General features: G+C 61.8%; 46 protein-coding genes, 1 tRNA gene and 1 pseudogene. 22 read left to right on the top strand and 26 right to left on the bottom strand.

Features of this window, described 5'->3' with window-relative positions:
• Window positions 1-97: 97 nt before the first annotated feature.
• A pseudogene (locus NKI66_RS30230) lies at window positions 98-300 on the top strand (type II toxin-antitoxin system RelE/ParE family toxin); the annotation flags it as partial.
• A gap of 8 nt (window positions 301-308) precedes the next feature.
• Here NKI66_RS30230 and NKI66_RS30225 read toward each other — a convergent pair.
• The 3 genes from NKI66_RS30225 to NKI66_RS30215 form a co-directional block, all read right to left on the bottom strand.
• Complete coding sequence (locus tag NKI66_RS30225) at window positions 309-785, bottom strand: DUF2938 domain-containing protein (RefSeq protein ID WP_352753809.1); 477 nt, start codon at window positions 783-785, stop codon at window positions 309-311.
• Between the two features lie 91 nt (window positions 786-876).
• Window positions 877-1,353, bottom strand: a complete 477-nt coding sequence (locus tag NKI66_RS30220; protein WP_023808596.1) for a peroxiredoxin — start codon at window positions 1,351-1,353, stop codon at window positions 877-879.
• A gap of 84 nt (window positions 1,354-1,437) precedes the next feature.
• Window positions 1,438-2,244: a protein-disulfide reductase DsbD domain-containing protein gene (locus NKI66_RS30215; protein WP_352442779.1), complete on the bottom strand. Its 807-nt coding sequence runs from the start codon at window positions 2,242-2,244 to the stop codon at window positions 1,438-1,440.
• Between the two features lie 170 nt (window positions 2,245-2,414).
• Between NKI66_RS30215 and NKI66_RS30210 the strand changes: the two genes are divergently transcribed.
• Window positions 2,415-3,023 (top strand): YqgE/AlgH family protein, encoded by a 609-nt coding sequence (locus tag NKI66_RS30210; RefSeq protein ID WP_023808594.1) that lies wholly within the window; start codon window positions 2,415-2,417, stop codon window positions 3,021-3,023.
• A 298-nt stretch (window positions 3,024-3,321) separates the two neighbouring features.
• Here NKI66_RS30210 and NKI66_RS30205 read toward each other — a convergent pair whose 3' ends face one another.
• Genes NKI66_RS30205 through thrC form a run of 4 tightly spaced genes read right to left on the bottom strand, consistent with a single transcriptional unit; the run spans window position 3,322 to window position 9,530 of the window.
• Complete coding sequence (locus tag NKI66_RS30205) at window positions 3,322-6,210, bottom strand: EAL domain-containing protein (protein ID WP_352721740.1); 2,889 nt, start codon at window positions 6,208-6,210, stop codon at window positions 3,322-3,324.
• A gap of 3 nt (window positions 6,211-6,213) precedes the next feature.
• Window positions 6,214-6,810, bottom strand: a complete 597-nt coding sequence (locus NKI66_RS30200) for a GNAT family N-acetyltransferase (RefSeq protein WP_352442778.1) — start codon at window positions 6,808-6,810, stop codon at window positions 6,214-6,216.
• A gap of 15 nt (window positions 6,811-6,825) precedes the next feature.
• On the bottom strand, window positions 6,826-8,118 hold the full coding sequence (locus tag NKI66_RS30195) for a M16 family metallopeptidase (RefSeq protein WP_127290840.1): 1,293 nt from the start codon (window positions 8,116-8,118) through the stop codon (window positions 6,826-6,828).
• Between the two features lie 14 nt (window positions 8,119-8,132).
• Window positions 8,133-9,530 carry a threonine synthase gene (gene thrC, locus NKI66_RS30190; RefSeq protein WP_352753808.1) on the bottom strand — a complete coding sequence of 466 codons (1,398 nt, stop codon included), beginning with the start codon at window positions 9,528-9,530 and terminating at the stop codon, window positions 8,133-8,135.
• A gap of 128 nt (window positions 9,531-9,658) precedes the next feature.
• On the opposite strand from thrC, the gene NKI66_RS30185 reads away from it, so the two are divergent.
• Window positions 9,659-10,390: a hypothetical protein gene (locus tag NKI66_RS30185; RefSeq protein ID WP_023808589.1), complete on the top strand. Its 732-nt coding sequence runs from the start codon at window positions 9,659-9,661 to the stop codon at window positions 10,388-10,390.
• A gap of 25 nt (window positions 10,391-10,415) precedes the next feature.
• On the opposite strand, the gene NKI66_RS30180 is transcribed toward NKI66_RS30185, so the two are convergent.
• The 3 genes from NKI66_RS30180 to NKI66_RS30170 all read right to left on the bottom strand — a co-directional run bounded on the left by NKI66_RS30180 (window position 10,416) and on the right by NKI66_RS30170 (window position 11,775).
• On the bottom strand, window positions 10,416-10,706 hold the full coding sequence (locus NKI66_RS30180; protein WP_023808588.1) for a type II toxin-antitoxin system RelE/ParE family toxin: 291 nt from the start codon (window positions 10,704-10,706) through the stop codon (window positions 10,416-10,418).
• On the bottom strand, window positions 10,706-10,942 hold the full coding sequence (locus NKI66_RS30175) for a transcriptional regulator (RefSeq protein ID WP_023808587.1): 237 nt from the start codon (window positions 10,940-10,942) through the stop codon (window positions 10,706-10,708). Before NKI66_RS30175 ends, NKI66_RS30180 begins: the two co-directional genes overlap by 1 nt.
• A gap of 146 nt (window positions 10,943-11,088) precedes the next feature.
• Entirely contained in the window at window positions 11,089-11,775 is a 687-nt protein-coding gene (locus NKI66_RS30170) for an HAD family hydrolase (RefSeq protein ID WP_023808586.1), read from the bottom strand.
• Window positions 11,776-11,951: 176 nt separating this feature from the next.
• Between NKI66_RS30170 and NKI66_RS30165 the strand changes: the two genes are divergently transcribed.
• On the top strand, window positions 11,952-13,085 hold the full coding sequence (locus NKI66_RS30165; protein ID WP_023808585.1) for a site-specific DNA-methyltransferase: 1,134 nt from the start codon (window positions 11,952-11,954) through the stop codon (window positions 13,083-13,085).
• A gap of 8 nt (window positions 13,086-13,093) precedes the next feature.
• Here the strand turns inward: NKI66_RS30165 and NKI66_RS30160 are convergent, their stop codons facing one another.
• Window positions 13,094-13,477: a WapI family immunity protein gene (locus tag NKI66_RS30160; protein ID WP_023808584.1), complete on the bottom strand. Its 384-nt coding sequence runs from the start codon at window positions 13,475-13,477 to the stop codon at window positions 13,094-13,096.
• A gap of 12 nt (window positions 13,478-13,489) precedes the next feature.
• Window positions 13,490-15,274 (bottom strand): A/G-specific adenine glycosylase, encoded by a 1,785-nt coding sequence (mutY, locus tag NKI66_RS32720; protein ID WP_502900981.1) that lies wholly within the window; start codon window positions 15,272-15,274, stop codon window positions 13,490-13,492.
• 53 nt (window positions 15,275-15,327) lie between these two features.
• Between mutY and NKI66_RS30145 the strand changes: the two genes are divergently transcribed.
• The 3 genes from NKI66_RS30145 (at window position 15,328) to smc (ending at window position 20,302) form a co-directional block, all read left to right on the top strand.
• Window positions 15,328-15,828 carry a DUF721 domain-containing protein gene (locus NKI66_RS30145; protein WP_127290824.1) on the top strand — a complete coding sequence of 167 codons (501 nt, stop codon included), beginning with the start codon at window positions 15,328-15,330 and terminating at the stop codon, window positions 15,826-15,828.
• 163 nt (window positions 15,829-15,991) lie between these two features.
• Window positions 15,992-16,735 (top strand): DsbA family protein, encoded by a 744-nt coding sequence (locus NKI66_RS30140; RefSeq protein WP_352442782.1) that lies wholly within the window; start codon window positions 15,992-15,994, stop codon window positions 16,733-16,735.
• A 105-nt stretch (window positions 16,736-16,840) separates the two neighbouring features.
• The gene (gene smc, locus NKI66_RS30135; RefSeq protein ID WP_352721745.1) at window positions 16,841-20,302 is read left to right on the top strand and encodes a chromosome segregation protein SMC; all 3,462 of its coding nucleotides are present in this window, start codon (window positions 16,841-16,843) and stop codon (window positions 20,300-20,302) included.
• 73 nt (window positions 20,303-20,375) lie between these two features.
• On the opposite strand, the gene NKI66_RS30130 is transcribed toward smc, so the two are convergent.
• The 6 genes from NKI66_RS30130 to NKI66_RS30105 all read right to left on the bottom strand — a co-directional run bounded on the left by NKI66_RS30130 (window position 20,376) and on the right by NKI66_RS30105 (window position 25,443).
• On the bottom strand, window positions 20,376-20,525 hold the full coding sequence (locus NKI66_RS30130; RefSeq protein WP_023808578.1) for a hypothetical protein: 150 nt from the start codon (window positions 20,523-20,525) through the stop codon (window positions 20,376-20,378).
• 29 nt (window positions 20,526-20,554) lie between these two features.
• Window positions 20,555-20,770: a hypothetical protein gene (locus NKI66_RS30125; protein WP_081734726.1), complete on the bottom strand. Its 216-nt coding sequence runs from the start codon at window positions 20,768-20,770 to the stop codon at window positions 20,555-20,557.
• Window positions 20,771-20,952: 182 nt separating this feature from the next.
• Window positions 20,953-21,321, bottom strand: coding sequence for a VanZ family protein (locus NKI66_RS30120; RefSeq protein ID WP_023808577.1), 369 nt, complete (start codon window positions 21,319-21,321; stop codon window positions 20,953-20,955).
• Between the two features lie 90 nt (window positions 21,322-21,411).
• Window positions 21,412-21,627, bottom strand: coding sequence for a hypothetical protein (locus tag NKI66_RS30115; RefSeq protein ID WP_196815283.1), 216 nt, complete (start codon window positions 21,625-21,627; stop codon window positions 21,412-21,414).
• 310 nt (window positions 21,628-21,937) lie between these two features.
• Entirely contained in the window at window positions 21,938-23,140 is a 1,203-nt protein-coding gene (locus NKI66_RS30110; RefSeq protein ID WP_280940275.1) for a polysialyltransferase family glycosyltransferase, read from the bottom strand.
• Window positions 23,141-23,805: 665 nt separating this feature from the next.
• Complete coding sequence (locus tag NKI66_RS30105) at window positions 23,806-25,443, bottom strand: ABC transporter substrate-binding protein (protein ID WP_023808574.1); 1,638 nt, start codon at window positions 25,441-25,443, stop codon at window positions 23,806-23,808.
• Window positions 25,444-25,571: 128 nt separating this feature from the next.
• Between NKI66_RS30105 and NKI66_RS30100 the strand changes: the two genes are divergently transcribed.
• The gene (locus NKI66_RS30100; protein WP_023808573.1) at window positions 25,572-26,471 is read left to right on the top strand and encodes a LysR family transcriptional regulator; all 900 of its coding nucleotides are present in this window, start codon (window positions 25,572-25,574) and stop codon (window positions 26,469-26,471) included.
• A gap of 89 nt (window positions 26,472-26,560) precedes the next feature.
• Here NKI66_RS30100 and NKI66_RS30095 read toward each other — a convergent pair whose 3' ends face one another.
• The 4 genes from NKI66_RS30095 to NKI66_RS30080 form a co-directional block, all read right to left on the bottom strand.
• Window positions 26,561-27,433, bottom strand: coding sequence for a phytanoyl-CoA dioxygenase family protein (locus tag NKI66_RS30095; protein WP_023808572.1), 873 nt, complete (start codon window positions 27,431-27,433; stop codon window positions 26,561-26,563).
• A 168-nt stretch (window positions 27,434-27,601) separates the two neighbouring features.
• The gene (locus tag NKI66_RS30090) at window positions 27,602-29,692 is read right to left on the bottom strand and encodes an O-antigen ligase family protein (RefSeq protein ID WP_023808571.1); all 2,091 of its coding nucleotides are present in this window, start codon (window positions 29,690-29,692) and stop codon (window positions 27,602-27,604) included.
• Between the two features lie 227 nt (window positions 29,693-29,919).
• A tRNA-Gln gene (locus NKI66_RS30085) sits at window positions 29,920-29,994 on the bottom strand.
• A gap of 128 nt (window positions 29,995-30,122) precedes the next feature.
• Window positions 30,123-30,467 (bottom strand): VOC family protein, encoded by a 345-nt coding sequence (locus NKI66_RS30080; protein WP_023808570.1) that lies wholly within the window; start codon window positions 30,465-30,467, stop codon window positions 30,123-30,125.
• Window positions 30,468-30,690: 223 nt separating this feature from the next.
• Here NKI66_RS30080 and ppdK point away from each other — a divergent pair, with 223 nt between their 5' ends.
• The 3 genes from ppdK (at window position 30,691) to NKI66_RS30065 (ending at window position 35,501) form a co-directional block, all read left to right on the top strand.
• Window positions 30,691-33,369 carry a pyruvate, phosphate dikinase gene (gene ppdK / locus NKI66_RS30075; RefSeq protein ID WP_023808568.1) on the top strand — a complete coding sequence of 893 codons (2,679 nt, stop codon included), beginning with the start codon at window positions 30,691-30,693 and terminating at the stop codon, window positions 33,367-33,369.
• 118 nt (window positions 33,370-33,487) lie between these two features.
• A complete protein-coding gene (locus tag NKI66_RS30070) occupies window positions 33,488-34,591 on the top strand; it encodes a glycosyltransferase family 9 protein (protein ID WP_023808567.1) in 1,104 nt (367 codons plus the stop codon).
• A gap of 169 nt (window positions 34,592-34,760) precedes the next feature.
• Window positions 34,761-35,501 carry a polysaccharide deacetylase family protein gene (locus tag NKI66_RS30065; protein ID WP_023808566.1) on the top strand — a complete coding sequence of 247 codons (741 nt, stop codon included), beginning with the start codon at window positions 34,761-34,763 and terminating at the stop codon, window positions 35,499-35,501.
• A 39-nt stretch (window positions 35,502-35,540) separates the two neighbouring features.
• On the opposite strand, the gene NKI66_RS30060 is transcribed toward NKI66_RS30065, so the two are convergent.
• Window positions 35,541-35,930: a DUF427 domain-containing protein gene (locus NKI66_RS30060; protein WP_023808565.1), complete on the bottom strand. Its 390-nt coding sequence runs from the start codon at window positions 35,928-35,930 to the stop codon at window positions 35,541-35,543.
• 143 nt (window positions 35,931-36,073) lie between these two features.
• On the bottom strand, window positions 36,074-36,430 hold the full coding sequence (locus NKI66_RS30055; RefSeq protein WP_023808564.1) for a hypothetical protein: 357 nt from the start codon (window positions 36,428-36,430) through the stop codon (window positions 36,074-36,076).
• 183 nt (window positions 36,431-36,613) lie between these two features.
• On the opposite strand from NKI66_RS30055, the gene NKI66_RS30050 reads away from it, so the two are divergent.
• Together NKI66_RS30050 and NKI66_RS30045 are read left to right on the top strand one after the other, a co-directional pair.
• Window positions 36,614-38,242, top strand: a complete 1,629-nt coding sequence (locus NKI66_RS30050) for a fatty-acid--CoA ligase (RefSeq protein ID WP_352721767.1) — start codon at window positions 36,614-36,616, stop codon at window positions 38,240-38,242.
• A gap of 80 nt (window positions 38,243-38,322) precedes the next feature.
• Window positions 38,323-39,108, top strand: coding sequence for a DUF1499 domain-containing protein (locus tag NKI66_RS30045; protein ID WP_023808562.1), 786 nt, complete (start codon window positions 38,323-38,325; stop codon window positions 39,106-39,108).
• 13 nt (window positions 39,109-39,121) lie between these two features.
• Here NKI66_RS30045 and NKI66_RS30040 read toward each other — a convergent pair whose 3' ends face one another.
• Window positions 39,122-40,120 (bottom strand): LacI family DNA-binding transcriptional regulator, encoded by a 999-nt coding sequence (locus NKI66_RS30040; RefSeq protein ID WP_023808561.1) that lies wholly within the window; start codon window positions 40,118-40,120, stop codon window positions 39,122-39,124.
• A gap of 195 nt (window positions 40,121-40,315) precedes the next feature.
• Here NKI66_RS30040 and NKI66_RS30035 point away from each other — a divergent pair, with 195 nt between their 5' ends.
• The 5 genes from NKI66_RS30035 to NKI66_RS30015 are packed head-to-tail and all read left to right on the top strand — an operon-like array spanning window position 40,316 to window position 45,024.
• Window positions 40,316-41,356, top strand: coding sequence for an ABC transporter substrate-binding protein (locus NKI66_RS30035; protein WP_023808560.1), 1,041 nt, complete (start codon window positions 40,316-40,318; stop codon window positions 41,354-41,356).
• A gap of 27 nt (window positions 41,357-41,383) precedes the next feature.
• The gene (locus NKI66_RS30030) at window positions 41,384-42,421 is read left to right on the top strand and encodes an ABC transporter ATP-binding protein (protein ID WP_128302533.1); all 1,038 of its coding nucleotides are present in this window, start codon (window positions 41,384-41,386) and stop codon (window positions 42,419-42,421) included.
• A complete protein-coding gene (locus tag NKI66_RS30025) occupies window positions 42,418-43,305 on the top strand; it encodes an ABC transporter permease (RefSeq protein ID WP_023808558.1) in 888 nt (295 codons plus the stop codon). Before NKI66_RS30030 ends, NKI66_RS30025 begins: the two co-directional genes overlap by 4 nt.
• Window positions 43,298-44,089 carry an ABC transporter permease gene (locus NKI66_RS30020; RefSeq protein WP_023808557.1) on the top strand — a complete coding sequence of 264 codons (792 nt, stop codon included), beginning with the start codon at window positions 43,298-43,300 and terminating at the stop codon, window positions 44,087-44,089. Before NKI66_RS30025 ends, NKI66_RS30020 begins: the two co-directional genes overlap by 8 nt.
• A gap of 14 nt (window positions 44,090-44,103) precedes the next feature.
• Window positions 44,104-45,024, top strand: coding sequence for a phosphorylase family protein (locus NKI66_RS30015; protein ID WP_023808556.1), 921 nt, complete (start codon window positions 44,104-44,106; stop codon window positions 45,022-45,024).
• Between the two features lie 19 nt (window positions 45,025-45,043).
• Here the strand turns inward: NKI66_RS30015 and NKI66_RS30010 are convergent, their stop codons facing one another.
• Window positions 45,044-45,970, bottom strand: coding sequence for an MBL fold metallo-hydrolase (locus NKI66_RS30010; RefSeq protein ID WP_023808555.1), 927 nt, complete (start codon window positions 45,968-45,970; stop codon window positions 45,044-45,046).
• Window positions 45,971-46,087: 117 nt separating this feature from the next.
• Between NKI66_RS30010 and NKI66_RS30005 the strand changes: the two genes are divergently transcribed.
• The 4 genes from NKI66_RS30005 to NKI66_RS29990 all read left to right on the top strand — a co-directional run bounded on the left by NKI66_RS30005 (window position 46,088) and on the right by NKI66_RS29990 (window position 50,663).
• Entirely contained in the window at window positions 46,088-46,678 is a 591-nt protein-coding gene (locus tag NKI66_RS30005) for a biotin transporter BioY (protein ID WP_023808554.1), read from the top strand.
• Window positions 46,679-47,042: 364 nt separating this feature from the next.
• A complete protein-coding gene (locus NKI66_RS30000; RefSeq protein WP_050592621.1) occupies window positions 47,043-48,320 on the top strand; it encodes a sugar transferase in 1,278 nt (425 codons plus the stop codon).
• 43 nt (window positions 48,321-48,363) lie between these two features.
• The gene (locus tag NKI66_RS29995) at window positions 48,364-49,638 is read left to right on the top strand and encodes a nucleotide sugar dehydrogenase (RefSeq protein ID WP_023808552.1); all 1,275 of its coding nucleotides are present in this window, start codon (window positions 48,364-48,366) and stop codon (window positions 49,636-49,638) included.
• Window positions 49,638-50,663 (top strand): NAD-dependent epimerase, encoded by a 1,026-nt coding sequence (locus tag NKI66_RS29990; protein WP_023808551.1) that lies wholly within the window; start codon window positions 49,638-49,640, stop codon window positions 50,661-50,663. Before NKI66_RS29995 ends, NKI66_RS29990 begins: the two co-directional genes overlap by 1 nt.
• Window positions 50,664-50,921 lie beyond the last annotated feature (258 nt).

Raw genomic sequence — 50,921 nt, 5'->3', positions numbered from 1 at the left:
GCGCCACATCGGCCACCTCGTCGAAACCATCGAGGCAGCCGAATGCAAGAACTACTTCGAAAACGCAGGCTACGCTTCCGTCAAAATATGAAACGCTCTAGAAGCGCGGGCCTTGCAGCTGGCAGACCATCCGCGCATGGGTGTTAGGCACCCGATATCAGGTCTTCCGTACGGATGCTGGTGGAGGCGCCGTTTGTACTGCTCTACGAAACGATTCCGGACACGGATGATGGCCCTGTTGAGTGGGTTGAAATCGTCCGTGTGGTGGACGGCCGGCGGGATCTGAACCGTTTATTCTAGCGAGCTGTTTATCGGATCAGCAGCGCTGTACCCCAAAGCCCGAGCGCGAACACCGTATGCGACACCAGGTTCAGCGCACGGATCAGCATCGGGTTGGGCCGCTTCGTGGCGGCCAAACCGGCGCCCATGCCGGGTGCCAGTAGGAACCAGCCGGCGCCGACGGTGACGATGCCGAGGATGAAGGCCGGCAGGAATGTCGGCGCGGCAAGCCAGCCCGCTCCGGCCAACACCACCAGGATGATGCCGTAGACGATGCCGACAAAATAGTGAAAGGCCCAGCCCAGCGCCTTTTCATGCGCGTAGGGCGCTGCACCGCCGATATCATCGTGAAAGACCTTGTCGCGGAGATGCCAGACCCAGCGACCGACCGGCCCCCAGTTCGGCCGTGGCTGCCCGAACGCCTTGTGCAGGAAGATGGCCCAGAGATCCATCGCCACCGTAGCGCCGATGCCGATCGCGATAGCACGCCAGAACATGTCAAACATCGAGGTCCCCCCAAAGGCAATCCCTGGAATACAAGGGCGATCGTCGGGCGGCGGCAACCGTTGCGGTCCAGCCCGACGTTGTCGCTGAAGTTCAGAGCTGCCCCAGAATATGAGCCGCACCGGACTCGTCGACACCGGGCTTGGTCTCGACATTGAGCGCGGTGACCTTGCCGTCGTCGATGATCATTGAGAAGCGCCTCGAGCGCAGGCCCATATCGTTGCTGATGTAATCGAGGCCCACCGCCTTGGCGAAATCGCCACTGCCGTCGGCGAGGAACAGGATCTTGCCCTCTCCGCCGGTGAAGTGCGCCCAGGCACCCATGACATGGACGTCATTGACCGAAACGACGGCGATGGTGTCGACGCCGCGCGCCAGGATGGCATCGTGGTTCTCGAGATAGCCCGGCAAATGGTTGTTGCTGCAGGTAGGTGTGAAGGCGCCGGGAACCCCAAACAGCACGACCTTCTTGCCCGAGAAAATCTCGGCCCCGGTGATCGGCTTGGCGCCATCGGCGGTCATCGTCTTGAAGGTCACGTCAGGCAGCTTGTCGCCAACGGAAATGGTCATGGATTCCTCGCTTGGGAAAATGGGAAGGACGTGTCTTTGCGTAGCGAACTCAACGGCTTCCTGCAATCGTTGGGACAGGCTGGATCAAGGGAAAGGCAGAATCCCTGCGACCGCGCCCGCCGCACTCGTCAGCGTATAGTGAAGCCCGCCATCGGTCGGCGTCGTCGAGGGGCGATCGAGGATCGGCACGGTGAAAATCAGCTTGCCGTCCTTTTCGCTGCGGGCCGGGGTGCCGAACATGTAGTCCCGCTCGCCGGCAACGAAGAAATCCGCCGCCGCCGGATCGCCGGGAAAGCTCGCCTCGACAATCAGCGTCTCGTGGTCGCCCGGCAGCACATTGATGCCGAAATCGGACCTCGCGGGCGTCGGCAGCGCCGTAAAACTCGCCTTCACCAGCGCCGCGTCCTCGACATTGTCCGGATCGGAGGCGGGGTCGACGGTCAGCCGCGTCTGCACCGGAATGCAGATCGTTTCGCAGATGCCGAGAAAGATGTCGGCATCGATCACCGCCGGCTGGTTCGGCGTCGCCAGCGTGAATGTCACCGGCAGAGAAACCGGATAGTTGTAGCCTGCCCATTTGCCATAGCCGTCGTCATGGCGCTGCGGCGCCGGAAACGACAGAGTGGCGTCGGCGATGTTGGTGCTGGCTGAAATGTCGAGTTGCGGCGGCACGCCCGCGTCGCCCGGATCGCGCCAATATGTCTTCCAGCCAGGCTTGAGCGCAATATCGAGAACGCCTTGGATACGGCCGGCATCGTCGGCTTTGCCTGATGTAACCAGCCGAACCTTGCCGCCTTCACTGTTGTACCACGCCGACGAAGAGGCGGCGGCGGGAAGAGCGGTTGCCGATCCGATGGCGGCTCCGAGCAGCAGGATTTTCAAGCTTCGCATGGCGGTGATTTGATCGTCCGTTCGTGGCCGCGCAATGATTTCATGGCCTTGCCGGTATCATATTTGCGTGACTTCGAGGGACAAGAATGTTCGAGCCGCCGCAACAGGCTTTGGTCGAATCCAGCACGGCGCATCTTTTCGGCGCTTTGGAAACGCGTTACGCTCCCTTCATGGACTTGTTGCGCCACAAGAAGACGGTCGCCAGTCGCGGCTTTCTCGACGATCAGTTCCTGATTGCCATGCCCGGCATGAAGGACGACCGTTTCACGCGCTCGGTCATCTATGTCTGCGCACACTCCGATGAAGGCGCCATGGGCCTGATCATCAACCAGACGCAGCAGATGCTGTTTCCGGACCTGCTCGTGCAACTGGGCATCATGAACGAGCAGGAGGCGATCCGCTTGCCGGCTCAGGCCCGCGATTTCGTCGTGCGCAATGGCGGCCCCGTGGACCGCAGCCGGGGCTTCGTCCTGCATTCGGGAGACTATCGGGTGGAATCGTCGCTGACCGTTTCCGACGACATCTGCCTGACGGCGACCGTCGACATATTGCGCGCAATATCGTCCGGCCGCGGGCCTCGTCATGCGCTGATGGCGCTCGGCTATTCCGGCTGGGGCGCCGGCCAATTGGAGACCGAGATCGCCGAAAATGGCTGGCTGACCTGTCCGGCCAATGCCGAGCTTCTGTTCGACACCGACATCGAGCGCAAATACGACCGGATCCTCGCCTCGATCGGTATCGACCTTGCGCATCTCAGCTTGGCGGCCGGACACGCGTAATCGCGAACAGTCATGCGCAACATTCGCGGCTAGCCGAAGCCGCCTACACCTTCGTCATCCTAGGGCGAAGCAGGAGCGAAGCTCCGTCGCGGAGACCCTGGGATCCATTCCGTGACCTATGTCGAAGGATGCAGCGGCGAAGAAATCTGAACCGTTTTCAACGCTTTAACCTCACGGCATGGATCCTAGGGTCTGCGCCGCGTCGCTGCGCTCCTTGCTTCGCCCTAGGATGACGAAGCGATAGGCGTCTCGGCCAATCGCAGAGGTCCGCGCCTGGGCGACGCGCGCCTGAATCCCATCACGCTTGCGTCAGCGGATACTGTTCCTTCAGCGTCTTCAGCACCTGGTCGCCCGGCATTGGTGCGCCGAACATGAAGCTCTGGACATATTCGCAGCCCATCTGGCGCAGTTCCAGCGCGTCGCTCTCGTCCGAAATGCCCTCGGCGACGACGGACAGGCCGAGTTCATGCGCCATGTTGACCATCGATTTCAGCAGCACCGCGCGCTTGGGCGTGTTGTCGTCGACGAAGCTCTTGTCGATCTTGATGGTGTCGAAGGGGAAACGCGTCAGATAGGCCAATGAGGAATAGCCGGTGCCGAAATCATCCAGCGACAGGCCGATGCCGAGCTGCTTCAGCTTGGTCAGCACATGGGCGGTCTGCTCGGGATTGTCCATCACAAGCGATTCGGTGAGCTCCAGCCGGAAGCAGCGCGGCTTCAGATTGGCCCGAGCGATGACCGAGCGGACGTCGCTGACCAGGTCACGGCGGATCAGCTGGCGGCTGGACAAATTGACCGAGACCGACAGCGGCGCGTCACCGATCTGTTTTTGCCAGCTGGCGAGATCTTCCGCCGCCTGCTGCATGGCAAACAGGCCGAGCTGCACGATAAGCCCGCAGCTTTCGGCGACCGGGATGAAATCCGCCGGCGGGATCATGCCGCGGCGCGGGTGGTCCCAGCGCAGCAGCGCCTCGAAGCCGGCGACACTGCCGTCCTCAAGCCGCACGATCGGCTGGTAGGCAAGCGTGAATTCCCGCCGCTCGATGGCGCGGCGCAGGTCGGATTCGAACTGCAGCCTGTCGGTGCCGACAGTGCGGAAGGCCGGACGGAACGGCTCGATCCTGTCGCCGCCGAAGCGCTTGGCCTGGTGCATGGCAAGCTCGGCATCCTTGACCATGTCCTCGGCCGACATCTGCGGCGAATTCCAGGTGATCAGTCCGATCGACGCGGTCAGCACGATCTCGCGCTTGGCAAAGGTGATCGGGTTGTTGATGGCATGCTTGATGGCATCCGCCACGGCGGCGATGCGGGCCGGGTCCTGTTCGGACAATAGCATCAGCGCGAACTGATCGCCGGCAAAGCGCGACAGCGAATCCTTCGGCTTGAGCAGCCGGTGCAGGCGACGCGCGATGGTCAAGAGGATGGTGTCGCCGGCCGAGATGCCGAGGCCGTCATTGACCTGCTTGAAACGGTCGATGTCGATGACGAAGACGGTTGGCCGCACCTTTTCTTCGGTGCGCGCGATCGAGATGATCGCTTCCAGCCGATTCATCAAAAGTTCGCGGTTCGGCAGACCGGTCAGATTGTCGTGAACGGCGTCGTGCAGCAGCCTTTCCTCGGACTTTTTCTGCTCGGTCACGTCGACCATGGTACCGACGCAGCGGATAACCTCGCCGTCGGATCCGATGACCGGGCGCGCGCGCAGCGAAAACCAGTGATAGTGGCCGTCGGCGCCGCGCAGGCGAAAATTCTGCGATACCCGGCCGCGCCGGTGTTCGAGCACGACGTCGAGCGTGGTGCGGAACGTGTCGCGGTCGTCGGCATGCAGCACCGGGAGCCAGTTGCGGGCCGCGCCGCCAAGGCTGTTCGGCGCCAGTCCGAGCTGGATGCTGACATCGGGCTTGGTGACGACGCGGTCGCGCAGCACGTCCCAATCCCATACCGTGTCGCCCGAACCGGCGACCGCCAGCGCCTGCCGCTCGAGGTCGGAGAACAGGCCCTGATGCAGCGCGCCGCCGGCAAAAGCATGCTGCATGACGGTGAAGCCGATCAGAAGGATGATCAGGATCAGCCCGCCGCCCAGGGCCGGCTGGGCAATGTCGTTGTCGAGCATGCCGGTGATCGCCATCCACGATCCGCATAGCCACAACAGCACCATGACCCAACTGGGCACCAGCATGATGGCACGGTCGTAGCCGCGTATGCCGAGGAAGATGATCAGGCCAAGCCCGGTCAGTGCGGTGGCGGCGAAGGACAGCCTGGCAATGCCGGCGGCGACCGCCGGATCGACGATGGCGACGCCGGCGATCAGCACCAGTCCGAGGATCCAGACCAGCGCGCCATAACTGAAATGGCCGTGCCATCGGTTGAGGTTGAGATAGGCGAACAGGAACACCACGAAGGTTCCCGCCAGCGCCACCTCCGTTCCCGCTCGCCACATCTGCTCGTTGCCGGGCGATATCTCGATGATCTTGTTGAGGAAGCCGAAATCGACGCAGATATAGGCCAGCACCGCCCAGGCAAGTGCCGCGGTTGCCGGGAACATCGAGGTTCCCTTGACCACGAAAAGGATGGTCAGGAACAGCGCCAGCAGGCCTGCAATGCCGATGACGATGCCGCGAAACAGCGTGTAGGAATTGACCGAGTCCTTGTAGGATTCCGGATCCCAGAGGTAGACCTGCGGCAGCTTCGGCGAGGCCAGTTCGGCGATGAAGGTAATCACCGTGCCGGGGTTCAGCGTCACCCGGAAAACGTCGGCGTCGGGGCTGGTCTGGCGATCGAGCGCGAAGCCTTCGCTGGGCGTGATGGCGGCGATGCGGGTCGAGCCGAGATCCGGCCAGAAGATGCCGGAATTCACCAGGCGGAAATGCGGTGCGACGATCAGCCGGTCGAGTTGCTGGTCGGTGGTGTTGGCGAGCGCGAAAACAGCCCAGTCGCCGGTGGAACGGGCATCATTGGCCTCGACCTCGATGCGCCGCACGATACCGTCCGGACCCGGCGCGGTCGACACCTGGAAATTCTCGCCCTGGTTGCGGTAGATCTCGACGGCGCCGGAAAGGTCGAGCGCGACGTCGTCGCGGGCAATCTTGATCGGTTCGACGGCAAAGGCCGACGATGGCGCGCACAGCGTCAGGAGTGTCGCGAGGACAAAGGCGAACAGCGACCCGTTGCGCAGGAAATTCGTCAAAAATCAGTCCTTCGTTCCAACGCCCGGCGGATCGTCCGCGATCCGGGCGTAGAGGTAGTGGTCCTGCCAGATGCCGTTGATCCTGAGATAGGATCGCAGCAGTCCTTCGCGCCGAAATCCGGCTTTTTCAAGCACGCGGATCGACCGGATATTGTCGGGAATACAGGCCGCTTCGATCCGGTGCAACCTCAGCGTATCGAAGGCGAAGCGGGCCACCACCTTGACCGCGTCGGTCATCAGGCCGCGGCCGCCGAAGCGCTCGCCGATCCAGTAGCCGACATGGCCGCTCTGCGAGACGCCATGGCGTATGTTGCCGAGCGTGATGCCGCCGGCCAGCTTGCCACTGCTCCTCTCGAAGATGAAGAAGGCGATAGCGGTTCCTTGCGCATAATCCTCGCGGTAGCGGCTGATGCGCAGCCGCCATGCGTTGCGGTCGAGTTCATCGGGAGTCCAGCGTGGCTCCCAGGGTTCGAGGAAGGCGCGGCTATCGCCACGCACCGCCGCCCACTCGCGGAAGTCGTTGGTGAACGGCACGCGCAGCGTGACGCGGTCGCCTTTCAGCGCCGGCAGGTCGCGGCGGAAGAAAGGGAGCGCGAACACGACGCTTCGAGGGGCTTAGACGGCGAGCTTACGGGCCGTGGTCTGCGTGCCTGCGAGCGATTCGAGGATCGCCTCGTATGGCGCCAGTGTGCCCACAGGCCCGACAGCGGTAAGCGTCGGCTTGGTCGAGAACAAACGCGACGATAGATCGGTCAGCCGCTCGACCGTCAGCGCCGACAGCCGTTCCATCAGTTCCTCCTTGGCGATCGGCCGGCCGAACAGAAGCAGCTGCCGTGCGATCTGCGAAGCGCGGCTGGCCGGGCTTTCGGCTGACATGATCAGTCCGGCGCGATATTGGGCGCGCGCCCGGTCGAGTTCTTCCTGCAGGATTTTCTCGCCGGCCTTCTGCAGCTCGTCGATGATGACAGGCACCAGTTCGGCGATGTCGCTCTGGCCGGTCGCGGCATGGACGCCGAAGACGCCGGTGTCGGAAAAGCCCCAATGGAAAGCATAGACCGAATAACACAGGCCGCGCTTCTCGCGGACCTCCTGGAACAGGCGCGACGACATGCCACCGCCGAGGATCATCGACAGCACCTGCGAGGCATAGAAGTCGCGCACATGATAGGCCCGGCCTTCGAACCCCAGCACGATCTGCGCGTCCATCAGGTCGCGGTCCTCACGGAAGTCGCCGCCGACATATTGCGCATATTGCGGGATGGTGCTGTCGGCCTTGCTGCGGAAGCCGCCGAGTTGCTTTTCGACCTCGCGCACGAAATTGTCATGCTTGATGTCGCCGGCGGCGACAATCACCATGCGCTCGGCGCCATATTGCCGCTCGATGAAGTCGTGGAGTTGCTTGGAGGTGAAGGATTTGACCGTTTCGGGTGTGCCGAGAATGGAGCGGCCGATGGTCTGATGGCGATAGGCGGTTTCCGTGAAACGGTCGAAGACGATGTCGTCGGGGGTGTCGTGCGCGGCGCCGATCTCCTGCAGGATCACATGCTGTTCGCGTTCGAGTTCCTGCGGGTCGAATTCGGACTCTTGCAGGATGTCGGCAAGAATGTCGACGGCCAGCGGCACGTCGTCGGAGAGCACCCTGGCATAGTAGGAAGTGGTTTCGACGCTGGTGGCGGCGTTGATTTCGCCGCCGACGTCTTCGATCTCCGAGGCGATTTCGAAGGCGCTCCGCCTTTTCGTGCCCTTGAACGCCATGTGCTCGAGCAGATGGGCCATGCCATGCTCGTCCTCACGTTCATTGCGGGCACCCGACTTGACCCAGGCACCAAGGGCAACCGATTCGATGCTTTGAAGGGTTTCGGTGGCGACTGTCAGGCCGTTCGACAGACGGCTTACCTCAACACCCATATGGCTAGTACTCCTTAACGCGCCGCCCGCGCGCAGCGGCCGACATAATCTTCCACCATTTTCAGGTCGGAGGGAAGTACCGTGTATTTTTCCTCCGATGTCATCAACCCACCTAGCCATGCGGGCAGTGCGGGCGACACGCCGCTGGCGGCTTCGACGGCGGCCGGGAATTTTGCCGGGTGTGCGGTACCCAGCACCACCATCGGCACGGCGCCTGACGCCTTGCCCGCAGCGACATGCACAGCTGCCGCGGTGTGCGGATCGAGCAGATAGTTGCTGGCCGCGAGCGTCGAGCGGATGGTGGCGGCGACCTCGTCCATATCAGCCCGGCCGGCGTCGAATTCCGACCGCATCCCGGCGATTTGCTGGGGTTCGATGGTGAAAGCGCCGGACTGCTTCAGACCGTCCATGTAGCGCCGCACGGTCGCCGCGTCACGGCCGGAGGCCTCGAACAGCAGGCGTTCGAAATTGGACGACACCTGGATATCCATCGACGGCGACGTGGTCGCAAAGACACCCTTGGTGCGATATTCCCCTGTCGCGAAGGTCCGCGCCAGGATGTCATTGTCGTTGGTGGCGATGACCAGCCGCTCGATCGGCAAGCCCATCTTCTTGGCCGCGTAGCCGGCGAAGATATCGCCGAAATTGCCGGTCGGCACGGTGAAGGAGACCGGCCTGTCCGGCGCGCCAAGCGACAGCGCCGAGGAGAAATAATAGACGATCTGGGCCATGATCCGGGCCCAGTTGATCGAGTTGACGCCCGAAAGCGCCACCCGGTCGCGAAATCCGTGATCGTTGAACATGTCCTTGAGCAGGCCCTGGCAATCGTCGAAATTGCCTTCGATCGCCAGCGCATGGACGTTTGCAGCCGTCGACGTCGTCATCTGCCGCTGCTGCACCGGCGAGACGCGGCCGTGCGGGAAAAGGATGAAGATGTCGGTCCGGCTGCGACCGGCAAAGGCATCGATGGCCGCCCCGCCGGTATCGCCCGAGGTGGCGCCGACGATGGTGGCGTGCTGGTCGCGTTCGGCAAGCACATGGTCCATCAGCCGGGCCAGAAGCTGCATCGCCACGTCCTTGAAGGCGAGCGTCGGCCCGTGGAAGAGTTCCAGGATGAAGGTGTTGGGGCCGGTCTGCACCAGCGGGCAGACGGCCTCGTGGCGGAAGGTGGCATAGGCTTCGCGCACCAGCCGCTCGAAAACGGAGGCCGGGATCTCGTCGCCAAGGAACGGCGACAGCACGCGGATGGCAAGTTCGGGATAGGCAAGGCCGCGCATGGCGCGGATCTCGGCGGCGGAAAACTGTGGCCACTCGCGCGGCACGTAGAGCCCGCCGTCGCGCGCCAGCCCGGCCAGCACGGCGTCGGAAAATCCAAGAACGGGGGCTTCCCCGCGGGTACTCACATAATGCATGTCACAATTCCGTTACTGCTTGGCTTTTCCATCCACCGCAAGGTGGTTAATTTCTGCGCTGGCTCAGTCGCATTTTTGCCGCGCGGTTGATATACGTCACCAGCTTTGCGAGAGGGAAGTGCAGTTTCATGGCGTTTCGTACATTCAGTGGTCGCTTTTTGGCGGGTCTTGCGCTCACCGGCTTTATGCTTGCCGCCGCCGGCTGCCAATCGGGCGACAATGGCATCCTGAACCTCGGCATAGGCAAGAAGGAGGACCCGACGGCGCCACCGCCGCCCCAGGATCCCAAGATACTGGCCAGCCAGTTGCAGGCCTATTGTCCCAGGGTGACGGTGCGGGACGGCACGGCTTTCTTCAACACCTATTCCAAGGAAGCTCAGAAGCCCAAGCCCAGGATCAAGAAGACCGGCGACGCCGCGCAGGATGCCGCGGCCCAGGCCGAGGCTGACGCCGCTGCTGCAACTCCGCCCGACGAATCGGCCAACATCATCTACCAGGCATCGGTCAGCGACGTGACACGCGACTGCAGCCGTGCCAACGGCCAGCTGACGATGAAGATCGCGGTCGCCGGCAAGATTGTCCCCGGACCGAAGTTTTCTCCAGGCACCATCACCATGCCCATCCGCACGGCTGTGATGCATGGCACCGAGGTCCTCTATTCGCAGATCCACCAGTATCAGGTCCAGGTCACCGATCCTTCGGTCGCCACGCAGTTCGTCTTCACCGATTCCAATATTGTCGTGCCCGAGCCGACGGCGCAGGACTATCAGGCCTTTGCCGGCTATGACGAAACCGCGCATCAGGCAACGGCCGACAAGCCGAAGAAGAAGCAGAGGAAGAGAGCCGCCGCGACGAACTAAGCGGCGAACACAAGACATGGGCGGGCTATGTGAGGCTCTCCGGCCATTCTCTGGCCCCATGGACAACGGCGATGATTTCAACGTCACTGCCGCGCACCCGATAAACAACGATATAGGATGTCCGCGCTATCACAAGCTCGCGGGTTCCGCCCGCTCGTCCCTTGCGTCCGACCATGGGATTTGACGCCAAGAGTTCGTCGGTGCGACCAATCAGATCGGCTGTTAGCCGATACGCCGCAACGGGACTGTCCTGCGCGATAAAATCCTGAATCTGGTCGAGGTCGTCGAGAGCGGCGCTCGTCCATGAAACCTGCATCAGGTGGGGCGGTACTTGTTCAACACCCGCTCGATATCGGCACGGCTGGCAAATTCACCACGGTCGGCCGCTTCAATTCCTGCGTTCACCTTGTCTAAAAACCGCTCCTGCCACTCAAGGGAGTGGCCGTTCTCAAGCGCGTCCGCAACGACTTCCGACGCGGACAGGCTGGACCGCGCCGCGATAGCATCGATGCGGGCCTGTAACTCTGGCGTGATTTCAAGCTCAATCGTCATGACGCAATCATCGCATAGCCATCAGGGTTTTGAAATGAAAACCAGCTCCCAAAATTGCAGTATCGCCTCCTACCACTCTGAAGCACGAGAACGGTAGACCGACCGGGCGAGAAAAGTCCCGCCACGAGGGCGAAATTCAATCGCCCTCAGGCGTCCGACCACTCCGACAGCGCCGCGATCACGCTTTTCAACTCTGCCCAGCGGCGGATCACCGTTTCGGCGCCGGCCTCGGTGAGCGCGTCGGCATGGCCGGGATAGCTGTGGGCGGCTCCGGTGAAGCCGATCACCCGCATGCCCGCCGTCCTTGCGCCGTGAACGCCGTGCACGGAATCCTCGATAACGAAAGTGTTCGCCGGGTTGGCGCTGAGTTTCTCCGCCGCGAACAGGAACACGTCCGGCGCCGGTTTCGTTTTCCCGGTCGGTGTTTCCATCGCCGAAAAAATCCGGTCGGTGAAAAACGGCAGAAGATGCACCTTTTCCAGCATGAATTCGATCCGCTCGGAGCGTGAATTCGAGCAGACGCAGCGCGGCACGCTTACCGCGGCAACGGCCTCGCGCACGCCATCGATGGCGCGGACGTCGCTGCGCAGTTTGCGGTCGACCAATTGTTCCTCCCTGTCGATCAGAGAGGCCTGGAAGGGGATGCGGGACTTTTCCTCGACCCGCAGCATGATGTCCTTGAAGGTCAGGCCGGCATAGCTCTCCGAAATCTCCTCAGCCGATATCTCGTATCCTGCCAAGGTCAAAAGCTCGGCGTCGACGCGGGCGGCGATGATCTCGGAATCGACGAGCACGCCGTCGCAATCGAAGATGACAAGGTCTGGCTGGGGCATGGTGATCCGGACAATAGGAGGGCGAAGTGGCCTCGGAAGGCTCAGGCGGCGCGGCATACACCAACAGGGCCGCCTTCGCAAATTCGCCACACCCGTCCCTTGGCCTTCACGGAATATTTACGCTGATCGGTAACCATAACGGAGAGTAAACAGTAACGCGTGCCTTGGGTGTCAGAATGTCTGCCGTGCGTCTTCTCGACGAGCTATCCCACGCTCCCCAGCAATCCGAATGGCTGGACACGATCCTCAAGGGCGACTGCGTCGCCGCGCTCGACCGGTTGCCCGAAAAATCGATCGACGTCATCTTCGCCGATCCGCCCTACAATCTGCAGCTCGACGGCGACCTGCACCGCCCCGATCAGTCCAAGGTCGACGCCGTCGACGACGACTGGGACCAGTTCGAGAGTTTCGAGGCCTATGACGCTTTCACGCGTGCCTGGCTGCTGGCGGCGCGCCGGGTGCTGAAGCCCAACGGCACCATCTGGGTCATCGGCTCCTATCACAACATCTTCCGGGTCGGCGCCAAGATGCAGGATCTCGGCTTCTGGATCCTTAACGACGTCGTCTGGCGCAAGACCAACCCGATGCCAAATTTCCGTGGCCGCCGCTTCCAGAACGCGCATGAGACGATGATCTGGGCTACGCGCGATCAGAAGGGCAAGGGCTATACCTTCAACTACGAAGCGATGAAGGCGTCCAACGACGACATCCAGATGCGCTCCGACTGGCTGTTTCCGATCTGCACCGGCGGCGAGCGGCTGAAGAACGACAATGGCGACAAGCTGCATCCGACGCAGAAACCGGAAGCGCTGCTTGCCCGCATCATGATGGCCTCGACCAAACCGGGCGACATCGTGCTCGATCCCTTCTTCGGCTCAGGCACCACGGGCGCGGTGGCCAAGCGTCTCGGCCGCCATTTCGTCGGCATCGAACGCGAGCAGGCCTATATCGACGCCGCCAACGAGCGCATCGACGCGGTGCGGCCGCTGGAAGAGGCCGACTTGACCGTTCTCACGGGCAAGCGCGCCGAGCCGCGCGTCGCCTTTGTCAGCCTGATCGACACCGGCCTGATGATGCCGGGCGCGACGCTCTACGATGCCAAGAAGCGCTGGGCGGCCAAGGTGCGCGCCGACGGCACGGTGGCGATCGGCGACAGCGCCGGCTCGATCCACAAGATCGGTGCCGAAGTGCAGGGGCTGGACGCCTGCAACGGCTGGACCTTCTGGCATTATGAGCGCAGCGGTGGCCTGACCCCGATCGACGAGCTTCGCCGCATCGCGCGGCTCGGCATGGAGCGGGCAGGGGCCTGATCGGCAGCTCAGGCCTTGTCTTCCTCCAGGATGATTTCGCTGACCTCGCCTTTCGCCATCAGTGAGAGCTGACTGGCAAAACGCGACAGACGCGAATAGTCCGTCCGGAGTCGCACACGCGCGAAGTCACGGGCTTCGATCTCCTCCGCGACCTCGATCCGGACGAACAGGTGACCGACGCCATCCGCCGGGAAAACCGAGATGCTTATCAGGCCGGGCGATCTCAGGACCAGATCCGCGCGTTTAAGCGGATAGGCCTGCAATGACACAATAAATTCGCTTACCTCGTCGGTCGGGAAATAGGCATCGCCACGTCCTCGAAAGTGGCCATGCTCGACACTGGCGTCAAGTATTGACCATTCCGGGTTGAAGGTCAGAACGAGCTTGCCCATTGCCGGTCTCGATCAGGTCGCGACGCCATGCCGCTCAAGGTCTGCTTGAAGCGCCTTTGCATCGGTGAACAGCACCGACTGCCAGCCGGCCGCCTTGGCGCCGTCGACATTCTTCTGGCTGTCGTCGATGAACAGCGTCGCGGCCGGTTCGAGGCCGAAGGCGGCGATGTGATGATCGTAAATGCCGCGATCGGGCTTGATCATGCCGATCTCGCCGGAGATGGTGACGCCGCGCGGACGATTGAGAAAATCGAAGCGCTCGCGGGCTTCGGCCAGCGTGTCGCTGGCGAAGTTGGTCAGCATGGTCACGTCGTGGCCGCTCTCGATCAGGCCGACCATGATGGCGACGCTGTCGTCATAAGCATGCGGCACCATCTCGTGCCAATGGCGGCGGAAACCGCGGATGTTTTCCGCGTGATCGGGATGGTCCGCGATCAGCAGCGCCTCGGCCTCTTCCCAGGTGCGGCCGCGATCCTGCTCGATGTTCCAATCATGCGTGCAGACATTGTCGAAAAACCACTTTCTCTCTTCGGCATCCGGAATGAGGCGGCTGAACGGAATGTTGGGATCGTAGTGGATCAGCACTCTGCCGATGTCGAAAACGATGTGGCGTATTTCAGTCATGGGGCCTCTTTGCACTGTGTGGCGACGGCTTTTCGTCGCGCCGGGTATCGCAGCCTCGATTGCCTTTTTCATGACAGTCGGCAGCGCCTCGCCGGAAATCTCGTGAGCGAGCGACCAGAAATGCCCGTCTGGCGCATCACCTTTGATGTGAGCGTGAAAGACTTCGAGTTCGAGAGCGAAATGCGTGAAGACATGCGCAATGCGGCCCGCATGCCGCCAGTCGGCGGGAAAGGGCGCGGCCGCTTCCGTGGTTGCCCCATCGATCCGCGCGGTCCAGCCCGTCGTCGGCACCTCGGTCATGCCGCCGAGCAAACCCTTCTCTGCCCGTTTGCGCAGAAGGATGGCGCCGTCGGCCCGCACGGCGACAAAGGCCGCGCCGTGCCGCTGCGGCTTGTCGGCCTTGGGCAGGCGCACCGGGAAGTGCTCGGGATCGCCTGAAACGACCGCGCTGCAGTCTTCGCGCAGCGGGCACAGCATGCAGCGCGGCCGGCGTGGCGTGCAGATGGTGGCGCCGAGATCCATCATCGCTTGGGCGAAGTCGCCAGGCCTTGTCCCGGGTACCATGCGCTCGACATGGGCACGGATCTCGGGCTTGGCTTCGCTGAGCGGGGTTGTGATCGAAAACAGCCGGGAGATGACACGTTCGACATTGCCGTCGACAACGGCGGCGGGGCGATCGAAGGCAATCGCCGTGATGGCCGCCGACGTATAGGCGCCGATGCCGGGCAGTTCTCTCAAACCCGTCTCCGTGTCGGGAAACCGGCCGCCACGCGCGGCCACAAGATCGGCACAGGCCTTGAGATTGCGGGCGCGGGAGTAGTAGCCGAGCCCGGCCCAGGCCTTCATCACGTCCTCGGTGGGCGCCGCGGCCAGCGCTTCGACATCGGGCCATTTCTCGACGAATACCTTGAAATAAGCCTTCACCGCTTCGACGGTGGTCTGCTGCAGCATGACCTCGGAGAGCCAGATGCGGTAGGGATCAGGCCGCACGCCGCGCGCATGCTCAATTGGTGTGATGCGCCACGGCAATTCACGGTGATGCACATCGTACCAGCTGAGCAGGCGGGATGCGATATCGTCGCTGACACCGGATGCAGCTGTGCTGCTATCTCCGGATGTGGCTTTGCCACTATCCCAGGATGCGGTCTTGCGGGTCTGGTCTGCTGGTGCCATTGATCTTGTATTGGCCTGGCCGGTATCTGCTGGGTCGTCGCTGGAGGACGTACATGGCAGGGAGAACGCCCTACGGCAATCCCGTCCCGGTCAGCGATCTCGCGACCAGGATCCTCGATCCGGTGCTGCGCAAGCGGGCCGGCATTTCGATCGGCCTCGTCCAGTCATGGGACGAGATCGCCGGCCCGCGGCTGGCCAGCCATTCGCGCCCCGAAAAAATCCAGTGGCCGCGCCGTATGCATGAGGACGATCCGTTCGAGCCGGCCGTGCTGGTCATTGCCTGCGAAGGCATGGCGGCACTTCATCTGCAGCACGAGACGGGCGAGATCATCAACCGGGTCAACGCCTTCCTCGGCTTCACCGCCATCAACCGCATCAGGATCCTGCAGAAGCCGGTGACAGCCGACAAAGGAAAGCGCAAACCGGCCCTGAGGCCGCTGACGGCGGCTGAGAAGACGAAATTGTCGGGAACTGTCGGCCTGGTCGATAATGATGAACTGCGCGCCTCGCTGGAGAAACTTGGCGCGACCATTATTGGGGAGAGAAAATCATAGGCGTCTTGAAGAAAGTCATGGATTCGTCGTCAATATCTCGCATTCGTGATCGCCCTTGTCAGGTTTCGCGATTGGATTGGGGATCGAGATGCCTTAATTCGCGCCAACTCTCGCCTTTTCGTGTCTTTGCATTGCAAAATCCAACCCTTGTCAGGTGATTCGTATGAACCGTCCCCCGTTTGGTCAAAGCTTGTCTCGCAGAAATGTCCTGTCTTCGCTGGCCGCCATTCCGGCGGTGGCCCTGCTCGCCGCCTGCAGCGACTCTGGCGAGGAGGCGAAGGCCGCGGATGTGAAGCCTGCGGCCCCGGCCGCCCCCGCGAAGGCGGCCACGCCGGCCGCCGCCACCGCGCCGGAGGCCCAGGGCACCGTGGATGTGGCGGAACTGATGAAGCCGGGTGCGCTGCCCGACAAGCAGCTTGGCAAGGATGACGCCAAGGTCACCATCGTCGAATACGCCTCGATGACCTGCCCACACTGCGCGCATTTCGCCGAGACCACCTTTCCGGACCTGAAGACCAAGTACATCGACACCGGCAAGGTCCGCTACATCCTGCGCGAATTCCCGTTCGATCCGAGCGCCGAAGCCGGTTTTATGCTGGCGCGCTGCGCCAAGGATAACTATTACCCTATGGTCGACGTCCTGTTCAGGCAGCAGGCGAACTGGGTTGGCGTTCAGAATACCAAGGATGCGCTGCTGCAAATCTCGAAGCTCGCCGGTTTTACACAGGAGTCCTTCGAGGCCTGCTTGACGGACCAGAAACTTCTGGACGATGTGAGATCGGTCCAGAAGCGCGGCGCCAATGAATTCAAGGTCGACTCGACACCGACCTTCTTCATCAACGGTAAGACCTACAAAGGGGCGATGTCGATTGAGGAAATGTCGGCCATCATCGACCCTCTGCTCTGACATCCAGTCAGCCCTGAGGCGGCGGCGCTTCGGCGTGCGCGGCTTCCTGTCGTGCCGCGAATTCCTTTCGCAAAATCACGGAAATCCGCTTAGTGGGCGGGGCGAATGAAGTTTTCGCGCCTTCGCCTCCTCGGTTTCAAGTCCTTCGTCGAGCCCGGCGAGTTCGTCATCGAACGCGGCCTGACCGGCATTGTCGGGCCGAATGGCTGCGGCAAGTCGAACCTTGTCGAGGCGCTGCGCTGGGTGATGGGCGAAAGCTCCTACAAGAACATGCGCGCGTCCGGCATGGACGACGTCATCTTTTCCGGCTCGGGCACTCGGCCCGCACGCAACACCGCCGAAGTCACGCTTTTCCTCGACAACAGTGACCGCTCGGCGCCCGCTGCCTTCAACGATGCCGACGAACTGCAGGTGTCGCGCCGCATCGAGCGCGAGGCCGGCTCGCTTTACCGTATCAACGGCAAGGAGGCCCGTGCCAAGGACGTGCAGCTTCTGTTCGCAGACCAGTCAACCGGCGCGCGTTCGCCGTCGATGGTCGGTCAAGGCCGCATTGGCGAACTGATCCAGGCCAAGCCGCAGGCACGCCGCGCGCTGCTCGAAGAGGCGGCAGGCATTTCCGGCCTGCACACCCGCCGCCACGAGGCAGAACTGCGGCTGAAGGCGGCCGAGCAGAACCTCGAACGACTGGACGACGTCGTCGGCGAGCTGGAAAGCCAGATCGAAAGCCTGAAGCGCCAGGCGCGCCAGGCGTCCCGCTTCAAGAACCTGTCGGCCGATATCCGCAAGGCAGAAGCGACGCTTTTGCATTTGCGCTGGACACTGGCCAAGACCCAGGAAGGCGAGGCACGTTCGGCGCTGGCGGTTGCGACAGCACTGGTCGGCGACCGCGCCGCAGCCCAGATGGCCGCCGCCAGGGAGCAAGGCATCGGCGCTCATAGGCTGCCGGACCTGCGCGACGCGGAAGCCGCCGCCGCCGCTGCCTTCCAGCGCCTGTCGATCGCCAAGTCGCAGATCGAGGAGGAAGCCGGTCGCATCCGCGCCCGTCAGAGCGAACTCGAGCGCCGGCTGCAGCAGCTCGACGGCGATATCGCACGTGAAGAGCGCATGGTCCGCGACAATGCGGACATTCTCGAGCGCCTTCGCACCGAAGAGGCAGCACTCAATTCGGAAAATGCCGGCGCCGCCGAACGCGAAGCCACCACCCGTGCGGCGTTCGAACAGGCGGCGTCGACGCTTTCGCAAAGCGAAGCCAAGCTCGCCGCGCTGACCGCCGAACGGGCCGAGGCTGCCGCCTCGCGCAACCAGATCGAACGGACGCTGCGCGACACCGCCGAGCGCCGCGACCGCTTCGCGCGTCAGCTTGCCGATGTCGACCGGGAATTGTCGGAGATACTCTCCAAGGTCGCTGGCCTGCCCGATCCGGCCGAGAAGCGCGTGCTGGTCGAACAGGCCATGGCGCTGCTGGAGGAGGCCGAGGCTGCCGTGTCCGAGGCCGAGCAGTCGGTCATCGATGCCCGCGCTGTCGAAAGCGCCGCCCGGCCACCGCTTCAGGATGCCAGGGCCGAGCTGGCACGGATCGAAACCGAAGCGCGCACTCTGGCAAAAATCCTGAATGCCGCCAGTGGGGATCTCTTCCCGGCCGTGTTGGAACAGATCAGCGTCGATCGCGGTTTCGAAACGGCGCTGGGTGCGGCCCTTGGCGAAGATCTCGACGTGCCGCTCGACCGCAGCGCTCCGGTGCATTGGGGCGAAAGCGGGATCCAGCCCGGCGACGCGGCCCTGCCCGAAGGCGTAAAAAGCCTTGCCAGCGTGGTTCACGCGCCGGCACAGCTCGCCCGCCGCCTGGCGCAGGTCGGTATCGTCGATACCGCCGGCGACGGCCGCCGGTTGCAATCGCTGCTTGCTCCCGGCCAGAGGCTGGTCAGCCGTGAAGGCGCGCTCTGGCGTTGGGATGGCTTTACCGCCAGCGCCGATGCGCCGACCGCCGCAGCACAACGGCTGGCGCAGAAGAACCGGCTGGCTGAGCTCGATGCCGAGGCGATACAGGCGACGCTCGTCCTGCGCCAGGCCGAGGAGGCGCTGGGAGAGGCTGAACAGGCGCTGCGCCTGGCAAGCGAGGCCGAGCGCAACACGCGCCAGGCCGGTCGTGACGCCCAGCATCGGCTGGACGCTGCCCGCAATGCGTTGGCCGAGGCCGAGAGAGCCGGCGGCGAATTGCAGAGCCGGCGCGCCGCGCTCGATGAAGCGCGCGCCCGCATCGTCGACAGCCATGAGGAGATTTCGGCCGCCTTCGCCGAGGCGGAAATGCTGCTGCAGGACGCGCCCGATCTTGGCGATCTGCAATTGCAGCTCGAACAGTCCTCGGCCAATGTCGCCCGCGACCGCGCCGCGCTTGCCGATGCGCGTGCCGTGCATGAGGGGCTGCGGCGCGAAGCCGAGGCGCGCGCGCGCCGGCTCGATGCCATTGGCGCCGAGCGCAGCAACTGGCTGGAGCGGGCCGAAAACGCCTCGACGCAGATCGCATCGCTCGGCGAACGCAAGGCCGAGGCCGAGGCCGAACGCGAGCGGCTGGCCGATGCTCCCGATGAAATCGACGCCAAGCGGCGTGCCTTGCTGTCGCAGCTCACCGAGGCCGAGAGCTTGCGCAAGGCGGCGGCCGACCGTTTGCAGGAAGCGGAGAACCGGCAATCCGAACTGGACAAGGCCGCCGCCGGCGCCATCCAGTTCCTGGCCGAGGCGCGCGAGACCCGCGTTCGCGCCGAAGAGCGGCTGACCGCAGCCGACGAACGCCGGCTGGAGGTCGAGGCGCGCATCCAGGAGACGCTGAACACACCACCGCATCTGGTCATCCGCCACACCGGTCTTGAGGCTGACAGCCCGATGCCTGAAATGGCCGAGATCGAGCGTCAGCTCGATCGGCTGAAGATCGAGCGCGAACGGCTCGGCGCCGTCAATCTGCGCGCCGAGGAGGAGCAGAAGGAGCTATCCGACCGGCTGGAGGCGATCGTGTCGGAGCGCGAGGACATCATCGAGGCGATCCGCAAGCTCAGGCAGGCGATCCAGAGCCTCAACCGCGAAGGCCGTGAGCGGCTGCTGGCCGCCTTCGAGGTCGTCAACGGGCATTTCCAGCGGCTGTTCTCGCATCTGTTTGGCGGCGGCACGGCGGAATTGCAGCTGATCGAATCCGACGATCCGCTCGAGGCCGGTCTCGAAATCCTTGCCCGCCCGCCCGGCAAGAAGCCACAGACCATGACGCTGCTGTCCGGTGGCGAGCAGGCGTTGACGGCGATGTCGCTGATCTTCGCTGTGTTCCTGACCAATCCGGCGCCGATCTGCGTGCTCGATGAAGTCGACGCGCCGCTCGACGACCACAATGTCGAACGCTTCTGCAACCTGATGGACGAGATGGCCGCCACCACCGAGACGCGCTTCGTCATCATCACCCACAATCCCATCACCATGGCGCGCATGAACCGGCTGTTCGGCGTGACCATGGCCGAGCAGGGCGTCAGTCAGCTGGTGTCGGTCGACCTGCAGGCGGCCGAAGCGATGCGCGAGGCAAGCTGACCCAGGTCGCGCTACCTGCGAATGGGCGGCTCTGGAGCGATTTCAGGGAAAAGTGTGAACCCCGGCAAAAAAATCAGAGCGTCGGATTGTGTTTGTGCGAATGCAGTTTGGCCGAAGCCCAGACGAAATAGAGTGATCCCAGCTTCAGCACAGGCACCCTGCGATCCCGCTCGCGATCACGCAGTTCGCGGTAGGTCTTCACCTTCAGTGTGCCCCCCGGCAATCTGATTCGCAAGCCATGATGCATAGAGCTTACGTGCCTTCTCCAGTCGATGGAAGGGTCATTTCAAGCTCCTTGTCAGTATTCGAGCTCTTGGAGGGTCGATCAGGAATTGTACTGGGCCACCAGATGACGAAATATTTGCCACACTGCCAGACCGGGACTTCGCCCTTGTACTCCCGCCGCCGCAGTTCATGACGTTGCTTGACCTTCAACACACCACCCGGAAGCCTGATCTTGATCGTCATCGTCCCTCAATACTGATGGTGCGCTTCCTGGGTGCCGCGCCCGAAGCTTCATCTGTCCGGCCAAGGTAGAAAAATCGCTACTCCCGGATCGGATCGTTGCAATCCGATTTCGCCGAGTCAATGGAGCCGAGGGCGAACTCCTGTGGCTATCGGCGCCGTGCACATAAGGCCTGACAACAGGCTCAACCTCTGCGCCGCAAGATCCAGTTCACACAGATCACGGCCACGAGGCCACATGCGATGCCGGCGCAATCGGCAACCCAGTCGAACACATCCAGATCACGTCGTATCAGCGCCGTGCCCTGGAGGACCTCGATCGCCGCTCCAACCATGGCGAGGAAGACGATCAGCCTTGTCTTGCGATCGGGCCAGCCGAGCCCTCCAAGGAAAGTCATGACGGCAAAGGCGCTGGCGTGGTTCAGCTTGTCGGACCGGAAACCGATATCGATCCCATACTCCTCGAGTCGGGGTATAGGCAGCAATGCAAGGGCAAGAACAGCGATAAGCGTGCCGAAAAAAGCGATCCGTTCGGCGGCTGGATAAAATCTCATTCTGTTCCAATCTGTGCCTGGCCGCCGCAAAGGTCGAATCCGGCTCGGTATTGGCGGTTCAGGCTGAAACTCAGATCGACGGCGTGTCTCTCAAAGCCGCAATTTTTGCTTGAGCCTCTTTAGCCAGGTTTGTTCCGCTTCATCCTGGCTTTGGTGCACCGGAACATAGCGCGGCCGTATCTTTTTTCCTTTGATGTAAAACGGCTTTTCGACTTCTCCAACCAGATTGACGAAAAGCCGGCATTTGGCTGTGGGCTGGCGGACTGTGACGCCGTGGACCGATTCAATCGAATTGATGAACAACACCAGCAGATTCCTGTCGTACTTGACGGTTTCAACGCACTCCAAGTGGGTGTCGTCGACATAGGCATCATTAAACAGCGCGGCTCTGTCCTCGAGCGTGACATACTTGGATTAAAACGACTGATTGTCGGGTCCCACAACGGCGTCGTAGTCTGCCGGTCTCATATAAAACAGGCCAGAAAATAGTTTGTCGCCATTATCGATGTGGCTTGTCCGCACCGAACCAGCATTGGTTACCGCGTGTTCCCGCTGAGCATGGCATCCATCAGGATATCATGGGTGCCATACGTGTCACTAAACCGGACACCCGCCTTCAACAGATACCTGCTTGTGTCTCATTCGAAGATTGGAGCGCTGAAAAAGGCATCGCATGGGTCCTTACCATGTCACTCATTAAAATGTCCGCGCCGGTCATGAGCGGGATCAATGTTTCTGCAAATGTGTATGCTTTGATGCCGTAAAGCCATTTCAGATAAAGAAGGGCGGCTGACGTGCCGGAGACGCAGCAAACGATATTCATCCGGGATACGATAAGCTCTATCGGGTATGTGTGCGGAAGGTTCGCCTCCGTGATCCTGGTGCTGGGGTCGGATGTCATATTTCCGACCGCATCAAGCAACTCGGGGAAGAAGGGCGCCCTTATTCTAGGATGTTCCTTCCAGACGATATCGTATCCCCTCTCGACGATCTGCTCCGCAATGTGCCGATAGATCGCCGCCTCTTGCGCGTACGACATTATGCCGTTTCGTGACAATGCCTGGCCCAGCAGCAGGATCCGCGGGTTGGTTGACGCACGGCAATCTCCATTGTCGCCGGAAAGCGCATCCCTGCTGACCTCATCTATTAAATCGCGCATCAGTGAAGCGCCGACCTGCGATCTCGGTACATCCGCCAGAGCATATGGAACGGGGATTTCGCTAAGCAAAGAGTAAAAGAGTCTCACCCGTTTCAGGTGGCGTCTTTCTATCTTGTCAGCCATTTTCCTTAAACGGAGCGCCGGTGAAATTGCAGAGAGGCCTGCAATAAAGGCTCCGGTGATGCGCTTTCGAAGCCTGGTGCCTGGCGGCCGTGCCATGGTTGACACTTCAAACGGAAGGTATGATGTCAAGCCATCCTCATACAGAACGATCTTGGCTCTTGGGTATGAGTCCAGCAGTATTTTTTCCGATGGCCGGTTAACGAAGCAGGCCCAGATTTCATCTGCAGAACTCACTTCAAGACCTATCGTGGCTCGGATCTGATGATGGATCCGGAAAATTTGCAGTTGCCCATATTTACGCTCGGATGTCAGAAGGTCGTATGCCCATATGATCCGTTTCCAGGTCCATACTGTAGACGCAAGCTTAGCAAGATCAGTCTTGAAATGCTCGGAAACGCCGGCCGTTTCATAAAGGACAAGATAGTCCTCATGCTCCTGTTGCGGCGGCGAGCTTTCATCCGCTATTGACTGGCGAAGTGAGGCAACCAAGCTGAGCAATTGCCAGGTCCCAAAGACGCAGCATATTCGGACTGGCAATTTAGAATCTCCAAATCGGATGGGAATAACTCCGCTTGTTCCGTCATTTCAACATGCCATTGCGTCAAATCCAACAGGCCGTGTGTGGCTCGGGACTGGTTGCGTCCGCTTCACAATACTCGCTCTTGCTTCAGCAAGAAATGTCTTGCCGGGCTTAACGTCCGCGGCAGACCGGAGTTCCGCGTAACAACAAGTCGGGCGATTTCCGCTAAACTGCGCGACGGACGCCTGTTAAGATCCGGTATGATCACAAGGAGGAGGCGGCAAGATCGCTCAAGTGACTCGATCCTGCCGCCGCGGGTCTTGTCTTCCGGTTGGCATCCAGGCGTGAATTCTCCCGGTTTTCGGGAAGGTCGTTGTCGGGGAAAGCGGGTTTCGCTGCCGTCAGGCAAAAGTAAGCTCCAGTTGTGAACCGGAGTGTGACGATGACAGACGCAGAAACCAGAATGTTTCGCATGCTTGGTGTGCCGGCTGGTCTGATGTGGCGGCCTGAGGTCCCTGCTGACCTGCCATGGCAGGGCATGTGTGGGCGCATCTGTGCATCGTGTCCGATGCGAAGCCCGCACTGCTCCACGACCGTTCTTGATGGCGGCGCCACGCCGCAACTTTCCCGGTGACCAAGGGTAAAGACGGCGCTGCAGAATGCGCCGCCCTGTCGCCCGCGATCAGGCGGCGAGCCAAGCCCGGGTGAAGTCCTGCTCATAGGCCTGATGCATCTGGTAACCCATCAAGGCAGGTTTCATATGGCAGAACAGCTTTCGCCAGTAGGGCTGAACGATGATGCCGGAATCCTGCAGCATGACCTGCAGTTCCTTCATCACCGCACGGCGCTGCTCCGGATCGGCGATGGCGTTGGCCTTGTGGACCTTGGCATCGAAGTCGGGATCGGCGAACCCTGTCTCGTTCCATGCCGAACCGGTCTGGTAGGCAAGCGCATAGGTCTGGATGCCGAGCGGTCGGGCGTTCCAATTGGTGGTCGCGAAGGGATACTTCGTCCAGTCGTTCCAGAATGCCGATTCCGGGATGACGGTGCGTTTCACCTTGAAGCCGGCTTCGCGCATCTGCTGGGCGACGGCATCGGAGCTTTCCTTGCGGTAATCGGCTTCGACCGAGATCAGATCAAACTCGAAATCGAGCTGGCCGGCTTCCTCGAGCAATGCCCTGGCCCGGACCGGATCACGTTTGATCGGCGGCAGGTCGGCGTGTTCGGGATGCATCGGTCCGACATGATCGTTCTGCGCGACGATACCCATGCCGTCGGCGCCCAGTTGCAGCACCGCTTCGTTGTCGACCGCAAGCTGTATGGCGTTGCGCACGCGCTTGTCGTCATAGGGTTTGGCGTTGACGTTGCAGCGCGAGACCAGGGTGGCGGCAGTGACGATCTCGCTTTTCTTCAGGCCCAGCCTGTCGAGCATGGCGACGTCATAGGACTGCGTCTGCCCATTCAGGTCGATCTCACCGGATTCGAAGGCGGAGACGGTGGCGGCCGAGTCGGTGCCGTAGTCGGTCCAGTCGATGCCGTCGAGGAACACCTCGCCGCCCCACCACGACCCGTCCGGCCGCTTGCGCACCGAGGCAGCAACGCCGACATCGAGTTTTTTAAGTTCGAACGGGCCCGTGGAAACGGGGTTGGCCGACAGTGGCGCAGCCTTCGGATTGAAGGTGTGGTGGACGATCAATGCCGGGTAGTCGGTCATCGCGGGGATGATGGTGATGTCGGGCTGAGACAGTTTCAGGACCACGGTGTGGCCGTCGCGAACCTCGATGGCACCAGTGCGCGCCACCTTGGTGTCGGGATCGATCAGCGCGGTCATGCGCCCGGCCATCGAGTTGCCGGCGGCATCCTTCTCGCACCAGCGCGTGATGTTGAAGGCGACATCCGTGGCGGTGAAATCGTCGCCGTTCGACCATTTCACCCCCGGGCGCACCTTGAGCACATATTCCGTGGCGTCCGCATTGATCTCCCAGCTCTGCAGCAGCACCGGCTCGAAGGTGAAATCCGGCTTCCAGCGCACCAGCGGTTCGAGAAACTGCATGGCGATGTTGCCCATCTGCGAAACCTTGAACTTGCGCGGGTCTTCCAGCTCCATCACCTGCATGGCAACACGCAGCACGCCGCCCTTCCTGGGTTGGGCGGCTTCTTCGGCCCGCGCCGGGACCGGCTGACCGATGAGCCCATAGGCAATCGCGGTGCTGGCGCCGAAGGCGCTGGCCAGCGCCAGGAACTCGCGGCGGCCAAGCGCGCCGCTCTTCGCGCCTTTCGCAAATGTGCCGATCGCCGGATGAAGAGGTCTGGATGTCATATCGGTTCTCCCATTGTTGATTTTACGCCCAAATTCGGTGGAATGCCCTTGCCGCGTCGTTGCTGGGCGCTGTTTTCTACAGGACGCAGCCGATGGCGGCGGGGCCGCGACGGCGAGGGGAAGGCAAGATGAATCTTCTGACGGCGATGCGGGTGTTCGATCGAGTCTGCCTGCTGGGCAGCCTGTCGGCGGCGGCCCGCGATCTCAACATGTCGACGACGGCGGTCAGCCGCACCATCAAGGAACTGGAAGACGACCTCGGCGTCCGGCTCATCAATCGCACCACAAGGCGTCTTAGCCTCACCGAGGCGGGCCGCGACTATGCTCCGCGTGCGCGCAGCCTGCTCGACGACATTTCCGAACTGCAGGATTCGACGCGCGGCCTGCACAAGGAGACGCGCGGCCTGATCCGGGTTTCCTGCTCCAATGTTCTGGGCCACACGCGCATAACCAAGCTGGTGCCGAAATTCCTCGAAGAAAACCCGCTCACCACGATCGAGTTCGACCTCACCGCGCGTTATGTCGTCGGCATTGTCGAGGAAGGCTACGATGTGGCCATCCGCTTCGGCGGTCAGGCGGATTCCGCCCTGATTGCCCGCCGGCTTGGTGAAGTCCGCAACTATGTCTGCGCCACGCCCGATTATTGGGATGCAAACGGCCGTCCGGTCCACCCGGATGAGCTGGCAAGCCATTCCTGCGTGCTGAGCAATTTCGCCAAGCGCCTTGGCACGTGGCCATTCATCGGACCCGACGGCCCTTTCGATGCGGCTGTCGGCGGGCGCATCTCGACCAACAGCGTCGAGGCCGCCTACCAGATGACCACCGCCGGTTTCGGCATCGGCAACCTGCCCAGCCTGCTGGTCGACGCTGCGATCAGGCACGGCCGGCTGGAAGTGCAGCTGGATGAGTTTCGCCCCGGCTCCAGCCCGATCTACGCGCTCTATCCGCACCGCACCTATATTGCGGCCAAGGTGCGCGCGTTCGTCGATTTCCTGATCCGCGAACTGTCGGCCGACTTCACCGCCTGAAATGCTGCGCGATTGCCCATGGCCAACGCCGTCAGGGGCCTGGCGCGAACGCCAGGCCCCCTCTGCCCCCGTCGCCCGACGCGGCAGCGTCATTTCCACCAGGCGGTGGTGTCGTACATCGGCCCCGGCTCCTCGAAGAGCTTTTCGTATTTGCACAGTGCCGGCGTCTTGCCGAGCGGCACCGAAACACCGTCCCTGAACGCCCATTCGCCACGTTGCGTCGTATCGGCCCGCACATAGCTGGACAGCGCAAAGGCCCGGTCGTGCTGCGATTTGTTGGGCGAGGAGCCGTGCACGGTAAGCAGCCCCCATAAAGCAAGGTCGCCCGGCTCCAGCACCAGCGGAACGATGGTCGCCGGGTCGATGCCGACCTTGCGCAACTCTTCTTCGGCGGTCAGGCCCTTCATCAGTTCGCCGGTTCCCTCGTCCGACAGGCCGAGATAGCCGAGCTTGTGGCTGCCGGGCACGACCTGAAGGCAGCCATTGTCCAGCGTCGCCCGATCGACCGCGAGGCCTGTTGTCACGGTGGCGTCGGCGACATTGTCGAAGGCGGCCTGGTTACGGAAGCGCAGATCCTGGTGGAAGCGATAACCCGTGACATTGGCGCCGGGCGGCTTCCAGTGCAGCTGTTGGGCGATCTGCCTTATGTCACGGCCGATCAGGCCCTCGAGCAGCTTCAGATAGTCGGGATTGCGGCGGAATTCTTCGAAATAGGAATTGATCCAGGAAAACCAGTAAGCCTGCAGCACATAGCGTTGGCCAAAGTCCGATTCAGGCAGGATCTGGAAATTCAGGTTGCCGTGCCGGAAGGTGGCGTGATGCTTGAGGCCGTCGGCATAGACCGCATCGGTTTCCTTCTTCAGCCGGATCATCTCGTCGCCGTCGACGAATTGTCGAACGACCGCGTATCCTTCCTCGCGGTACTGCTCCACCGCTTCGCGTGCCTGCCTGTCAGTCAGCATGTCCGTGACAACCCCTGTCTGTGATCCGTGTCGATCGTAACGAAGGGGTTGCCGGCGATAAGCCATGGATTTTGGCATCGACTTTCCCGATTATCGGGAAATTGAGCGGGGCCTCAAAGGTGCATTGGTCGCAATCGGCTGGTCAGATACGTGCTGCGCCGGCAGACCCTAAAAATAGGTCCGCGGCGCGACAAGGTTCTTCTGCTGGCGAACATAAAAACAGTAGAAGCCGAACGCCGCGGCAAACCACATGAAGGCCTCACCCATGGCCAGCCGGTTGTTGGAATTGGTAAGGATGCTTAGGGCGAAGAAGACCAGTGTGGAGATGTAGCAGGACCATGCGGCCGGAGCGACAAGCTTGGCTCGCATGGCCAGTAGAACCTGCCTGGCCGACCAGGTGTAGAGAAAGGCAAAGAACGCCAATCCGACCACACCATAGCGCACGGCAATCTCCAGATAACCATTGTGGAAGACGTTGAAGATCATGGGATGATAGGTTCTGTTCTGCCATTCGGTCAGCCAGCTGGAACTGGCTCCGAAGATCGGGTGGCGCTTCCAGATATTGATCGCATCCGCCCACAGCATCAGCCTCTCCTTGGCTGCAAGCGGAACCGCGTCGCTCGCGATGGCACGGTCGAAGGCGGGGAGGACCCCATGCCTGAACACATCCGGAACCAAGGTTTTGATGAATGCCATGGTATCGTCGGCGGTGGACGAGAAGATGTTGTGTGCTGCGACAATGCCGGCCGCCACGATCACCAGCACGCCACCCGAAACCAACAGTTCGCGACGATGGCCTCTCGCCAGGGTCATGACCGCCAACAAGAGCAGAGCGAGCGCAAGCGCAAGCCACACTCCCTTTGACCGCATCTCGATGATATTGACGAGGGCAAGCAGCAGGACGGCTGTCGAGAGGACCCAATGCAGGTTCTTGGTTGCTTTCCCGAGGTCCGTTCTCTGGGCCGAGTAGGCCATGAATTGCAGCGTGCAGAGGAAGATGAAACCGGCCGCTACCGACGCGTGGATGGGATTGTTGAAAAGCCACGGGGCCGGTTGGATGCCTTGAAACATGTCCGAATAGAAGGTGTCCGCAGCCAGGAAGACGAGACTGAGGATCATGAACCAGAGCACGAGCCGTGCGGGTTGCCTGACAAACAGCAGAAACGCGAAGCCGGTCGTCGCGTAGAACAGCGGAAACATGTAAATGCCTTCGGCGCCACCCAACTGGTGGGTGCCGAAATAGACGATCGCCAGTCGGATGAAGACATAGAGCGACCAGCCCAGACACAGAAAGCCGACCCAACCGATCAGCGGTTTGCTGTAGGTCCACAAATCCACTCTGAACCAGCGGATGACCGCGAACAGGGCCAGCGCCAGGCCCGCATAGCGGTAGGTGTCGGCCTCGCGCCACACCGCGGAAACCAAAGCTAGAATGGCGAGTGCCGCAAGCAACAGAAGCAAGGTGTGGCGCGGCGCGTTGTCCTTGGCATCATCCAGGGCATCTCGCGGCAGAGGGGGCGGCAGCAGGACGTGATGGAGGCGGCGCAGCTCGTCGCTGGCCCGCAACACCCCGGCACGTATCCGGCTCGGCCCGCCCAGCCTTGCGGATTTGTAGCTTCCCGAGGGGCCCGCTATGCCCGAGATCCCACTGCTGGCGGCGAAGCCAAGCACGTTTTGGCGGACCGAATAGACTTTCAGACCGGTATCCCAAAAGCGCTCGAGTGCAACGTCCCATGGCATTTTCATAACGGCGAGCGCCGACAACAGACCCTGCGCGCCCTCCCGCGTCACCAGATAGGCGGCGGCCGAGCCTTGCGGGCCATGCAGCGCACGACCGATCTCGTCGCCTTCCACTGTCTCGACCGCGCGCATGAAGAAGCTCATGCGATGGTTGGTCAGCTTGATGACATCGAAATCCGGCACCGCCGCGATGATGGCCTCGATGCGCCGCATGGTGTTTTCGCTGAAGAGGACGTCGTCCTCGACGATCAGGCCATGGGCGCTGCCACCGGCCAGGAACGTTTCCAGCGCCTGGATATGGCTGCGGTAACAGGCATATTCGCCCGAAAGGATGTCGCGCCCGCTCAGCTTGCGCGCGGCTGGCAGATCGATCTCCGTCCAGTCTTTTTCAGCAAGCGCCCGACCGTCGACGGCGGCAATGCGCCGCAAGGTCAGTCCTGCCGTTTCGGCGCTGGCAAGCAATTCGCTCCAGCGCTGGGTCTCGCGATCGAGGTTGATGGCGAAGATAGGAAGGTTCATTGAAGTTCCATGTTGAGCCGCCACCCACCTGGCCGACCTATGTATGGAAAGAAGGAGATGTTCAAGGCGACACTGTCCAGATCATGTGCAAATGCTGACCCGAATTTGCCGCGATGGCGTTGGTTTCGCTGAACTTATGACGCAGTCGAACTATTAACCGACCGGCTTCATGGAAGATCGCAAAGGTACTCTCGGGTCCCATGTGTCCGGAACGGACCTGAGCGGGATGGCTGGGGCGCCAGGATTCGAACCTGGGAATGTCGGTACCAAAAACCGATGCCTTACCACTTGGCGACGCCCCAATTGCCGTCAGAGTCGCTTGTGCGGCGCGTTATTAGCAGAGCAGCCAAAAAGCACAATCCTTATGAGTGACGGTTGGAACGCTCGAATTGGGCAGGCAACGCAGCACTGCCAAATGATATGCAGCGGGCTATTCGGACCACACCGCCATCTCGTTTCCGGCTGGATCGACGAAGTGGAAGCGCCGGCCGCCGGGGAACGGGAAGATCGGTTTGACGATCGTGCCGCCGGCGCTTTCGACAGCGTCGAGGGTTTGCTCCAGATCCCTGCTGTAGAGCACGGGCAGCGGCTTTGATGGCGCTTCCGTGGCATCTGCCTGGAAGCCTCCGTCCAGGCCTTCGGCAAAAGCCGAATAGGTCGGCCCATAATCGGTGAACGACCAGGCAAAGGCGGTACTGTAGAAAGCCTTCAGCCGGTCCAGCGTTCCACCGGTCGCGGGCATTTCCAGATAGTCGAGTTTTCCGGGCAGTTTCATGGCGCACCTGTTTGTTCCCTTTATGTTCTACATCAAAAACCTCGGAATGGCAAGTCATTTTGCCGCATCTTCGGACGCGGCTTTTGCTTAATCGATTGTAGAAGGCCGACCGCTTTGCCGGCGCTTGCCTTTCGCACTGCAGCATCATATCGCTCCAAGGACGGACCGGCGGAACTTTCCGTTTCGCCAATCTTTCCAATCTCCTGCAACCGGAGAGCGATGCATGACCAAATGGGTTTTCACCTTTGGCGATGGTGCGGCGGAAGGCCGTGCCAGCGACAAGAATCTCCTGGGCGGCAAGGGCGCCAACCTGGCCGAGATGTGCAGCCTGGGGCTGCCGGTGCCGCCGGGCTTCACCATCACCACGGAGGTCTGCAACGCGTACTACGCCCACGGCCGTATTTATCCGGCCGGGTTGGAAGCCGATGTCGCGGTCGCGCTCGATCACATCGGCCGGCTGACCGGCCGTCGGTTCGGCGACCCGTCGAAACTGCTGCTGGTGTCGGTGCGTTCGGGCGCTCGCGCCTCGATGCCCGGCATGATGGACACCGTGCTCAATCTGGGCCTGAACGACGAGACGGTCGAGGCGCTGGCCGCCGATTCCGGCGATGCGCGCTTTGCCTATGACAGCTACCGCCGCTTCATCCAGATGTATTCCGATGTCGTCATGGGCCTCGATCATGAGGTGTTCGAAGAAATCTTGGAAGATCAGAAAGGCGGGCTCGGGCACGAGCTCGACACCGAACTGACGGCGCTCGAATGGCAGGGCGTCATCGCGCTCTACAAGGCCAAGGTCGAGGAAGAGCTCGGCAGGCCTTTTCCGCAGGATCCGCACGAGCAGCTCTGGGGCGCGATATCAGCCGTGTTCTCGAGCTGGATGAACAACCGCGCCATCACCTATCGCCGCCTGCACGACATTCCCGAAAGCTGGGGCACGGCGGTCAACGTCCAGGCCATGGTGTTCGGCAATATGGGCGAAACCTCGGCCACCGGCGTTGCCTTCACGCGCAACCCTTCGACCGGCGAAAAGATGCTCTATGGCGAGTTCCTGGTGAACGCGCAGGGCGAGGACGTCGTCGCCGGCATCCGCACGCCGCAGAACATCACCGAAGCGGCGCGTATCGCAGCCGGCTCGGACAAGCCGTCGCTGCAGAAGCTGATGCCTGACGCGTTCCAGTCCTTTGTCACCATCTCCGACAATCTGGAGAAGCACTACCGCGACATGCAGGATCTCGAATTCACCATCGAGCGCGGCAAATTGTGGATGCTGCAGACCCGCTCCGGCAAGCGCACCGCCAAGGCGGCGCTGAAAATTGCCGTCGAGATGGCGCGGGACAGGCTGATCACGAAGGAGGAAGCCGTCGCCCGTATCGACCCGGCCTCGCTCGACCAGTTGCTGCATCCGACCATCGACCCCAAGGCCGCGCGCGACGTCATCGGCATCGGACTGCCGGCGTCGCCCGGTGCCGCCACCGGCGAGATCGTCTTTTCCTCCGGCGACGCCGAGGAATTGAAGACGCAGGGCCGCAAGGCGATCCTGGTGCGCATCGAAACCAGCCCCGAAGACATCCACGGCATGCATGCGGCGGAAGGCATCCTGACCACGCGCGGCGGCATGACCAGCCACGCCGCGGTGGTGGCACGCGGCATGGGCAAGCCTTGCGTCTCCGGGGCCGGCTCGCTGCGTGTCGACTACAAGGCCGGCACGCTGATGGCGATGGGCTCGACCTTCCGCAAGGGCGACATCGTCACCATCGATGGCAGCAATGGCCAGATATTGAAGGGCGCCGTATCGATGCTGCAGCCGGAACTTTCCGGCGATTTCGCCGCCATCATGGAATGGGCGGACGCGGTGCGCCGCATGAAAGTACGAACCAATGCGGAAACGCCGCTCGACGCGCGCATGGCGCGTTCCTTCGGCGCTGAAGGCATCGGCCTTTGCCGCACCGAGCACATGTTCTTCGACGGCGAGCGCATCGTCGCCATGCGCGAGATGATCCTGGCCGACACCGAAAAGGACCGGCGCATCGCACTCGCTAAGCTTCTGCCCATGCAGCGCTCGGACTTCCTCGAACTGTTCGAGATCATGGCCGGCCTGCCGGTGACGATCCGCCTGCTCGATCCGCCGTTGCACGAATTCCTGCCGAAGACCGAGGAGGAGGTGGCCGAGGTCGCCGCCGCCATGAAGGTGTCGCCGGACAAGCTCAGGCAGCGCACCGAGGCGCTGCACGAGTTCAACCCCATGCTCGGCCATCGCGGCTGCCGCCTGGCTGTCTCCTATCCCGAGATCGCCGAGATGCAGGCACGCGCCATTTTCGAGGCGGCGGTGGAGGCCGGCAGGAAGGCCGGCGCCCTGGTGGTCCCCGAGATCATGGTGCCGTTGGTCGGCCTGGTGAAGGAACTCGATTACGTCAAGGCGCGCATCGATGCGGTTGCCAAGAGCGTCATGGAGGAAACCGGCGTCAAGATCGATTACCTCACGGGAACCATGATTGAGCTCCCCCGCGCCGCGATCCGTGCCCATGTCATTGCAGAGTCGGCCGAATTCTTCTCCTTCGGCACCAATGACCTGACCCAGACGACCTTCGGCATCTCGCGCGACGATGCGGCCTCGTTCCTGGAAACCTACCGCCAGAAGGGCATTATCGATCAGGACCCGTTCGTCTCGCTCGACATCGACGGCGTCGGCGAACTGGTGCGCATGGCCGCGCAAAAGGGCAAGGCGACGCGGCCAGACATCAAGCTCGGCATCTGCGGCGAACATGGCGGCGACCCGGCTTCGATCCGCTTTTGCGAAGAGGTCGGCCTCGACTACGTGTCCTGTTCGCCCTATCGCGTGCCGATCGCCAGGCTGGCGGCCGCGCAGGCAGCGGTGCTGGTTGCGAAGGCAGGCCGCCGATAGGATCCATCCAGCTTACCGTTTTGTAAGGCAATTCACGCGAACGTGCTGGCGGCGTCGCGTAATCTCGACATTGTTCCTGCCCAATTTGCGGCCATCCGCAAATTGCTCCCGGAAACAGATGCTGCAGATTTCTCCCGCGCCGTTCCACTCGATCCTGGTCATCCAAACTAAGTTCATAGGCGATCTCGTCCTCGCCTCGGCGCTCGCCAACAACCTGCGGCTCGAATTCCCCGGCGCCAGCATCGTCTTTCTGTGCGAGGCCCGCTTCGAGAGCTTCGTCATGGCCCATGGTATCGCTTCCGAGGTGGTCGCATTCAGGCGCGACCGCATGCGCGGAACGCCCTTGGAGCGCGGGAAGGAGCTCTACGCCATGGTGCGGGCGTTACGCCGCTTCCGTTTCGACCTGACCATCGACCTGACCGATTCGAAGACGTCGCGCATGGTCACCGGGCTCGTCAACGCCAAGACCCGTGTCGGTTACAATCCTTCCGAAAGACCCTTGCGTATGTTGGAGCGGCAACCCGCCAATGTCTTTGCCAAGCCCTACGGCTTTGATGGTCAGCATTTCCTGTACCGCTACCTCTCGCCGCTCGAAGCGCTCGGCATCGAACTTCGCACGGTGATTCCGAACCTTCAGCCGCTGCCATCGGAGACGGCGAAAGCATTGGCGCTGCTGGGTAAGCACCATCTGCGGCCAAACGCATTCATCGCCGTGCATGCGGGTGCAAGCTTCGAGGGCCGACGTTGGCAGCCGGAGCGGTTTGCAGCAGTGATCGTCGAGATTGCCGGCGAGACCAGCCTGGATGTCGTCTTGGTGGGCGGCCCGGACGAGCGCGAGATCGCCGAACGTATCGTCGCCAGAACCGCGCCCTCGGTCGTCAATCTCGTCGGTGACCTGTCGCTTGAAAGCCTGCTGGCGTTGCTGAAACAGGCTCGGCTGTTTCTCGGCAATGAGAGCGGCCCGATGCACATGGCCGCAGCCACCGGAACCCCGGTTGTCGGATTGTTCGGTCTGACGGAGCCGTCGCGCTGGGGTCCAGTCGGCGTGCCCAGCATCTCGCTCCAGCCGCCGATGCCTTGCGCCTGCATGGCCGAAAACCTCTGCCGCGCGCCGGATCCGAGCAAAGCATGCTGCGTCTGGGGCCTGGAGGTCAAGCCTGTGGTCGATGCGGTGCGCGAGGTTCTTTCGCGCACCGAAATGAAACTGGAACACGCCATCTGAGATCATGCGCCGCATGCACGACCGCTCTCGACGCGGTGGAATGACCTGTCGCCCACAGGAACGGCCACATTGTCGCGGAGCGCTTTTCAGCTATGCACCATCCCGATTTCCGCCTTCATGCGGGTCGTTGGGATGCCTGCTTGAAATGACGGGTCCGGGAATCGGTTTGATGCGCCTGCTGCAAAAAAATCTCTGCATGATCGCCCTGTCGTGGGCGATGGCATCCGCCAGCCATGCCGCGCCGCTCGTCGAGCCGACGCTGCACATCAAGTCGCAGGCGAGCGGAGCCGGCCGTGTGGCGCTTACGCTCGACGCGTGCGGTGGACAGACCGACAACCGGATACTTTCGGCGCTGGTGGACAACAAGATTCCCGCCACCATTTTCGTGACCGGCATCTGGCTGAGGCGAAACGCCGCCGCCGTCGAAATCATGCGGGCGCATCCCGATCTGTTCGAACTGGAAAATCATGGCGGCCACCACATTCCGGCGGTCGACACGCCGCGGAAAATCTATGGCATCCGCAGTGCCGGCAGCCCGGACGCGGTGCTGGCCGAGGTCGAATCGGGAGCCGCCGCTCTTGCCGGGACCGGCGAGCCGGCACCGAAATGGTTCCGTGGCGCAACCGCCGAATACAGCCCGTCGGCAATCGCCATGATCCGCAAGCTTGGCTTCAAGGTCGCGGGTTTCTCGATAAACGGCGACGGTGGCTCTTTGCTCGGCGCCAAGGAGACCGCCCGGCGCATCGCGGCGGCCAAGGATGGCGACGTCATCATCTCGCACATCAACCAGCCGACCCATGCGGCCGGCGAAGGCGTGGTGCAGGGGCTGCTGGCGCTCAAGGCCAAGGGCTTGACCTTTGTGCGGCTCGACGATGCCGAAGGCATCGGCAACAACGGCACGACGGAGTGAGTGGCCAGCCGAGCGGATCTCGATGCCTTCGGCGTCGGCTCAGTCCGGTTTGGCTTCGATCGTGACCTTGCTGGCATAGAATGCGCCGTGGTTGCGGATCTCAGCCATCTCGTCGAAAGGCCGCTCATAGGCCCACATGGCGTTCTGGCCGGTCTCCCCGGCAGGCAGCACGCTCCAATAGCTTGCATCGCCCTTGTAGGGGCAATGGGTCGAGTGGTCGGTGCGGCCGAGCTTGCCGAAATCGATGTCGGCGAACGGAATGTAGAACGCCGCCGGATAGGGGGCCTCGGTCAGCACCTTGGCCTTCGCTGTTGAAGCGATGACCATGTCTCCGGCACGCACGGTAACGGTGCCGGCATAGGACTCGATGGTGATGATTTTGTCTGGGTTGCGTTGGAAACCGGGTGCGGGGTTGGCGATCTGATCCATGCGGGGGCTCTCCTTGCGTCGACTTTAAGGTGTGTCGCGCAAGCGCATTGTGCAAGCCGCTATCGCCATCCAGTACGCAAAACTTGCCGGGCCGACGCCGATGGATCGCGCCTTGGAACCCTCGAGATACTTGTCGTCAGCTGTCAGGCAGCGGCCTTGAATACGTCCATGAGACCGGCATAGGCGGCAGCGATCCCGGCGACCGGGTTGCTGCTTCTCGATACGGTCTCGACCTTCAAGGAACCGCCGCCGGTAGGCAAGGTGAGCAGCAGGAACTGGCGGTTTCCGCCATCGCCGACTGACGCGGCCGCGACGTGCTGGTCCTCGCCCTGATTCTGGACGCACATCTTGAACAGCAGCGTGCCGCCGACCGCTTCCAGCGCGCCGCCGACAACTTCAACAAATTCATCTTCGGAAACAGTTTTTGTGTCCGGCACCACATCGGCCAGACTTTCGGCAAGCGTACTCTCGAGAGCCTTGTCGTCGAGCTGCGCGTCCATGCGAACCTCTTTCAGTCGCCAATCGCACCCCTTTGCCCGTTAACGAAACTTAACGCCGACGATGGCCGCATTGTGGCGGTTTTCCACCAATGCGGCACTTGGTGGTGCTGGCGGCTGGACAATCGGCCGGTTCGCTCCACAATAGCCCGAAAAGCACAACGCAAAAGCGTGAGGGAGGACCGAATGCTGGGACTGATGCAGGAATGGCCGCTGCTTTGCCATAAGCTCATCGACAATGCCGAGCGGCAGCATGGCGTGCGCGAGATCGTGACGCGCTCGATCGAGGGGCCGATCGTGCGCACCACTTACGCCGACATCCATCGTCGTGCCCTGAAGGTCGCCCAGCGGCTGGAGCGCGACGGCTATGGGCTGGGCGACCGTATCGCGACGCTCGCCTGGAACACCGCACGCCATATCGAGGCCTGGTACGGCATCATGGGCATCGGCGCCATCTACCACACGCTCAATCCGCGGCTGTTTCCCGAGCAGATCGTGTGGATCATGAACCATGCCGAGGACAAGGCAGTCTTCGTCGACCTGACCTTCGTTCCGCTGCTCGAGAAAATCGCCGGCGCCGTAAAATCGCTGAAGCAGGTGATCGTGCTGACCGACAGGGCGCATATGCCGCCGACGACATTGCCCAACGCGGTCGCCTATGAAGATTGGCTTGACGAAGCGGATGGCGACTTCGCCTGGAAGACCTTCGACGAAAGCACCGCCGCCGGCATGTGTTACACGTCCGGGACCACGGGCGATCCCAAGGGCGTCGTCTACAGCCATCGTTCGAACGTGCTGCACGCCATGATCGCTGCCATGCCCGACGCCATGGGACTGTCGTCGCGCGATACGATCCTGCCTGTCGTGCCGATGTTTCACGCCAATGCCTGGGGCCTTGGCCAGAGCGGGCCGATGATCGGCGCCAAGCTGGTCATGCCCGGCTGCAAGATGGACGGCGCCTCGATCTATGAACTGCTCGACACCGAGAAGGTGACCTTCAGCGCCGCCGTGCCGACCGTCTGGATGATGCTGCTGCAGCATCTGGAGGAGACCGGCAAGAAGCTTCCCTATCTGAACAAGGTTGTCATCGGCGGCTCGTCCTGCCCGCGCGCGATCATGACCAAGTTTCAGCAGAACTACGATGTCCAGGTCATCCATGCCTGGGGCATGACCGAAATGTCGCCGCTCGGCACGCTGTGCACCCTGAAGCCGGACCATGCCGGTCTTGAGGGCGAAGCCCGGCTCGATGTCCAGCAGAAACAGGGCTATCCGCCGTTCGGCGTCGAAATGAAGGTGACCGACGACGACAACAACGAGCAGCCTTGGGACGGCAAGACTTTTGGCCGCCTGAAAGTGCGTGGGCCGGCCGTTGCCCGTGCCTATTATGGCGGCGCCGGCGTGGAGCAGTTCGATGAGGATGGCTGGTTCGACACTGGCGACGTCGCCCACATCGACGCCGGCGGCTACATGCAGATCACCGATCGCGCGAAGGACGTCATCAAGTCCGGCGGCGAATGGATTTCGACCATCGACCTCGAGAATCTGGCTGTTGGCCATCCCGATGTCGCCGAGGCGGCAGCCATCGGCGTTCAGCATTCGAAATGGGGCGAACGGCCGCTGCTGGTCGTCGTCCGCAAACCGGGCAAGGAACCGACCAAGGCTGACATTCTCGACTTCATGGACGGCAAGGTGGCCAAATGGTGGATGCCGGACGATGTCGCTTTCGTCGGTGAAATTCCGCACACCGCCACCGGCAAGATCCAGAAGATCACCTTGCGCCAGCAATTCAAGGACTATCGCCTGCCGACGGATTGACGCGATGGTGCATGTTTCGGCTTCATGCCATCGCAAAAAGGCACTAAGTCTCCGTTCGGGTTGGGGCAGCACGGAAAACGATGGTTAGCATTCCTGAACGGCAAACGTCGAAGGCGGCCGGCTGGTCGCGGCGCACGGCCGCTTTTTCGTTGGTGCTGCTGCTGACGGTCTTCGTCGGCCATCGCTTCGATCTCGTCGAAACACCTGTCTTTCTGTGGGTGCTGGGCATTGTCGCGCTGCTGGCGGCGATGGCGCTGTTGTTTGCCGGGTTTGCCTTTTCGCGGCTCTGGAATTTCGGCGACCGCGGCGGTCGCGACCTGACGGTCGGCGCGCTGCTGGCACTGCTGGTGCTCGCACCCTATGGCGTCGCCGCCTACTGGGCGACGATCTATCCGCCGCTCAGGGATATCTCGACGGATTTCGACGAACCGCCGGCGCTCGACGTGAGCGACCGGAGGAAGGATATGAACGTGCTTGCGCCGTCGACGCCTGGGGAACAGCGGCTGCAGACCGATAGCTATCCGCTGGTCAGCGCACGCAGCTACGACCTGCCGTTCGAGACCGTCGTCAATGCCGTCGAAACCGTGCTCGACCGGCGCGACTGGGAGCTGTCGGAACCCTATCCCGATCTCGCCGGGCAAAGCGAGGTGACCATCACCGCCGTCGCCAAGGGCTTCGTGATCGGCCTTCCCGCCGACGTGGCGATCCGCGTGACGGACGATGGCGACACGGTCATCGTCGACATGCGGTCGGCATCCCGCTACGGCCGCTACGACCTCGGAGACAATGCGGCGCGCATCACCGAATTTCTCGCGGAACTCGACCAGGAAGTCGCCGGTCAGGTTGGCGCCGCTCCGGTCGAATGAGACCCAGGGGAGGCTATTCGCCAGGGTCGAACTCTCCTTTGAACAAGACTGTCGCGACCGGTCCAATCGGATTGGCGATCCGGCTCTCCAGGACTTCGACAAGTTTGCGTCCGACACCCGCTATGTCCACGAAATGAACGCCGATCTTCGCAGGCAGGAAGCGCGATAGCCGCGTGCTGTCCCGAGTGACAATGTGGATGTCACTCCCTGGCGCGAGACCTCTTCTGCCGAGAGCGTGTAATGCCCCCAGAAGGCCCAGTTCGTTGGCGCATGCCAAGCCCGTCGGCGGATCTGACCAGGCCAGCATGCGATCGAACCAGGCTGCGCTCGATTCCATGGTGAACATTCCATGACCGATCAGCGACTGGTCGATCGGAATACCAGCCTCGGCCATTGCCCTTCCATACCCGGAAAGACGCATGGCACTCGCCTGGTCGCCCGGAACGAGAAGTTGCAGCGCAATGCGTCGGCAGCCCTTGTCCATGAGCCGCCGGGTCGCCTCGTAGGCAATCTGTTCATTGTCGATGTCGACATAAGGATATGCTGTATCCAGGTCAGTTCTTCCAAACGCGACGAATGGCATGCCTCTATCCAGCAATAGCTTAACGCGCGGATCACCCGAGACCATGCGTGTGATAATCAGTCCGTCTGTGCTGCCCGCCTGAAGCTGTCGCTGCACACTCTCGATGGGATCATCATCGGGCGTGGTGGAGTAGATGGATAGGCTATAACCCGCTTGCCGCGCCGCCAGCGTCATGCCTTCGATTAACGGAAGCTTCAACAGATCGGACAGATGATCTTTTGTTTCCATCGGGTATATTGCTGTCATCGTCAGCGTGCGGCCAGTTTTGAGCGCGAAGCCATGATGATTTGGCACATAGCCGACCCGCTGCGCCACTTCCTTGACGCGAGCGATGGTGGCGGGATGAACCTCCGGCCCATCCTTCAGCGCGCGGGATACCGTGGTGACCGAAAGGGAAAGTTCCGCCGCGATCTGTTTCAGGTTGGTCATGTCGCCCGACCTCATTTGCGAAAGCGCCGGCTGATTTGCTGACTTCCACTACGTGACCGAATTCCACCTCACGGTCAATCCAAGCTCTCGCTAAAGCAGCTTGACTCTCCTGCAATTGGATGCAATCGTAACGTTACGATTGTCAAGAATTGGCCATTTTGAGCGCGTCTCAACAAATTCTAGGGAGGAGAACCTATGTCTTGGTTACGCATTTCCTTGACGGCATTAGCATTCTCGGCCGCCGTGCCGGTCTATGCCCAATCAGTCACCATCACGACCGCGGGCGGCGATTATGGCAACGCCATGAAGGAAGCCATGTGGGCCCCCGCTGCAAAAGAGCTTGGCTATGATGTCCGCGAGGAGACCCTCAGCGACGGCTTGGCCGCCCTGAAGATGCAGGTCACCTCGGGCGCGGTCACAACCGACGTCATTCACCTGGGCTCACCGGAGGGCGCGCAGGCCGCCGCACAGTCGCTGCTGGAGCCGCTCGACTACAAGATCATCGATCCAAAGGCCGTGCCGGATGGCGCAAAGTCCGACTACTGCTATCCGTTCGACTCCTATGGCACCGTCATGTCCTGGAACACCAAGACCTATGGCGAGAACCCGCCAAAGACATGGGCGGAGTTCTGGGATGTTGCCAAATTTCCGGGCCGTCGCGCCCTCCGCGCCAATGCACAGGACTCGATCGAGATCGCGCTGCTCTCGGACGGCGTAGCACCGGCCGACGTGTATTCCGTGCTCAGCACGCCGGAGGGCCTGGATCGCGCGATCAAGCGGCTTGAAGCGATCAAACCAAATGTCGCGGTGTGGTGGACTTCGGGAGCTCAGTCCGCGCAGTTGCTGAAAGATGGCGAGGCGGATTTGGTCGTTACCTGGAACGGGCGGGCCCAAACCGTGAAAGCGGATGGCGGCGCGGTCGATTACACGTTCAAGGGTTCCGTCATCGGTACGGATTGCCTCGGGGTACCGAAGGGGGCGCCGAACAAGGAAGCGGCCATGAAACTCATCGCGGCGATGACACAGCCCGCGCGCGTGGCGAAGCTGACCGATTTCATCGCTTATGGCCCGGTCAATCCTGCTGGCTATGAGGGTGGCCTTATTCCCGAGGACCGTCTGAAGACCCTTGCGACCGCGCCTGAAAATGCCGGCACTTCGGTGTTTTCGAATGCGGACTGGTGGGTCAAGAATGGCGAAGCTGCTCAAAAAACCTTCGATGAGATGATGGCCCGCTGAGTCTCAGCTTTAAGGCTGAAGCACATGATGAAGTCGCTCCCGATCACCATCGACAGCGTGCGCAAGACCTACGGATCTTACGTCGCGCTGGACGATGTCTCGCTCGACATTCAGGCTGGCGAATTTCTCACGCTCTTGGGGCCGTCCGGATCGGGCAAGACCACGCTGCTCATGGCTTTGGCCGGATTTGTCCGGCCCGATTCCGGTAAACTTTTGTTGGACGATCGGGACATTACCCGCCTGGCCCCCAACAAGCGCGACATCGGCATAGTCTTCCAGAACTACGCCCTGTTTCCCCACATGAACGTTCTGGCAAATGTCGAGTATCCGTTGGTGCTGCGCAAGACGCCGAAAGCCGAGGCCCGCCAGAGGGCACTCGACACTTTGGCCCGCGTGAAGCTTGAAGGTTTGGCGGAGCGCAACATTGCCGCATTGTCCGGCGGCCAGCGCCAGCGGGTGGCGTTGGCGCGGGCGATCGTCTTTGAGCCACGCGTGATGCTGATGGACGAGCCGTTGTCGGCGCTCGACAAGAACCTGCGCGAAACCATGCAGTACGAGATCCGGCGTCTGCACGATGATCTGGGGATCACCACGATCTATGTGACGCATGACCAGCGCGAAGCGCTAATCATGTCCGACAGGATCGCGGTGATGAATTCCGGCCGCATCCAGCAGATCGATACGCCACAGCGGATCTATGATCGTCCATCGACCCGCTTCGTCGCGGAGTTCATGGGCGAGGCCAACATTGTGGCCCCGGGCTCGGCGCGCAGAATAGACGGCGCCGATGCGTCACGCGAAGCTCTGATGATCCGCGCGGAATGCTTCCATCTTGATGCGAAGCTCGTCGGGCCAGACGGGGTGGCCCTTGAGGGAACGCTGCGCGCCAAGGCGTTTCGTGGCGAGAACTGGCTTTTGACGCTGGCGCTTGACGGCGGGCAAGAGATACTTGTCTGCATTCCGGCGGCGCTGGCCAGCGGCTGCGCCGAACTTGCCGCCGGTCAGCGGGTGACCGCCTATGCACCAGCAGCGAAAGTTCACGCGATACCGGGAGTGGTAGCGTGACCGTCCTTGCCGATCCTGCGCTCGCGGCAGACGCGCGACGCGAGCGGCGGTTCTTCCTCTCGCTTTCACTGCCTGCGCTGTTCATCGTCGGACTGGCGGCGATACTGCCTATCCTATGGATCATCCGGCAATCCTTCCTGACCACGGGGGGCGAGTACACCGTCGGCAACTACGAGAAGGTGCTTTCGAGCGGGCTGACATGGTCGGCACTGGTCACAACCCTTGAACTGTCCCTGGGCACGCTGGCGATCTGCATTCTTCTCGGTACTCCCCTGGCGCTCGCCCTGGCCAGCGCCAGACCAAGGGTGGCCAATTTGCTGATGGCCTTCGTCATGCTGCCGTTGTGGACCTCCATTCTGGTGCGCACCTATGGCTGGCTCGTGCTGTTGCGACGCGATGGCCTGATCAACGCAACTTTGACGGGTTCAGGCCTGACAGCTGAGCCATTGCCGCTGGTCTACAATTTCACGGGAACGCTGATCGGCATGGTTCACTACATGCTGCCGCTTTTTCTGCTGCCCGTTTATGCGGCGATGCGCGATATCGATGCAAACCTCGTCCGCGCGTCGGCGAGCATGGGCGCCACTCTCGGGCAAACGATCCGCACGGTCATCCTGCCGCTTTCGGCCGGCGGCATCTTCTCGGGTTCGATCATCGTCTTCATTTACACCATAGGGTTCTTCATCACGCCCGCGGTGCTTGGCGGTGGCAAGGTAAATCCGCTTTCCACCCGGATCGAGCGCACGCTATCGACCTTCCAGGATTGGGGCTCGGCGAGCGTCCTGGGCATTCTGCTCCTCGTTCTTATGGCGTTGGTGGGGGTGATGTTCCTGGCTGCGCGGCGGCTCATTGCCGGACGCAGCATCGGCACAGCCCATGCTTGAAGCCTATCCAGACAGCAGGCTGGCCCGCATCCTCCTGTGGAGCTTTTGTGCGCTCGTTATGGCGTTCCTGATGCTGCCGACGCTCGTCGTCGTCCCGCTCTCCTTTTCGGCGTCCAATCTTCTCGAGTTCCCGCCGCGCGCATACTCGTTGCGCTGGTACGAGACTTTCTTCGGTTCGGCGACATGGATGGCCGCACTCAGGACGAGCCTGATCCTCGGCACATTGACAGCGATGATCACAGTGCCGCTGGGGCTTCTGGCCGGCATCTCGATCAACCGGCTCGGCGGAAAGGCCGCCGTAACCATTCAGGGCGTTCTGCTCACCCCGTCCATTGTGCCGGGGATCCTGCTCGCGATCGGTCTCTTCTTTGTTCTGGCGGCGCAACGTCTTGTCGGAACGCTGTTCGGTGTCCTGGTCGGACATGTGGTACTAGCCATTCCGGTCGCGTGCATTGTGTTGTTGCCCGCCTTGGCCCGCTTTGACTGGAACCAGGTTCAGGCGGCGCGCAGCCTGGGCGCAAACTGGGCGAGAGCCATTGGCGGAATAATTATCCCCCAACTTCAGATCAGTCTGTTGTCGGCCACACTGATGGCCTTCCTGACCTCGCTAGACGAATCCGTCATTTCGATCTTCGTCGCGAGTGGTCAAAACAGCACGCTGCCGAAGCTCATGTTCCTGTCGCTGCGCGATCAGATCGACCCGACCATCGCGGCGATTTCGACCTTGTGGACCGTCATCGTCGTGGTCGTTGTCCTGGTCGTGACCCTTCGCCAAAAATCCTGAGCGAGACTGAAAACATGCCCAACAATCATCATGCAGCCGACGATCTGGCCGATCATTCAACGGACATACCCCAAGTGGGGTTGGCGATCATCACCGGATCGGCGAATTGGGGTCTCGCCTTTCCGGAAGATGTCGAAGTTGATGGCGTCCGCACCTTGCAGCGAGACATGAGTTTCCAAACGCCTTTCGGTCCCAGCGACAATTGGAAGCTGCTCGAATTCGATGCATCTATTACCGTCGAGGGCAAAACGAAACGTGCCCTGTGCATGTATTCGCACGGCAATCCCCGAGACCATATCGACCATTCCTGTCATCGCCGCGCGTTCTGGGTGTTGATGAGTGCGGGTGTAAGGCAGATTCTCTCCTGCTCGACCATTGGCGCCGTCAACAAGGCTATCAAGCCCGGCGACATGGTGGTGAACGCCGATATCCTGGAACTGACGCAGACCCCGTTTTCACTACTTCCCGGCCGCCAGAGCTTCGACTGCTCGGGCAAGCAGATCGTATGTCCAAGATGTGCGGCATTGTTGGCCGAGACCGCCCGGCGCCATTGGCCAGCCGAATGCCGCGTCCATGGCATCGAGCAGCAGTTGGTGGCTGCCCACTGCTACGGGCCGCGACTGACAACTCCCGCCGAAGCTCTGGCATATCGAAACATGGGAGCGGACGTGCTCAACCACTCGATCGCCCCTGAGGCCACCTTATCGCGCGAGATCGGCGCCTGTTTCGTGCCCCTGGCGTTCGTCACGGCCGGTTTCAACGACTATATGGACCGCGAGCGCCAGAAATTGCTGCAGGAGCACGTGCTGCCGAGCCTCTCCATGACAGCCTCGCGGGTTGCGCTGGAGACCGCGGCACGTCTTCCAACGGATCCCGAATGCTCTTGCCAGGGCTTGAAGTCGCCTCAGCCAGCAGAGCGCTCCAGCCGGTTCTAGAGCGAATGGCGCCGATAGCTTAGCCAGCCGGCGTGAAAATGCCGTCGATGGCCGGTGCGGCATCGGTCACAACCAGGCCGCGCGCCGTCAGGTCCTCGAGATGGGCAAGCACCGACAATCCGGCGGCACCATGCAGCCGCGGGTCGGTGTCCCTGTAGATCGCCTTGACCATGTCCACGATCGTCCGGTCGCCCTCTTTGACCCGCTCCAGGATGGCGCGCTCGCGCATCTTTCGATGCGTCTTCAACCCGCGCATGAAAGCGCGCGGTGTTGTCACCGGCCCGCCATGTCCCGGCAACAGCAAGCGGTCCCCGCGTTCGATCAGCCGGTCCAGCGAGGCCATATAGTCGGCCATCGCTCCATCCGGCGGGGCGACGATGGAGGTTGCCCAGGCCATGACATGATCGGCCGAAAACAGGATACCGGTTCCCTCCAGCGCGCCAATTCTTTCCAGCGCGAACGCCGCATGATTGGCGGTGTGGCCCGGGGTCAGAACCGTCCTGATCGACCAGCCGTCGCCGTCGACCACCTCGCCGTCGGGCAGGGCGACATCAGGGACGAAACCCGTGTCGGCACTGGCATCGAGCGCATTGGTCTCGCCGATATGCAGGGCTCTTGCCGGCCGGTGCGGCCCCTCTGCCAGCACGAGGGCGCCGGTGCGCTCTTTCAGCCGGGCCGCCAGCGGGGAGTGGTCGCGATGCGTGTGGCTGACGAAGATATGGCTGACCGGCCGGTCTGCGATCACGCCGAGCAGGGTCCGCAGATGCGCCTCGTCATCCGGCCCCGGATCGATCACCGCCAGCGTATCGCGGCCAATTATGTAGCTGTTGGTGCCGTGAAAGGTGAAAGGGCTTGGATTGCGGGCCGTGATGCGCTGGACATCGGGCGCGACGTTCACCCCCTGGCCATAGAAGGGGTCGAAGCCGGTATCGAATTTCAGTGCCATGCATCGGTGCCTTGTTTCGGGAAACGGCAAAACCGATTGCCGCATAACACGCAAGCCAATATAGGAGGATGTGAGGCCGCGAACATCGGTGTGCGGCAATCGGATTGGGGAAATACCATGGCAATTGCAACTACGATGCGTCCGCTTGTTTCTCTGGCTCTGCCGCAAAATGGCGCGGCGCGGCTGGCAACGCAGCTTTTCCTGGCCATCGCCGGAACGCTTGTGCTGACCCTGTCGGCCAAGACCAAGGTTATGCTCGGGCCGGTCGACATTTCGATGCAGACGCTGGCCGTGCTGCTGATCGCCGCCGCTTTCGGCATGCGTCTCGGCGTCGCCACCCTGCTGCTCTACATGGCGGAGGGCGCCATGGGCTTCCCCGTCTTCCAGAGCACGCCTGAAAAGGGTCTCGGCATTGCTTACATGCTCGGCTCGACCGGCGGCTATCTCGCCGGCTTCGTGGTCATGGCGGCCATTGTAGGCTGGGCCGCGGATCGCGGCTGGGACCGCCATCCGATCAAGCTTTTCAACGCCATGCTGGTTGGCGAAGTCGTCATGATGGCGATGGGCTTTGCCTGGCTGGCTCTGCTGATCGGCCCGGAAAAGTCGTGGCAGTTCGGCGTCGTGCCCTTCATCGTCGGCGACCTGATCAAGGTGGCTCTCGCGGCAAGCCTGGTGCCGGCCGTCTGGACGCTGCTGAAGCGCGGCTGAAGCGCGCGATCGAAGAAACGGCCAGGGGCAATCAAGCCACTGGCCGGAGCGGCGTGACTGGCCGATTTCCGGTCTGGTGTCCGCCAACCTCGATAGATTGTCGGTTATATCGCCCTAGACGCTGCGACATCTTCAGTAATGATCATCAAGCCGCTTTATTAGCCTAGGCTTTTCAATTCCCGAACTGTTGACCTAAGAAATAGATGCTTGCTGGCGCAGCCGCGCTGTCGTAGCTCTTGGTCTTCGACTGTATCGAATCGCCGGGGGGCGAGACGTCCGATTCGTTGTTGTGAGCGATTAGGTCAGATGCACTATCGCGCTGGTCTGTCGCCGACACGGCAGCTTCGGGGAAGGGGGGAAGACGTTGAATGTCGCAGCGTCGACTATTGTCGGAAGCCGGCATTTCCTGTTCAGGATTCGGTTTCAACTGCTTGGCGGACTGACATTCGCGATTTTTGCGCCGGCGATCATCCGGATTGTCTTCAATCCTGAATTTATCTATTCGGCCAATCTTCAGGTCACGGTGGCCGCTGCGGTCATCGCGCACCTTGTGGGCTTCTTGTCCTATCGCCGCATCGGAAATTTCCCGGGCGTGGCCGCGGCAAGTTACATCTTGCCGACATTTGCCCTGTCCTATGGGGCTGTTTTCCTGACCATCTTCTTTTTTCGGTTCGAGTACAGCCGGTTTCAAGCCGCCGCCAGTTTCACGCAGTCCACGCTCTGGTATTTCGGCCTGAGCCTGTTGACGCGGCGTCTCGATCCGTACCGGCTCGTCGTGATTCCCGGCGGAGATGTCGAGCGCCTCAAGACGTTACCGGGTGTGCATTGGTTTTGGATCAAGTCGACCAGTACGATAATCGAAAGAGCCAGCGGCGTGGTCGTTGATCTGCGTGCCGATCTTGGCGCGGAATGGGAACGATACATCGCGGATCGGGCCCTTTCGGGAACGCCCGTATACCACGTCAAGCAGGTCAGCGAGTCGCTGACCGGGCGGGTCGAGATCGAGCACCTGTCGGAAAACACGCTTGGTTCACTCAATCCGAACCAAGCCTATCTCAAGATCAAGCAGGCAGCCGACTGGGTCTCGGCACTTGTCTTGATTATCGTTCTTTCCCCGGTTCTGGCGTTAATAGCGCTGCTGATCCGGCTGGATTCCGATGGTCCCGCGCTGTTTCGCCAGCAGCGCATGGGCTACCGGGGCAAGATCTGCACGGTCTACAAGTTTCGCTCGATGCGCCAGCACTCTGACGCCGGCAGCGACAAGGAGAGGGCGATCACCAGGCGCGATGATGATCGCATCACCCGAGTCGGGCGTTTCCTGCGAAAATCCAGGATCGACGAACTGCCGCAGGTCATCAACATCCTGCGTGGCGAAATGAGTTGGATCGGACCGCGACCGGAAGCTGTCGTGCTGTCACAGTGGTACGAGGCTGAGCTGCCATTCTATCGCTACAGGCATATCGTCAGGCCAGGCATAAGTGGGTGGGCACAAGTAAATCAGGGGCATGTGGCTGCCGTCGATGACGTTATGGAAAAATTGCACTATGATTTCTATTACATAAAGAACTTTTCGCCTTGGCTGGACGTTTTGATAACCCTCAAGACAATGAAAACGATGCTTACCGGCTTTGGTGCGCGATAACCAATGCGAAGCATGGCTCTGGAATAGCAAGCGCAGGAAGCAGATGGATCTCGCCTCCAGGAAAATAGCGATCATCGGGCTTGGCTATGTCGGCCTGCCGCTGGCGGTCGCCTTCGGTGCCGGCAGGGATGTCGTCGGTTTCGACATCGACCAGTCGAGGGTGGACGCGCTGAGGCGTGGCGACGACCATACGCTGGAAGCCAGCAGCGATGAGATCAGTGCTGCGTCGCGGCTGACATTCACCACCGACAAGGCCGATCTGCGCGATTGCGGGATTTTCATCGTCACGGTTCCGACGCCGATCGACAGGGCCAATCGTCCGGATCTGAAACCGCTGATCATGGCATCGACTTTGGTCGGTGAGGTCATATCGCCAGGCGCGGTGGTGATCTTCGAATCGACGGTCTACCCCGGCTGCACGGAAGAGGTGTGCGCTCCGCTGATCGAGAAACATTCGGGCCTGCGCTACAATGAGGGGTTCTTCCTCGGCTACAGTCCCGAGCGCATCAATCCGGGCGACCGCGAGCATCGGTTGCAAACGATCGTCAAGGTCACCAGCGGCTCGACGCCGGAAGCGGCCGAAGGTATCGATGCGCTCTATGCCTCGATCGTGCCGGCAGGCACACACCGTACCTCGAGCATTGCGGTCGCCGAAGCGGCCAAGGTCATCGAGAACACTCAGCGCGACCTCAACATCGCGCTGATGAACGAGCTGTCGCTTATCTTCGGCAAGCTCGGCATCGACACGTCCGAAGTGCTGGAAGCCGCCGGCACCAAATGGAATTTCCTGCGCTTCACGCCTGGTCTCGTCGGCGGCCACTGCATCGGCGTCGATCCCTACTATCTCACCCACAAGGCCCAGGAACTCGGCTATCATCCGGAGGTGATTCTTGCCGGCCGCCGTATCAATGACGGCATGGGTCAGCACGCGGCGGATCAGACGGCCCGCCTGATGATGCGCAAGGGAATACCTGTCGTTGGCAGCCGGATTCTGGTGATGGGCGCGGCTTTCAAGGAAAATTGTCCGGACCTGAGGAATTCCAAGGTCGCCGATATCGTCGCCCAGCTGAAGGAATACAATGCCGGCATCGACATCTGGGATCCCTGGGTCGATGCGCAGGAATGCGCGCGCGCCTTCGGCATAACGAGCATGAAGGACATTCCCGACGAGCGCTATGACGGCGTCATCGTGGCCGTCGGCCACAGGCAGTTCCGTGCGCTGGGCGTCGATGGCCTACAGGCGCTTTGCAAGACCCCGAGCGTCATCTACGACATCAAGGGTCTGTTCCCCAGGCATGTTACGGATGGGCGTTTCTGATGAGGGTTCTGGTCACCGGCGCCGCCGGCTTCATAGGGTATCACGTAGCCAAGCGGCTGCTGGAGCGCGGCGACGAGGTCGTCGGCATCGACAACGTCAACGACTACTACGATCCGCAGATCAAGGAGGCGAGGCTGCGGCTGCTGGACGAGGCGAGCCGCAAGACCAATGCGGGCTATCAGTTCATCCGCGGCAATCTCGCCGACAGAAGCGTGGTCGATGCCTGCTTTGCCGACCACGCATTCGACCGGGTGATCCATCTCGCCGCCCAGGCCGGGGTTCGCTACAGCCTGGAAAACCCGCACGCCTATGTCGAAAGCAACATCATCGCCTACACCAACATGCTGGAGGCCTGCCGCAACAACTCCGTTGCGCACCTGACCTATGCCAGCACGTCGAGCGTCTATGGCGCCAACACCGACATGCCGTTTTCCGAGCACCGGCCGGCCGACCACCCGCTGCAGTTCTACGCCGCGACCAAGCGCGCCAACGAGCTGATGGCGCACAGCTACAGCCATTTGTTCGGGCTGCCGACAACCGGGCTTCGCTTCTTCACCGTGTATGGCCCTTGGGGGCGCCCGGACATGGCGCTTTTCCTGTTCACCAGGAACATCCTTGCCGGCGAGCCGATCAAGCTGTTCAACAACGGCAACCACACGCGCGACTTCACCTATGTCGAGGATATCGCCGAAGGCGTCGTCCGAGCCAGCGACAGCCCGGCCACAGGCAATGCCGCCTGGGACTCCAGCCGTCCGGATTCGGCCACGAGCAGTGCCCCCTGGCGCATCTTCAACATCGGCAACAACAGCCCGGTGAAGCTGACCGCCTATGTCGAGGCGCTGGAAAACGCGCTTGGCCGGAAAGCCATCGTCGAACTGCTGCCGCTGCAGCCCGGCGACGTGCCCGATACCTTTGCCGACACATCGGCGCTGGAGCAGGCGGTGGGCTACCGTCCGACGACGACGGTGACCGAGGGTGTCGGGCGGTTTGTGGAGTGGTACCAGTCGTACTTTGGACGGGGATAGGCCTGTTCTTGGCGGTTCGCGGCTGGTCCGCGCATAGCTGCGCCCGATGACCGCGCAACTAGGAGGAGATGGAATCGATACGGCTCGCAAACAGGCAGTCTGCAACCCATTGCAGTCCCAGGCACTATTGAGCGTTTGCATCCCCACGTTCAATCGTAAGCGCTGTTCTCAGGCCACGGCCCTGAGTTCGGGAGCCGGGATGTAGGCCCAGGGCAGCAGGTCGTCGATCTGGCTGTTCGGGTGGCCATTGACGATCCT

It is taken from the genome of Mesorhizobium sp. M0518, from assembly GCF_040321125.1.
Lineage (GTDB): Bacteria > Pseudomonadota > Alphaproteobacteria > Rhizobiales > Rhizobiaceae > Mesorhizobium.
The sequence above is the reverse complement of the archived record's forward strand: the minus strand, read 5'-3'. Positions and strand labels throughout refer to the sequence as shown.

What these genes read in the sequence shown, in the direction of transcription:
- NKI66_RS30055 (WP_023808564.1), bottom strand. Translation starts at nt 36,430, where the DNA reads ATGGACGCGCAGCTCGACGACAAGGCTCTCGAGAGTACGCTTGCCGAA.
- ppdK (WP_023808568.1), top strand. Translation starts at nt 30,691, where the DNA reads ATGACCAAATGGGTTTTCACCTTTGGCGATGGTGCGGCGGAAGGCCGT.
- NKI66_RS30105 (WP_023808574.1), bottom strand. Translation starts at nt 25,443, where the DNA reads ATGACATCCAGACCTCTTCATCCGGCGATCGGCACATTTGCGAAAGGC.
- NKI66_RS30175 (WP_023808587.1), bottom strand. Translation starts at nt 10,942, where the DNA reads ATGACGATTGAGCTTGAAATCACGCCAGAGTTACAGGCCCGCATCGAT.
- NKI66_RS30010 (WP_023808555.1), bottom strand. Translation starts at nt 45,970, where the DNA reads ATGGCACTGAAATTCGATACCGGCTTCGACCCCTTCTATGGCCAGGGG.
- NKI66_RS30080 (WP_023808570.1), bottom strand. Translation starts at nt 30,467, where the DNA reads ATGAAACTGCCCGGAAAACTCGACTATCTGGAAATGCCCGCGACCGGT.
- smc (WP_352721745.1), top strand. Translation starts at nt 16,841, where the DNA reads ATGAAGTTTTCGCGCCTTCGCCTCCTCGGTTTCAAGTCCTTCGTCGAG.
- NKI66_RS30145 (WP_127290824.1), top strand. Translation starts at nt 15,328, where the DNA reads ATGGCAGGGAGAACGCCCTACGGCAATCCCGTCCCGGTCAGCGATCTC.
- NKI66_RS30165 (WP_023808585.1), top strand. Translation starts at nt 11,952, where the DNA reads ATGTCTGCCGTGCGTCTTCTCGACGAGCTATCCCACGCTCCCCAGCAA.
- NKI66_RS30065 (WP_023808566.1), top strand. Translation starts at nt 34,761, where the DNA reads ATGCGCCTGCTGCAAAAAAATCTCTGCATGATCGCCCTGTCGTGGGCG.
- NKI66_RS29995 (WP_023808552.1), top strand. Translation starts at nt 48,364, where the DNA reads ATGGATCTCGCCTCCAGGAAAATAGCGATCATCGGGCTTGGCTATGTC.
- NKI66_RS30095 (WP_023808572.1), bottom strand. Translation starts at nt 27,433, where the DNA reads ATGCTGACTGACAGGCAGGCACGCGAAGCGGTGGAGCAGTACCGCGAG.
- NKI66_RS30005 (WP_023808554.1), top strand. Translation starts at nt 46,088, where the DNA reads ATGGCAATTGCAACTACGATGCGTCCGCTTGTTTCTCTGGCTCTGCCG.
- NKI66_RS30100 (WP_023808573.1), top strand. Translation starts at nt 25,572, where the DNA reads ATGAATCTTCTGACGGCGATGCGGGTGTTCGATCGAGTCTGCCTGCTG.
- NKI66_RS30160 (WP_023808584.1), bottom strand. Translation starts at nt 13,477, where the DNA reads ATGGGCAAGCTCGTTCTGACCTTCAACCCGGAATGGTCAATACTTGAC.
- NKI66_RS30090 (WP_023808571.1), bottom strand. Translation starts at nt 29,692, where the DNA reads ATGAACCTTCCTATCTTCGCCATCAACCTCGATCGCGAGACCCAGCGC.
- NKI66_RS30030 (WP_128302533.1), top strand. Translation starts at nt 41,384, where the DNA reads ATGAAGTCGCTCCCGATCACCATCGACAGCGTGCGCAAGACCTACGGA.
- NKI66_RS30225 (WP_352753809.1), bottom strand. Translation starts at nt 785, where the DNA reads ATGTTTGACATGTTCTGGCGTGCTATCGCGATCGGCATCGGCGCTACG.
- NKI66_RS30015 (WP_023808556.1), top strand. Translation starts at nt 44,104, where the DNA reads ATGCCCAACAATCATCATGCAGCCGACGATCTGGCCGATCATTCAACG.
- thrC (WP_352753808.1), bottom strand. Translation starts at nt 9,530, where the DNA reads ATGCATTATGTGAGTACCCGCGGGGAAGCCCCCGTTCTTGGATTTTCC.
- NKI66_RS30195 (WP_127290840.1), bottom strand. Translation starts at nt 8,118, where the DNA reads ATGGGTGTTGAGGTAAGCCGTCTGTCGAACGGCCTGACAGTCGCCACC.
- NKI66_RS30060 (WP_023808565.1), bottom strand. Translation starts at nt 35,930, where the DNA reads ATGGATCAGATCGCCAACCCCGCACCCGGTTTCCAACGCAACCCAGAC.
- NKI66_RS30215 (WP_352442779.1), bottom strand. Translation starts at nt 2,244, where the DNA reads ATGCGAAGCTTGAAAATCCTGCTGCTCGGAGCCGCCATCGGATCGGCA.
- NKI66_RS30210 (WP_023808594.1), top strand. Translation starts at nt 2,415, where the DNA reads ATGGACTTGTTGCGCCACAAGAAGACGGTCGCCAGTCGCGGCTTTCTC.
- NKI66_RS30020 (WP_023808557.1), top strand. Translation starts at nt 43,298, where the DNA reads ATGCTTGAAGCCTATCCAGACAGCAGGCTGGCCCGCATCCTCCTGTGG.
- NKI66_RS30070 (WP_023808567.1), top strand. Translation starts at nt 33,488, where the DNA reads ATGCTGCAGATTTCTCCCGCGCCGTTCCACTCGATCCTGGTCATCCAA.
- NKI66_RS30185 (WP_023808589.1), top strand. Translation starts at nt 9,659, where the DNA reads ATGGCGTTTCGTACATTCAGTGGTCGCTTTTTGGCGGGTCTTGCGCTC.
- NKI66_RS30180 (WP_023808588.1), bottom strand. Translation starts at nt 10,706, where the DNA reads ATGCAGGTTTCATGGACGAGCGCCGCTCTCGACGACCTCGACCAGATT.
- NKI66_RS30045 (WP_023808562.1), top strand. Translation starts at nt 38,323, where the DNA reads ATGGTTAGCATTCCTGAACGGCAAACGTCGAAGGCGGCCGGCTGGTCG.
- NKI66_RS30035 (WP_023808560.1), top strand. Translation starts at nt 40,316, where the DNA reads ATGTCTTGGTTACGCATTTCCTTGACGGCATTAGCATTCTCGGCCGCC.
- NKI66_RS30125 (WP_081734726.1), bottom strand. Translation starts at nt 20,770, where the DNA reads ATGACGATCAAGATCAGGCTTCCGGGTGGTGTGTTGAAGGTCAAGCAA.
- NKI66_RS30050 (WP_352721767.1), top strand. Translation starts at nt 36,614, where the DNA reads ATGCTGGGACTGATGCAGGAATGGCCGCTGCTTTGCCATAAGCTCATC.
- NKI66_RS30040 (WP_023808561.1), bottom strand. Translation starts at nt 40,120, where the DNA reads ATGACCAACCTGAAACAGATCGCGGCGGAACTTTCCCTTTCGGTCACC.
- mutY (WP_502900981.1), bottom strand. Translation starts at nt 15,274, where the DNA reads ATGGCACCAGCAGACCAGACCCGCAAGACCGCATCCTGGGATAGTGGC.
- NKI66_RS30140 (WP_352442782.1), top strand. Translation starts at nt 15,992, where the DNA reads ATGAACCGTCCCCCGTTTGGTCAAAGCTTGTCTCGCAGAAATGTCCTG.
- NKI66_RS30120 (WP_023808577.1), bottom strand. Translation starts at nt 21,321, where the DNA reads ATGAGATTTTATCCAGCCGCCGAACGGATCGCTTTTTTCGGCACGCTT.
- NKI66_RS30220 (WP_023808596.1), bottom strand. Translation starts at nt 1,353, where the DNA reads ATGACCATTTCCGTTGGCGACAAGCTGCCTGACGTGACCTTCAAGACG.
- NKI66_RS30170 (WP_023808586.1), bottom strand. Translation starts at nt 11,775, where the DNA reads ATGCCCCAGCCAGACCTTGTCATCTTCGATTGCGACGGCGTGCTCGTC.
- NKI66_RS29990 (WP_023808551.1), top strand. Translation starts at nt 49,638, where the DNA reads ATGAGGGTTCTGGTCACCGGCGCCGCCGGCTTCATAGGGTATCACGTA.